General features: G+C 61.6%; 46 protein-coding genes and 5 tRNA genes (2 of these 51 only partly in view). 22 read left to right on the forward strand and 29 right to left on the reverse strand.

The annotated features are described in order from the left end of the window. From HU762_RS19935 to uvrB, 7 genes are all read right to left on the reverse strand, one after another. Positions 1-252: the 5' end (the start) of a TetR/AcrR family transcriptional regulator gene (locus tag HU762_RS19935; RefSeq protein ID WP_186639913.1), read on the reverse strand. It extends 288 nt beyond the left edge of the window; 252 of the gene's 540 nt are visible here — the first part of the coding sequence; its start codon is at positions 250-252; the stop codon falls past the left edge of the window. A 179-nt stretch (positions 253-431) separates the two neighbouring features. Continuing rightward, positions 432-507: transfer RNA gene (locus HU762_RS19940), tRNA-Glu, on the reverse strand. 76 nt (positions 508-583) lie between these two features. Next, positions 584-659, reverse strand: a tRNA-Ala gene (locus tag HU762_RS19945). Positions 660-711: 52 nt separating this feature from the next. Further along, positions 712-787 (reverse strand) — tRNA-Glu (locus tag HU762_RS19950). Between the two features lie 79 nt (positions 788-866). After that, a tRNA-Ala gene (locus HU762_RS19955) sits at positions 867-942 on the reverse strand. Between the two features lie 146 nt (positions 943-1,088). Then, on the reverse strand, positions 1,089-2,570 hold the full coding sequence (gltX, locus tag HU762_RS19960; protein ID WP_186639915.1) for a glutamate--tRNA ligase: 1,482 nt from the start codon (positions 2,568-2,570) through the stop codon (positions 1,089-1,091). 165 nt (positions 2,571-2,735) lie between these two features. Then, the gene (gene uvrB, locus HU762_RS19965; RefSeq protein WP_186639917.1) at positions 2,736-4,751 is read right to left on the reverse strand and encodes an excinuclease ABC subunit UvrB; all 2,016 of its coding nucleotides are present in this window, start codon (positions 4,749-4,751) and stop codon (positions 2,736-2,738) included. 331 nt (positions 4,752-5,082) lie between these two features. Between uvrB and HU762_RS19970 the strand changes: the two genes are divergently transcribed. Further along, positions 5,083-6,279 (forward strand): amino acid aminotransferase, encoded by a 1,197-nt coding sequence (locus tag HU762_RS19970; protein ID WP_186639919.1) that lies wholly within the window; start codon positions 5,083-5,085, stop codon positions 6,277-6,279. 82 nt (positions 6,280-6,361) lie between these two features. Here the strand turns inward: HU762_RS19970 and HU762_RS19975 are convergent, their stop codons facing one another. Further along, complete coding sequence (locus HU762_RS19975; protein WP_018612405.1) at positions 6,362-6,589, reverse strand: hypothetical protein; 228 nt, start codon at positions 6,587-6,589, stop codon at positions 6,362-6,364. A 236-nt stretch (positions 6,590-6,825) separates the two neighbouring features. On the opposite strand from HU762_RS19975, the gene HU762_RS19980 reads away from it, so the two are divergent. The 3 genes from HU762_RS19980 to HU762_RS19990 all read left to right on the forward strand — a co-directional run bounded on the left by HU762_RS19980 (position 6,826) and on the right by HU762_RS19990 (position 7,614). After that, positions 6,826-6,901: transfer RNA gene (locus tag HU762_RS19980), tRNA-Asn, on the forward strand. A gap of 247 nt (positions 6,902-7,148) precedes the next feature. Continuing rightward, positions 7,149-7,343 carry a hypothetical protein gene (locus tag HU762_RS19985; RefSeq protein ID WP_186639920.1) on the forward strand — a complete coding sequence of 65 codons (195 nt, stop codon included), beginning with the start codon at positions 7,149-7,151 and terminating at the stop codon, positions 7,341-7,343. Between the two features lie 88 nt (positions 7,344-7,431). After that, positions 7,432-7,614 (forward strand): hypothetical protein, encoded by a 183-nt coding sequence (locus HU762_RS19990; protein ID WP_186614868.1) that lies wholly within the window; start codon positions 7,432-7,434, stop codon positions 7,612-7,614. Here the strand turns inward: HU762_RS19990 and HU762_RS19995 are convergent. Then, complete coding sequence (locus HU762_RS19995) at positions 7,611-8,672, reverse strand: AI-2E family transporter (protein WP_186639922.1); 1,062 nt, start codon at positions 8,670-8,672, stop codon at positions 7,611-7,613. The two genes, HU762_RS19990 and HU762_RS19995, sit on opposite strands and share 4 nt — an antisense overlap. A 146-nt stretch (positions 8,673-8,818) precedes the next feature. Between HU762_RS19995 and yegQ the strand changes: the two genes are divergently transcribed. Next, positions 8,819-10,153 (forward strand): tRNA 5-hydroxyuridine modification protein YegQ, encoded by a 1,335-nt coding sequence (gene yegQ, locus HU762_RS20000; protein ID WP_186639924.1) that lies wholly within the window; start codon positions 8,819-8,821, stop codon positions 10,151-10,153. A gap of 129 nt (positions 10,154-10,282) precedes the next feature. Here the strand turns inward: yegQ and HU762_RS20005 are convergent, their stop codons facing one another. The 6 genes from HU762_RS20005 to HU762_RS20030 form a co-directional block, all read right to left on the reverse strand. Next, positions 10,283-11,962, reverse strand: a complete 1,680-nt coding sequence (locus HU762_RS20005) for a methyl-accepting chemotaxis protein (protein ID WP_186614859.1) — start codon at positions 11,960-11,962, stop codon at positions 10,283-10,285. Between the two features lie 168 nt (positions 11,963-12,130). Next, positions 12,131-13,447, reverse strand: a complete 1,317-nt coding sequence (locus HU762_RS20010) for a Na+/H+ antiporter NhaC family protein (protein WP_186640020.1) — start codon at positions 13,445-13,447, stop codon at positions 12,131-12,133. Positions 13,448-13,611: 164 nt separating this feature from the next. Further along, positions 13,612-14,925: an ATP-binding protein gene (locus HU762_RS20015; RefSeq protein ID WP_186639926.1), complete on the reverse strand. Its 1,314-nt coding sequence runs from the start codon at positions 14,923-14,925 to the stop codon at positions 13,612-13,614. Then, positions 14,922-15,590 carry a response regulator transcription factor gene (locus tag HU762_RS20020; RefSeq protein WP_186639928.1) on the reverse strand — a complete coding sequence of 223 codons (669 nt, stop codon included), beginning with the start codon at positions 15,588-15,590 and terminating at the stop codon, positions 14,922-14,924. Before HU762_RS20020 ends, HU762_RS20015 begins: the two co-directional genes overlap by 4 nt. Then, positions 15,590-15,901, reverse strand: coding sequence for a PepSY domain-containing protein (locus tag HU762_RS20025; RefSeq protein WP_186614850.1), 312 nt, complete (start codon positions 15,899-15,901; stop codon positions 15,590-15,592). The genes HU762_RS20020 and HU762_RS20025 overlap by 1 nt, the downstream gene beginning before the upstream one ends. Then, complete coding sequence (locus tag HU762_RS20030; RefSeq protein WP_186639930.1) at positions 15,901-16,209, reverse strand: PepSY domain-containing protein; 309 nt, start codon at positions 16,207-16,209, stop codon at positions 15,901-15,903. The genes HU762_RS20025 and HU762_RS20030 overlap by 1 nt, the downstream gene beginning before the upstream one ends. 141 nt (positions 16,210-16,350) lie before the next feature. Between HU762_RS20030 and HU762_RS20035 the strand changes: the two genes are divergently transcribed. The 5 genes from HU762_RS20035 to codA all read left to right on the forward strand — a co-directional run bounded on the left by HU762_RS20035 (position 16,351) and on the right by codA (position 21,500). Continuing rightward, on the forward strand, positions 16,351-17,430 hold the full coding sequence (locus tag HU762_RS20035) for a patatin-like phospholipase family protein (RefSeq protein ID WP_186639932.1): 1,080 nt from the start codon (positions 16,351-16,353) through the stop codon (positions 17,428-17,430). Between the two features lie 82 nt (positions 17,431-17,512). Beyond that, positions 17,513-17,869, forward strand: coding sequence for a 6-carboxytetrahydropterin synthase QueD (queD, locus tag HU762_RS20040; RefSeq protein WP_003203918.1), 357 nt, complete (start codon positions 17,513-17,515; stop codon positions 17,867-17,869). A gap of 92 nt (positions 17,870-17,961) precedes the next feature. Beyond that, positions 17,962-18,792 carry an alpha/beta hydrolase gene (locus HU762_RS20045; RefSeq protein ID WP_186639933.1) on the forward strand — a complete coding sequence of 277 codons (831 nt, stop codon included), beginning with the start codon at positions 17,962-17,964 and terminating at the stop codon, positions 18,790-18,792. Between the two features lie 177 nt (positions 18,793-18,969). After that, positions 18,970-20,241, forward strand: coding sequence for a cytosine permease (gene codB / locus HU762_RS20050; protein ID WP_186639935.1), 1,272 nt, complete (start codon positions 18,970-18,972; stop codon positions 20,239-20,241). A gap of 11 nt (positions 20,242-20,252) precedes the next feature. Further along, positions 20,253-21,500 (forward strand): cytosine deaminase, encoded by a 1,248-nt coding sequence (gene codA / locus HU762_RS20055; RefSeq protein ID WP_186639937.1) that lies wholly within the window; start codon positions 20,253-20,255, stop codon positions 21,498-21,500. A 58-nt stretch (positions 21,501-21,558) separates the two neighbouring features. On the opposite strand, the gene HU762_RS20060 is transcribed toward codA, so the two are convergent. Then, entirely contained in the window at positions 21,559-22,548 is a 990-nt protein-coding gene (locus HU762_RS20060) for a diaminopimelate epimerase (protein ID WP_186639939.1), read from the reverse strand. 181 nt (positions 22,549-22,729) lie between these two features. Between HU762_RS20060 and HU762_RS20065 the strand changes: the two genes are divergently transcribed. Beyond that, positions 22,730-23,881 (forward strand): MFS transporter, encoded by a 1,152-nt coding sequence (locus HU762_RS20065; protein ID WP_186639941.1) that lies wholly within the window; start codon positions 22,730-22,732, stop codon positions 23,879-23,881. Positions 23,882-24,032: 151 nt separating this feature from the next. Here HU762_RS20065 and HU762_RS20070 read toward each other — a convergent pair whose 3' ends face one another. The 10 genes from HU762_RS20070 to HU762_RS20115 form a co-directional block, all read right to left on the reverse strand. Then, the gene (locus HU762_RS20070) at positions 24,033-25,208 is read right to left on the reverse strand and encodes a hypothetical protein (protein ID WP_186639943.1); all 1,176 of its coding nucleotides are present in this window, start codon (positions 25,206-25,208) and stop codon (positions 24,033-24,035) included. 10 nt (positions 25,209-25,218) lie between these two features. Beyond that, on the reverse strand, positions 25,219-25,641 hold the full coding sequence (locus HU762_RS20075; RefSeq protein WP_186639945.1) for an HPF/RaiA family ribosome-associated protein: 423 nt from the start codon (positions 25,639-25,641) through the stop codon (positions 25,219-25,221). A gap of 182 nt (positions 25,642-25,823) precedes the next feature. Further along, positions 25,824-26,264, reverse strand: coding sequence for a carboxymuconolactone decarboxylase family protein (locus tag HU762_RS20080; protein ID WP_186639947.1), 441 nt, complete (start codon positions 26,262-26,264; stop codon positions 25,824-25,826). Between the two features lie 135 nt (positions 26,265-26,399). After that, positions 26,400-27,842 (reverse strand): mechanosensitive ion channel family protein, encoded by a 1,443-nt coding sequence (locus tag HU762_RS20085; RefSeq protein WP_186639949.1) that lies wholly within the window; start codon positions 27,840-27,842, stop codon positions 26,400-26,402. A gap of 97 nt (positions 27,843-27,939) precedes the next feature. Then, on the reverse strand, positions 27,940-28,806 hold the full coding sequence (locus HU762_RS20090) for a pirin family protein (protein ID WP_186639951.1): 867 nt from the start codon (positions 28,804-28,806) through the stop codon (positions 27,940-27,942). Between the two features lie 114 nt (positions 28,807-28,920). Continuing rightward, positions 28,921-29,532 carry a response regulator transcription factor gene (locus tag HU762_RS20095; protein WP_186639954.1) on the reverse strand — a complete coding sequence of 204 codons (612 nt, stop codon included), beginning with the start codon at positions 29,530-29,532 and terminating at the stop codon, positions 28,921-28,923. 115 nt (positions 29,533-29,647) lie between these two features. Beyond that, positions 29,648-30,082, reverse strand: a complete 435-nt coding sequence (locus tag HU762_RS20100) for a response regulator (RefSeq protein ID WP_186639955.1) — start codon at positions 30,080-30,082, stop codon at positions 29,648-29,650. A gap of 153 nt (positions 30,083-30,235) precedes the next feature. Further along, positions 30,236-33,511, reverse strand: a complete 3,276-nt coding sequence (locus tag HU762_RS20105) for a transporter substrate-binding domain-containing protein (RefSeq protein WP_186639957.1) — start codon at positions 33,509-33,511, stop codon at positions 30,236-30,238. A 201-nt stretch (positions 33,512-33,712) separates the two neighbouring features. Continuing rightward, complete coding sequence (locus HU762_RS20110; RefSeq protein ID WP_186639959.1) at positions 33,713-35,047, reverse strand: SidA/IucD/PvdA family monooxygenase; 1,335 nt, start codon at positions 35,045-35,047, stop codon at positions 33,713-33,715. Between the two features lie 143 nt (positions 35,048-35,190). After that, entirely contained in the window at positions 35,191-35,673 is a 483-nt protein-coding gene (locus HU762_RS20115) for a sigma-70 family RNA polymerase sigma factor (RefSeq protein WP_186614792.1), read from the reverse strand. 311 nt (positions 35,674-35,984) lie between these two features. Here HU762_RS20115 and HU762_RS20120 point away from each other — a divergent pair, with 311 nt between their 5' ends. Genes HU762_RS20120 through HU762_RS20130 form a run of 3 tightly spaced genes read left to right on the forward strand, consistent with a single transcriptional unit; the run spans position 35,985 to position 40,516 of the window. Further along, positions 35,985-37,133 (forward strand): efflux RND transporter periplasmic adaptor subunit, encoded by a 1,149-nt coding sequence (locus HU762_RS20120; RefSeq protein WP_186639961.1) that lies wholly within the window; start codon positions 35,985-35,987, stop codon positions 37,131-37,133. Between the two features lies 1 nt (position 37,134). Next, positions 37,135-39,105, forward strand: a complete 1,971-nt coding sequence (locus HU762_RS20125; protein ID WP_186639963.1) for a MacB family efflux pump subunit — start codon at positions 37,135-37,137, stop codon at positions 39,103-39,105. Positions 39,106-39,115: 10 nt separating this feature from the next. After that, on the forward strand, positions 39,116-40,516 hold the full coding sequence (locus HU762_RS20130) for an efflux transporter outer membrane subunit (RefSeq protein WP_186639965.1): 1,401 nt from the start codon (positions 39,116-39,118) through the stop codon (positions 40,514-40,516). A 434-nt stretch (positions 40,517-40,950) separates the two neighbouring features. Here HU762_RS20130 and HU762_RS20135 read toward each other — a convergent pair whose 3' ends face one another. Next, positions 40,951-41,340 (reverse strand): hypothetical protein, encoded by a 390-nt coding sequence (locus HU762_RS20135; RefSeq protein ID WP_186639966.1) that lies wholly within the window; start codon positions 41,338-41,340, stop codon positions 40,951-40,953. A gap of 467 nt (positions 41,341-41,807) precedes the next feature. Between HU762_RS20135 and HU762_RS26930 the strand changes: the two genes are divergently transcribed. From HU762_RS26930 to HU762_RS20145, 3 genes are all read left to right on the forward strand, one after another. Then, positions 41,808-41,933 (forward strand): hypothetical protein, encoded by a 126-nt coding sequence (locus HU762_RS26930; RefSeq protein WP_272976258.1) that lies wholly within the window; start codon positions 41,808-41,810, stop codon positions 41,931-41,933. Between the two features lie 437 nt (positions 41,934-42,370). After that, the gene (locus HU762_RS20140; protein WP_186639968.1) at positions 42,371-42,697 is read left to right on the forward strand and encodes a DUF6124 family protein; all 327 of its coding nucleotides are present in this window, start codon (positions 42,371-42,373) and stop codon (positions 42,695-42,697) included. Between the two features lie 376 nt (positions 42,698-43,073). After that, positions 43,074-43,544, forward strand: a complete 471-nt coding sequence (locus tag HU762_RS20145) for a DUF6124 family protein (RefSeq protein WP_346656877.1) — start codon at positions 43,074-43,076, stop codon at positions 43,542-43,544. Between the two features lie 161 nt (positions 43,545-43,705). Here the strand turns inward: HU762_RS20145 and HU762_RS20150 are convergent, their stop codons facing one another. Then, a complete protein-coding gene (locus tag HU762_RS20150) occupies positions 43,706-45,322 on the reverse strand; it encodes a PvdJ/PvdD/PvdP-like protein (protein ID WP_186639970.1) in 1,617 nt (538 codons plus the stop codon). 204 nt (positions 45,323-45,526) lie between these two features. Between HU762_RS20150 and pvdM the strand changes: the two genes are divergently transcribed. From pvdM to HU762_RS20175, 5 genes are all read left to right on the forward strand, one after another. Continuing rightward, positions 45,527-46,897, forward strand: coding sequence for a pyoverdine-tailoring dipeptidase-like protein PvdM (gene pvdM / locus HU762_RS20155; RefSeq protein WP_186639972.1), 1,371 nt, complete (start codon positions 45,527-45,529; stop codon positions 46,895-46,897). Further along, complete coding sequence (locus HU762_RS20160) at positions 46,894-48,174, forward strand: aminotransferase class V-fold PLP-dependent enzyme (RefSeq protein WP_186639974.1); 1,281 nt, start codon at positions 46,894-46,896, stop codon at positions 48,172-48,174. Before pvdM ends, HU762_RS20160 begins: the two co-directional genes overlap by 4 nt. Before the next feature lie 23 nt (positions 48,175-48,197). Beyond that, positions 48,198-49,073 (forward strand): formylglycine-generating enzyme family protein, encoded by an 876-nt coding sequence (locus tag HU762_RS20165; RefSeq protein WP_186639976.1) that lies wholly within the window; start codon positions 48,198-48,200, stop codon positions 49,071-49,073. A gap of 77 nt (positions 49,074-49,150) precedes the next feature. Next, positions 49,151-50,809, forward strand: a complete 1,659-nt coding sequence (locus HU762_RS20170) for a cyclic peptide export ABC transporter (RefSeq protein WP_186639978.1) — start codon at positions 49,151-49,153, stop codon at positions 50,807-50,809. Between the two features lie 37 nt (positions 50,810-50,846). After that, complete coding sequence (locus HU762_RS20175) at positions 50,847-55,004, forward strand: non-ribosomal peptide synthetase (RefSeq protein WP_186639980.1); 4,158 nt, start codon at positions 50,847-50,849, stop codon at positions 55,002-55,004. Positions 55,005-55,303: 299 nt separating this feature from the next. On the opposite strand, the gene HU762_RS20180 is transcribed toward HU762_RS20175, so the two are convergent. Then, a protein-coding gene (locus HU762_RS20180) for a TonB-dependent receptor (protein ID WP_186639981.1) crosses the window boundary here: on the reverse strand, positions 55,304-57,671 show its 3' portion. The gene runs 104 nt beyond the window's last position; 2,368 of the gene's 2,472 nt are visible here — the last part of the coding sequence; its start codon lies beyond the right edge, outside the window; it ends in the stop codon at positions 55,304-55,306.

Consider the following 57,671-nt stretch of genomic DNA (forward strand, 5'->3'; position numbering starts at 1 on the left):
CGCGCGCCGCTCTTCACCGGTGAGTTCGGAGTCCATATCGGCGATCAAGCCACGGCGGCGGCTGAGCAATTGCTTGAACGCCTCCAGCATCAAGGCATCCTTGCTTTCGAAATGGGCATAGAAACCGCCCACCGTCAGCCCCGCCGCGCCCATCACCTCGCCGACGCTCGGCTCGGCCGGCCCGCGCTGGATCAGCGCATCGCTGGCGGCCTTGAGAATGCGTTCACGGGTTTGTGCCTTTTTATCGTTCATCGTTGCCTCCGAATATTACGATTGAAATATTATTCCCATAATAAATTTCTGCAAGCGAAATCTTCAACCGCCGGTCAGACATATTCATTGAGGATGGGAAATTGGCTGAACGCCAGACAAACAAAAGGGCCATTCAAGAATTGAATGACCCTTATAAAATCCCGCAGAGCGGGTAATCGTGGCGTCCCCTAGGGGACTCGAACCCCTGTTACCGCCGTGAAAGGGCGGTGTCCTAGGCCACTAGACGAAGGGGACACAAACCTTCTGAACATGATCAGCGCTGAGGACTGATCGCTTCAAGGCCGGTGTGGCCAGACCTTGAAGTGTAAATTGGTGGAGCTAGACGGGATCGAACCGTCGACCTCTTGCATGCCATGCAAGCGCTCTCCCAGCTGAGCTATAGCCCCGGATTTTCGCCTCGCGGCGGAGCGACATCTTGCAACATCACTTCTGTAAAACTGGCGTCCCCTAGGGGACTCGAACCCCTGTTACCGCCGTGAAAGGGCGGTGTCCTAGGCCACTAGACGAAGGGGACGCAAACCCTTCTATACAACTGATCAACACTGAGTGCTGATCGCTTCAAGGCCGGTGTGGCCAGGCCTTGAAGTGTAAATTGGTGGAGCTAGACGGGATCGAACCGTCGACCTCTTGCATGCCATGCAAGCGCTCTCCCAGCTGAGCTATAGCCCCTCATCGCTGAGGACGGGGCGAATCTTAAGGGCGTATCGGAGGGCTGTCAAATTTATTTTCAAAGAAATTAAAAGTTTTTTGCCGGGATAACAATCACTTACCGACATACCCCGCAAAACCGGGGTATGTCCAGCCTCACCGACCGCTTAGGCGATAGCACCCAGCAGTTTTTCCCACTCCTTGTTCTCCTTCTTCGACACGCCACCGAGCAGATCGATGGCCTGGCGCAGGCGGAAACGCGTCAGGTCCGGCCCGAGGATTTCCATCGCGTCGAGCACCGAGACCGAGCTGGCCTGGCCGGTGATCGCAGCGAACATCAGCGGCATGGCGTCACGCAATTTCAATTCCAACGATTCGACCACCGCCTGGATGGTCGCGGTGATGCTGTCTTTCTCCCACTGCCGCAGGCTTTCGAGTTTCCACAGGATCAGTTGCATCAACTGGCGGACCTGATCGCCCGAGAGCTTCTTGGACTCGAACAGCTTCGCGTCCGGGGTCACGCCACCGGCGAAGAAGAAGCCGGCCAATGGCGCAATCTGGCTGAACGTCTCCACCCTGCCCTGCACATGAGGAGCGATCTTCATCATGTATTCAGGGTTGAACGCCCACTTCTGCACCCGCGTGGCGAATTCTTCAACTGGCAAGTCGCGCAGCCACTGGCCGTTGAGCCAGGACAGCTTCTCGACGTCGAAGATCGGCCCGCCCAGGGAGACGCGCGAGAGATCGAAATGCTCGACCATTTCCTGCAGCGAGAACTTCTCGCGCTCGTCCGGCATCGACCAGCCCATGCGCCCCAGGTAGTTGAGCATCGCCTCGGGCATGAAGCCCATGCGCTCGTAGAACGTCACCGAGGTCGGGTTCTTGCGCTTGGACAGTTTGCTCTTGTCCGGGTTACGCAGCAGCGGCATATAGCACAGCTGCGGTTGCTCCCAGCCGAAGTATTCATAAAGCAGGATCAGTTTCGGCGCCGACGGCAGCCACTCTTCACCGCGCAAGACGTGGGTGATACCCATCAAGTGGTCGTCGACCACGTTGGCCAGGAAGTACGTCGGCAGGCCGTCGGTCTTCATCAGCACTTGCATGTCCATGCGATCCCATGGGATCTCGACATCGCCACGCAGCATGTCCGGCACCACGCAGACGCCTTCGCTCGGCACCTTCATGCGGATCACGTGAGGCTCGCCAGCGGCCAGGCGACGGGCGACTTCTTCCTTGGACAGCAGCAGCGCACGGCCGTCGTAGCGCGGGGTTTCACCGCGAGCCATTTGCTCGGCGCGCATCTGGTCCAGCTCTTCAGCGGTGCAGAAGCACGGGAACGCGTGCCCCATGTCCACGAGTTGCTGGCAATACTGCTTATAGATCTCACCCCGTTCGCTCTGGCGGTACGGACCGTGTGGACCGCCGACGTCCGGGCCTTCGCTCCAGTCGATGCCGAGCCAGCGCAGCGCGTCGAAAATCTGCTGTTCGGACTCGCGGGTCGAACGCAATTGATCGGTGTCCTCGATCCGCAGGATGAACTCACCGCCGTGCTGCTTGGCAAAGCAATAGTTGAACAAGGCGATATAAGCGGTGCCGACATGAGGATCGCCAGTGGGCGACGGCGCGATGCGGGTACGGACGGTGGTCATGGCATGTCTCGAAAAGAATATAAAAGCGAAGATGAAACAGGGGGCGAATGGTAACAGGCGATGGCGGGCGGGCTCCAGTGAGAGCGGATATGAGTGGGCAACCCTCAGACCGAATGGCCCTGCCGCAAGCACGCTCGCGGCAGGACCATCGAAGCTGCCGCGAACTCAGACCGTCAGCAAGCGTTCACGCAACTTGCCGATCTCATCGCGCAACTGTGCCGCCGCCTCGAACTCGAGGTCCCGGGCCAGCTGGTACATTTTCTCTTCCAGTTGCCGGATACGCTTGGCGATTTCGCTCGGTGAGCGCAGTTCGGCCTCGTAGCGCGCGCTTTCTTCGGCGGCCTTCGCCATGCCCTTGCGCTTCTTGCTGCGCGAGCCGGGCACGGTGGCGCCTTCCATGATGTCGGCGACATCCTTGAAGACGCCCTTGGGGGTGATGCCATTGGCCAGGTTGAAGGCGATCTGCTTGTCGCGACGGCGCTCGGTCTCGCCGATGGCCCGCTCCATGGAGCCGGTGATGCGATCGGCGTACAGAATCGCCCGGCCGTTGAGGTTACGCGCGGCGCGACCGATGGTCTGGATCAACGAGCGCTCGGAGCGCAGGAAACCTTCCTTGTCCGCGTCGAGAATTGCCACCAGCGACACTTCCGGCATGTCCAGGCCTTCGCGCAGCAGGTTAATCCCCACCAGCACATCGAAGGTGCCCAGGCGCAGGTCGCGGATGATCTCGACCCGCTCCACCGTGTCGATGTCCGAGTGCAGGTAACGCACCCGCACGCCATGGTCGGCCAGATAATCGGTGAGATCCTCGGACATGCGCTTGGTCAGCGTAGTGACCAGCACTCGCTCTTCCAGTGCCACGCGCTTGCTGATTTCCGAGAGCAGGTCGTCGACCTGGGTCAGCGCCGGGCGCACTTCAATCTGCGGGTCGACCAGCCCGGTCGGCCGGACCAATTGCTCGATGACGCGGCCGGCATGCTCGGCTTCGTAGTTGCCGGGGGTGGCCGAGACGAAAATCGTCTGCGGGCTCACGCTCTCCCATTCATCGAAACGCATCGGCCGGTTGTCCAGGGCCGATGGCAGGCGGAAACCGTATTCCACCAAGGTTTCCTTGCGGGAACGGTCGCCTTTGTACATCGCGCCGACCTGCGGCACGCTGACGTGGGATTCGTCGATGACCAACAAGGCATCGGCCGGCAGGTAGTCATACAAGGTCGGCGGCGGCGCGCCGGACGGACGGCCCGACAGGTAGCGCGAGTAGTTCTCGATACCATTGCAGTAACCCAGTTCGAGGATCATTTCCAGGTCGAAGCGGGTCCGCTGCTCCAGGCGCTGGGCTTCTACCAGTTTGTTGTTCGAACGCAGGTACTCCAGGCGTTCCTGCAACTCGACCTTGATCCCTTCGATGGCGTCCAGCAGGGTTTCCCGCGGGGTCACGTAGTGGCTCTTGGGATAGAAGGTGAAGCGCGGCAGCTTGCGGATGACCTCGCCGGTCAGCGGGTCGAAGGCCGAGATGCTTTCCACTTCGTCGTCGAACAGCTCGATACGGATCGCTTCCAGGTCGGATTCCGCCGGGTAGATGTCGATCACATCGCCGCGGACCCGGAACGTTGCCCGGGCGAAATCCATGTCGTTGCGCGTGTACTGCAAGTCCGCCAGGCGACGCAGCAAGGCGCGCTGGTCGAGTTTGTCGCCGCGATCCACGTGTAACACCATCTTCAGGTACGTTTCCGGGCTGCCCAAGCCATAGATGCACGACACCGTGGTGACGATGATAGCGTCCTTGCGCTCGAGCAACGCCTTGGTCGCCGATAGCCGCATCTGCTCGATGTGGTCGTTGATCGAGGCATCCTTCTCGATGAAGGTGTCCGACGATGGCACGTAGGCCTCGGGCTGGTAGTAGTCGTAGTAGGAGACGAAATACTCCACCGCGTTATTCGGGAAAAACGCCTTGAATTCGCCGTACAACTGCGCCGCCAGGGTCTTGTTCGGAGCGAGCACCAGCGTCGGGCGCTGCACCTGGGCGATTACGTTGGCGATGCTGAAGGTCTTGCCCGAGCCGGTCACACCGAGCAGCGTCTGGTGCGCCAGGCCGGCCTCGATGCCTTCGACCATCAGGCGGATGGCTTCCGGCTGATCGCCGGCGGGCTGGAATCGGGTAACTAGCTGGAATTCAGACATGACATAACCTCTGGTTCACTCCTGTCGATCAGGCGACGGGAACGAGAAAGACCGAAACGACTGACGTCGCCCGAGGAAAAAGCTGGAATGCACTCAATGTGGAGGTGAATGCCTTCGCTTTCAAGACGAACGTCCTACACGCCTTGCAGACTTTGACGCTGCGAAGGGACTAACGGTCGAAAAAAATCGAAAATACTTACCGCAAACACCGAATAGCCTGTCGCCCTGCCCCGTGATGGCCTCTATACTAGCTCCCCGTTTGTGCACCGCTCTAGTGCATTCGGCTGGAGCGCGACACGTCCCCTCACTCTCCATTCAGAGCCGAGCAATAATGAGCCTGTTTTCTGCTGTCGAATTGGCACCACGCGACCCCATCCTGGGCCTCAACGAAGCTTTCAACGCCGACCCTCGTACCAATAAGGTCAACCTGGGCGTGGGTGTTTACTGCAACGAGGAGGGGCGTATTCCATTGCTGCGCGCCGTGGTTGAAGCCGAGACGATTCGCGTGGCTCAGCACGTTTCCCGTGGTTACCTGCCAATCGATGGCATCGCCGCCTACGACCAGGCCGTCCAGACCCTGCTGTTTGGCAAGGACTCCGCGCTCATCGCTTCCGGTCGCGTCATTACCACCCAAGCCGTGGGCGGCACCGGCGCACTGAAAATCGGTGCCGACTTTCTCAAGCAATTGCTGCCTGACGCCGTCGTGGCCATCAGCGACCCAAGCTGGGAAAACCATCGCGCCCTGTTCGAAACCGCCGGTTTCCCGGTGCAGAATTACCGTTATTACGACGCCGCCACTCACGACGTGAATCGCAGCGGCCTGCTGGAAGACCTTAGCGCCCTGCCCGACCGCTCGATCGTTGTATTGCACGCCTGCTGCCACAATCCGACTGGCGTGGACCTGAGCCCGGAAGACTGGAAAAACGTGCTGGCGGTGGTCAAGGCCAAGAACCACGTGCCATTCCTGGACATGGCCTACCAGGGCTTTGGCGAAGGCATTGACGAAGACGCGGCAGCCGTGCGCCTGTTCGCCGAGTCGGGCCTGACCTTCTTCGCCTCCAGCTCGTTCTCCAAGTCGTTCTCCCTGTACGGCGAGCGCGTCGGCGCCCTGTCGATTGTCAGCGAATCGAAGGAAGAAAGTGCCCGCGTGCTGTCCCAGGTCAAGCGCGTGATCCGTACCAACTACTCCAACCCGCCGACCCACGGCGCCAGTATCGTCGCCGCCGTGCTCAATAGCCCCGAGCTGCGGGCGCAGTGGGAAGCCGAACTGGCCGAAATGCGCCTGCGCATTCGCGGCATGCGCGACCAGATGGTCGACATGCTGGCCAAGGCCGCACCGCATCACGATTTCAGCTTCGTCGCACGCCAGAGCGGGATGTTCTCCTACTCCGGCCTGACCGTTGAGCAAGTGACGCGCCTGCGCAACGAGTTCGGCATCTATGCCCTGGACACCGGCCGCATCTGCGTGGCCGCGCTGAACCAGAACAACATCGACGCGGTGACCAAGGCCATCGTCCAGGTGATCTGACGCTTTCGGTGCTGGATGAAAAACGGGAAGCCATTGGCTTCCCTTTTTTTGGCCTGATGCTTTTGTGACTGCTTCTGTGAGGCTATAACTCCGTCGCCCGCTGGCTCGCCGCATCGTCGTAGATGACATACAACGACTCGGCCACCTGGCTCTTGATGGCCTTGGTGCTCTCCAGCCCCAGGACGAAACCTTCGGCCTTGCCACCGGCACGGTTCAGTTCCTCGGCGGTGCTGGCCTGGGTGATGGCGTCGTAGAGTTTCTCGGCGTGAGGCCCCACGCCCTTGGGCAAGCTGATCTGGGCGGTGCTCACAGGCACACCTCGGTGCGGTGGGCTGGGTGAAGGGGTAACAGGTGGTTCATGGCGCGTACCTTAAAGTCGGCGAATGGCCGGCAGCGCATCCTGCCACTTCCGGGCAACCATGGTAGTCCTCTCTCGCCATTGCGGTAACTGCCAATCGTTGTTGAGTACCTCGATAGGCGAAAGGAATGTGCCGCCGGGCAACGGACGCTTGACTTCTCTTTTCCAATCAGTAACATACGCGCCATTCCGCGATAGCTCAGTTGGTAGAGCAAGTGACTGTTAATCACTGGGTCCCTGGTTCGAGTCCAGGTCGTGGAGCCAGATAGCAACAAATCAAAGCCCCTGGATCGAAAGGTCCAGGGGCTTTTTTGTGGGCGTTTTTCGATGGAGTGGCCGCATACCCGCCTGCCTGAGGTCGCTAACGGGACAATAGTTTGGCGCCAACAAGGCACTATGGTCTGAATCCTGCTTCCTTTTTCCAAAAAACCGAGCTGTCACCTGAGCGTCATGGCAGTGCCGCACACTGTCGCTGTCCGCCGAACAGCTTCATAACAACAAGGACGAAGCCATGCCAACACAAAATCCCCATCGCATTGTTGGAATCTGCACCTCCAGCAAGGTGTACAACGTGCTGACCGAACTCAAGCAGCTGGAAGGCCACCGCACTGCCAAGTTCCTTTCCCTGCTGGCGGAAAACCTGGTGCGCAAGGGCGTGCTCAATGAGCAGGAAGTGGTGCACATGCTCGATCTGGTCGTCGATTGAGCGGCATCGATTCCTACTATTGAAGCGGTTGATTTTTCGTCATCCCGGTTGAGTCGTAAGGTAACCCCATCGATTGATGGAGGTTCCCATGCCCAAGGTTCAAATCATGTCTGTGATTGGCAGTGCCGTACCCGCCCCGCTCAGGGAGCGTGGCCTACTGGCTTGCTGGTATCTGGTGCAGGACGGCGTGACGATCAGCGGCCCGCTGACTTCGCTGCCCGCCGCCCAGGCTTTGTCGCAACGTATCGGTCCTTATGTGCTGACTGCCTAAGGCAGTTGCACCCGCGGCTTGCCTTCGACGAACAAGGCCCAGCAGGACATGAACAATGCCGCAATCAGCGGCCCGATGACGAAGCCGTTCAACCCGAACACCGCCAAGCCGCCCAAGGTCGAGACCAGAACCATGTAGTCCGGCATCTTGGTGTCCTTGCCCACGAGGATCGGGCGCAGGAAATTGTCCACCAGGCCGATCACGAATACGCCGAACAACGTCAGCACCACGCCCTGCCAGATCGAACCCGCCAACAGGAAATACACCGCAACCGGCGCCCAGACGATGCCCGCCCCCACGGCCGGTAACAGCGACAGGAATGCCATTAGCACCGCCCAGGGCAGAACCGTCGGAATGCCGAGGATCCAGAAAATCAAGCCGCCCAAGGCGCCTTGGGTGATTGCTACCAGCAGGTTGCCCTTTACGGTCGCCCGGACGACCCGGTTGAATTTCAGTTGAAGACGGCGCTTCTGGTGCTCCGCCAGGGGAATGGCCGAACGGACCTTGCGCACCAGTTCAGGACCGTCGCGCAGGAAAAAGAACAACAGATAGAGCATGACGAAGAAGCTCACCAGGAACTGGAACGTGCCCTGGCCGAAACTGAAAGCCTGGGTGGCGAAGAATTCACTGCCCTGCATCGCGCTCTTGACGATTTTGTCCCGCAGCCCGCTCAAGTTGCCCAGGCCGAAACGGTCCAGCAAATGTTGAAAATAAGGCGGCAGCGCGTCCTTGAAGCGGGCCAGGTAATCGGCGACGTCCAGTTCGCCACTTTCCAGGCTCTTGTACAGCGCCGCACCTTCCTGAACCAGCAAGGTGCTGATGACGATCACCGGCAAGATAGCGATGAGCATGCAGATGGTCAGGGTAAGCAGTGTGGTGAGGTTGCGCGGCCAATTGAGTTTCAGCTGCAGGCGTCGCTGCAGCGGCGCGAAGACGATGCCCAGGATGACCGCCCAGAAAACCGCTCCATAAAATGGCAGCAGGATCCAGACGAAGGCGATGCTGACCAGGATCAGCAGCAGCATCTGGGATTTATCTTGGAGATTCTTGCGGTTCATTTGCTTTCCATGTCCTTGGCAGATAAACGTTAGTCAGCCAGGATTCGCCGGAGTGCCGTCGCGTCTGTTGCGCCACACTGATCCAGATCAATACCGTCCGGCAGGCCTCGGCGTACCCTCGGCGCTTTTTGCGATTCGACGCCACCATGCCCCTCGTAGCCCCCGAACTGCTCGCCCCCGCCGGCACCCTGAAAAACATGCGCTACGCCTTTGCCTACGGCGCCGACGCGGTATACGCCGGCCAGCCCCGCTATAGCCTGCGGGTGCGCAACAATGAATTCGACCATGCCAACCTGGCGCTGGGAATTGAAGAGGCCCATGCCATGGGCAAGCGCTTCTATGTGGTGGTGAACATCGCCCCGCACAACGCCAAGCTGCGCACGTTCCTCAAGGATCTCGAACCGGTGATCGCCATGGCGCCGGACGCCTTGATCATGTCCGATCCTGGGCTGATCATGCTGGTTCGCCGGCATTTCCCGCACATGCCGATCCATCTGTCGGTGCAGGCCAACACGGTGAACTGGGCCAGCGTCGAGTTCTGGCAGCAACAGGGCTTGAGCCGGATCATTCTGTCTCGCGAACTGTCGCTGGAAGAAATCGACGAGATTCGCCAGCAAGTGCCGGCCATGGAGCTGGAAGTGTTCGTTCACGGCGCGCTGTGCATGGCCTATTCCGGGCGCTGCCTGCTATCCGGTTACCTGAACAGGCGCGACGCCAATCAGGGCAGCTGCACCAATGCTTGCCGCTGGAAGTACTCGGCGCAACCGGCAATGGAGAACGCGGCGGGAGACATTGTGCAGGCGTACCAGCCCGAACCGACCCTGGGTCTCGGCGCGCCCACCGACCAGGTGTTCTTGCTCCAGGAAGCCAATCGCCCGGAGGAATCCATGCCGGCCTTCGAGGACGAGCACGGCACCTACATCATGAATGCCAAGGACCTGCGTGCGGTGCAACACGTCGAGCGACTGACGCGCATGGGTGTGCATTCCTTGAAGGTAGAAGGCCGGACCAAATCGCACTTTTATTGCGCCAGGACCACCCAGGTGTACCGCCGCGCCATTGACGACGCGGTCGCCGGCCGGCCGTTCGACCGCAGCCTGATGGCCGACTTGGAATCCCTTGCCCAACGTGGCTATACCGAGGGTTTCCTGAGGCGTCATGTGCACGACGAATATCAGAACTACCAGAACGGCAGCTCGGTCTCGGAGCGCCAGCAGTTCGTCGGCGAACTGACCGGCGCACGCCGCGAACGCATGGCGGAGATAAAGGTGAAGAACCGCTTCGGCCTGGGGGATCACATGGAACTGATGACGCCCAAGGGCAACTTCCACTTCGACCTGCACCAGTTGCAGGACGTCAAAGGCCAAGGCATCGACGTGGCGCCGGGGGATGGACACGTGGTTTACGTGCCGATCCCGGATGCGGTGGATTTGCGGTTTGGGTTGTTGATGCGCGATGTGCGCCTCGCTGATGCAAGGTAATTGCGCGGGCCGGCAGAAACTGCCGAAGGCTGCGATCCTTCTTTCCCGATAGGACCCGGTTGCCCGGGTGAAAACATCTGGATCGAAAGCGAAAGATCGCAGCCTTCGGCAGCTCCTGCCGCGCCGAGGTCAGATCCGGAACTGCCCCACCAGTTTGCCCAAGCGCTGGCCCAGCTCGGCCAGGCTGCGGGAGGTCTGGGCGCCAAGCTGCGTTTCGTCAGCGACGCTGTCCACCGCCACGGCAATCTGGTGCACGCTGCGGTTGATTTCCTCGGCCACGGCGGTCTGCTCTTCGGCCGCGCTGGCGATCTGGGCGTTCATCGAATTGATGGTACCGATCAACTGCGCCATGGTGTCCAGCGACGCGCCCGCCTCGTTGGCCTGCAATGACGTGCCGTCGCCCGCCTCGCTGGACCGGCGCATGGCCTCCACCGCCGCATGCGTGCCCGATTGCAGGCGGTCAATCATGCCCTGGATTTCCTGGGTGCTTTGCTGGGTTCGGCTGGCCAGGGCGCGGACTTCGTCGGCGACCACCGCAAAACCACGGCCCGCCTCGCCGGCACGCGCGGCCTCGATAGCAGCGTTGAGCGCCAGCAGGTTGGTCTGCTCGGCGATCGAACGAATCACGCCAAGCACACTGACGATCGACGCCACGTCCTGCTGCAGGCTGTCCAAAGATACGCCGCTGCTGCGGATGTCGTTTACCAGCGCATGGATCTGCTGGATGCTGCCGGCGACCACGCGCTTGGCCGATTGCCCTTCTTCGTCGGTCTGCTGGGCCGCGACGGCGGCGCCCTGGGCACTGCGAGCGACTTCCTGGGCAGCGGAGGACATCTCGTTGATCGCCGTGGCGACCTGGTCGGTTTCGTGGCGCTGGCGCTCCATGGCCTGCTCGGAACGCTGGGCCTGTTCGGACACTTGCGTTACCAGCCCGGTCAGTTGCGAGGTCATGTCGGTGATCTGCCTTACCAGGCCGTGGATCTTGTCGACGAAGCGGTTAAACGAACCGGCCAGTTGGCCCAGTTCATCCTGGCTGGTGATGGTCAAGCGCCGGGTCAGGTCGCCCTCGCCCGCCGCGATGTCATCGAGGTTGGCTTTCATCAAGTGCAGAGGACGCAGGATCGTATTGGCGAGCACCAGGCCCACCACCGCGATCACCAGCAACACCACGGCGGCGATCCCGACGATGCTCAGGATCACGCCTTGCAGGCGATCATGGACCTTGGCTTCCACCAGCGCCACCTGGGCTTCGATGCCGTCCAGGTTGACCGAGCTGCCGACCGCCATGTCCCATTTGGACAGGTAGTCGGTGTAGCCGAGCTTGGGCACCAGGTCCTTGCTGCCGGGCAGCGGCGAGCTGTATTCCAGGTAATGCGTCCCGTCCTTGGCGACTTTCACCAGGTCACGGTTGACGTAGACACCGTTCGGGTCGCGGTTGTCCTTGAAACTCTTGCCCACGCCATCGGGGCTGTTGGCCTTGAACAGGCGAATGGTCTCGGAGTCGTAGCCGAAAAAGTAGCCGTCCTTGCCGTAGCTGATATTCGACAGCAGCTTGATCGCCTGGGCGCGCGCCTCGTTATCACCGGGTGCGGCGGCATCGTACAGCGGTTTGATGGCGGTAAGCCCGACCGCGACATAATTCTGCAGCGTGGCCTTGGCCTCGCTGAGCAGGCGTTCGCGGGTCTGCTGGACTTCTTTGCTGGCCTGTTCCTTCAAGATGAACGCAGTGGTCAGACTGATGATCACCGCGGACAGCAATACCGGCAGTATTGCCAGGGACAGGACTTTAGCCTTCAAGCTCAGGCGCATGCTGTTCACTCTTGTAGGTTTTATGGCGTGGTTAGACGTGTTAACGGCACTACGCGGGAAAACTGTAGGACAAGGTGAGACGGTACGCCGAGCGGACGAGAAACCGGGACGCTGAGTTTGAAGGCTCCTTCGCGAGCCTGGTCGCGAAGGAGCCGACTGCAACTGGTGTTACAACACCATCGCCGCCACCCAACCAAACGCCAGCAGCGGTAGGTTGTAGTGGATGAAGGTTGGGACCACGGTATCCCAGATGTGGTGATGCTGGCCGTCGATGTTCAGGCCGGAGGTCGGGCCGAGGGTCGAGTCCGACGCAGGCGAGCCAGCATCGCCCAAGGCGCCGGCGGTGCCGACGATGCAGACGATCGCCAATGGGCTGAAGCCCAGTTGCAGGCACAACGGCACGAAAATCGTCGCCAGGATCGGCACGGTGGAAAACGATGAGCCGATGCCCATGGTCACCAGCAAGCCCACCAACAGCATCAGCAATACCCCGACGCCCTTGTTGTGGCCGATCCAGGCCGCTGAGGTTTCCACCAGGCTCTGGACTTCACCGGTGGCCTTCATCACTTCGGCGAACCCCGAGGCGGCGATCATGATGAAGCCGATCATCGCCATCATCTTCATGCCTTCGGTGAACAGATCGTCGGTCTCGCGCCAGCGCACCACGCCCGATACCGAGAAAATCAGGAAGCCAGCCAAGGCGCCGATGATCATCGAATCCAGCAACAGTTGAATGGCGAACGCCGCCGCAATCGCCAGACCCGCCACCAGCAGGCTCAGCGGGTTGTAGCGCACGGCCACTTGCTCGGCCTTGGCAATTTTCTTCAGGTCATAGACGCGCTTCTTGCGATACGTGATAAACGACAGCACCAGGCCAAACACCATGCCCAGCGCCGGGATGCCCATGGCGTGGGTGACGTTGATGCCACTGACGTCCACACCGCTGCGGGCGATATTGGCCAAGAGGATTTCGTTGAGGAAGATGTTGCCGAAGCCCACCGGCAGGAACATGTAGGGCGTGATCAGGCCGAAGGTCATGACGCAGGCGATCAATCGACGATCCAGTTGCAGCTTGGTCAGCACATAAAGCAGTGGCGGCACCAGCAGCGGGATGAAGGCGATGTGGATCGGCAGGATATTCTGCGAAGCGACCGCAACCGTGCCCAGCAGGCCAATCAGTACCCACTTGACGCCCGAACCACCCGCGGCGTCCTGACGATCGACCATGGCCAGGGCTTTGTCGGCCAGGGCATGGGCCATGCCTGACTTGGCGATTGCCACCGCGAAAGCGCCGAGCAAGGCGTAGGACAACGCCACTGTCGCGCCGCCGCCAAGCCCGGCATTGAACGCCTTGAGCGTCGCCTCGATGCCCAGGCCGCCCATCAAGCCGCCCACCAGTGCGCCGACAATCAGCGCGATCACCACATGCACGCGGGACAGGCTGAGCACCAGCATGACGCCAACCGCGGCAATTACTGCATTTATCATCGTTACCTCAGAGCACAGCGATGGAAAGCCACCGGACAAAAAGGTCGCGACTTTGCAGCAAGCGGCGGCAAGCTGCAAGGGTCAAGCGGCGGGTTTTGCATTCATTCCAGATGTGCCGTGTGCGGGCTTGCTTGTTCACCCAAAGGCGCCCTGCACCCGGATCAGCGCCGAGGCAGTTGGATCACGACCTTCAACCCGCCCCACTCGCTGTCGTCCAACGCCAGCGTGCCGCCCCAGGTATCAACGATGTCGCGCACGATGCCCAGCCCCAGGCCATGGCCGTCGGTCTGCTCATCCAGGCGCGTGCCGCGGCTGAAGACCTGGTCGCGGCGATCCTCGGGGATACCGGGACCGTCATCTTCCACCACCAGGCTAAAGCCCTCGGCCGTTTCGATCACGCTCAGGCGCACTTCGGCGTCGGCCCATTTGCAGGCGTTGTCCAGCAGGTTGCCCAGCAACTCCAGCAGGTCTTCGCGATCCCAAGGCAGGTGCAAGCCGGGCGGTGCGATGTAAGCCAGATGCAGATGCTCGCCATGGATCATGTTCAGGGTCGCCAGCAGCCCCGGCAGTTCGGCGTCGCAATCCAGGTGCGCGCCAGGCAAGGCATCGCCGGACAGCCGGGCGCGGTTGAGTTCGCGGTTCAGGCGCTGGCGAACCTGCTCAAGTTGTTCCAGCAGCAGCTTGCGCAACTCGGGATACGGATCGAGCTTTTCGTTCGAAGCCAGGCTTTGCAGCACCGCCAGCGGCGTCTTCAAGGCATGGCCCAGGTTGCCGAGGGCGTTGCGTGAACGCTTGAGACTGTCTTCGGTATGGGCCAGCAAATGGTTGATCTGCGCCACCAGCGGCTCCAGTTCCCTGGGCACTTGTTCGTCGAGTTGCGAGCGCTGCCCGCGCTGCAATTGGGCAATCTGCTCCCGGGCCCTCTCTAAAGGACGCAGGGCACGGTGCACGGTGAAGCGCTGCAACAACAGGATCAGCAGCAACCCCGCCAAGCCGAGGCCAACGCCAATCTGCTGCATCCGCAGGAAGCTGTCACGGACCGGCGTGTAGTCCTGGGCCACGCTGATGGAAATCGCCTGGCCCAGGCGCCGATAGTCGGTGCGCAGCACCAGCAGTTTCTGACCCTCAGGCCCCAGCTGCAGATTGCTGTGCAGGCCCGGATGATCGAGCCGCGGCAGCTCCTGGTCCCAGAGGGAGCGGGAGCGCCAATGCGTGTCGGCAAAATCGATGCGGAAGTAATGCCCGGAAAACGGCCGGAGATAAGCCGGCGACAAACGTCGCTCGTCCAGTTGCAAACCTTGCGGACCACGGACCAACGCCACCAGCAGATTCTCGCTGTCGTTGCGCAATCCCGCCTCCAGGTAGCGCTGCAAACCCAGTTCGAACAGCCACAGGCTGGTCTGCGCCAGGACCAGGCCGACCACGACCATCACGCCGATCAAGCCCAGGCTCAAGCGCCGCTGGATGGATCTCACTGCGCCTGCCCGCCGAACAGGTACCCCTGGCCGCGACGGGTTTCGATCACGCTGCGCCCCAGTTTGCGCCGCAGGTGATTGACGTGGACTTCCAGCACATTGGAATCGCGCTCGGTCTCGCCGTCGTACAGGTGCTCGGCGAGATGGCTTTTGGAGAGGATCTGTTCGGGGTGGAGCATGAAATAGCGCAACAAGCGAAACTCCGCCGCGGTCAGCTGGATTTCCGCGCCGTCACGAATCACGCACTGCCGGCCTTCGTCCAGGTGCAGCCCCGCCGCCTGGAGCGTCGGTTGGTTCGCCTGGCCGTGGGAACGACGCAACAGCGCCTGGATCCGCAGGTGCAGTTCCTCTGGATGGAACGGCTTGGTCAGGTAGTCATCGGCGCCGGCCTTGAGCCCTTCGATACGCTCCGCCCAGGATCCGCGGGCGGTGAGAATCAGCACCGGGGCGGTCAAGCCTCCGGCACGCCATTGGGCCAGGACCTCAAGCCCGGGCACCCCTGGCAGGCCAAGGTCGAGGATAATCAGGTCATAGGGCTCGCTACTGCCCTGGTAAATCGCGTCGCGACCATCGGCGAGCCAATCGACGGCGTAGCCCTGACGGGCAAGCCCGGCCATCAGCTCGTCGGCCAGGGGAACGTGATCCTCCACCAATAGCAGGCGCATCAGTCTTCCTTATCTTTGAGTAAACGGCCGGTCGCGGCCTCCAGGTCCAATTCGCGCACAACGCCATCGGTGTCCAGCAGCTCGACTTCATAAATGTAGACGCCGTTTTTTTCTTCCAGCTCGGCCTCCAACAGTTTCGCGCCCGGATGCCGGTCCAGCGCCTGCTGCAACAGCTGCTCAAGCGGCAAGATCACGCCCTGCTGGCGCAATTGCAAGGCTTCGTCCTGATCCAGGTCCCGCGCCACGGCCAGCGAACAAAATGTCAGCAGCACCAGCGCCCAGCGGCCCCGGGTGCGTTGATTAAACTTCATTACGTATCCTGATGATTCTTGAGCACCTTGCCGGTGACGGCGTCGAGCTCCAGGTCCCACTCGATGCCCTTGGCATCCCGCAGGTCCACCTTGTAACGATACTTGCCATACTCTTCCTCCAGCTCGGTATCGGTCAGGGTGGCGCCAGGGTGTTCGGCCAGGGCGGTGGCGTTGAGTTTTTCGAAAGGCAGGATGGTACCAGCGTCCAAAAGGTTTTGGGCTTCGGCGGCGCTGAGGTCTCGCGCTTGAGCCAGCCCGGCACCGATCACCAGAAGCGTCACGATGGAAAAGGCAGTCAGACGGTTCACGGGTTATCTCCTTCTTATAATCTTCACCGGACAACTGTATCGGCAGGAACTTAACTGAAACTGAATTGCCATCATTGGACCCAAGTCAAATCTGCGAGGTGTGTCGTTATAATCACCCGCTTGCCTGTATTCGAGATCGGTATGACCGCCATTCACATCAAGTACCCTGCCCTCACGCTCAAGGCCGGCCCTCGCGCCTTCCAGCGCATCCGCCAGGCCGGCCTCAAGCCCGCCGACGTCGGCATCCTTCCGGGCGCCGCCGGTGGTCCGAAGGCCTTGGGTATCCAGGGGCTGGACTTGGCATTGTTCGGCGAATGGCTGCCCGCCGCCCCGCGAGAGCGTTCGTTGATCGGCGCTTCGGTGGGTTCCTGGCGCTTTGCTAGCGCCTGCCTGCCGGACGCTGCAGAAGGAATCCGCCGCCTGGGTAGCTTGTATAACGAACAGAGCTTTGCCAAAGGCGTGACCATGGCTGGGGTCAGCCAGAGTTCGCAACGCATGCTCAATGACTTGCTTGACGGGCGCGACCTGAGCATTCTCGACAACCCGCATTACCGGCTCAACATCATGGTGGTCAAGAGCCACGGCAGCCTTGCACTGGATCACCGCGCACGGCTGGGTCTGGGCCTGTCGTCGGTGATCGCCGACAACCTGCGCGGCCGGGCGCGGTTGTCGCGGCATTTCGAACGGCTGATCGTGCACGATCCCCGCTTGGCGCCGCCGCTGCATCCGCTCACCGACTTCCCGTCGCGCTTCGTGCCGCTGGTGGCCGGCAACCTGCGCCAGGCGTTGCTGGCGTCGGGCTCGATCCCGATGGTGATGGAAGGCGTGCGCGACTTGCCTGGCGCCGGTGCCGGGACCTTCCGCGATGGCGGGTTGTTGGATTACCACCTCGACCTTCCCTACAGCGGCGAAGACATCGTCCTGTATCCGCACTTTACCGATCGGGTCATCCCCGGCTGGTTCGACAAGGGCCTGCCGTGGCGTCGCGGCAACGTCGAGCGCCTGCAGGACGTGTTGCTGCTGGCGCCGTCGCGCGAATACCTGTCCCGCCTGCCGTTCGGCAAACTGCCGGACCGCAACGACTTCAAGCGCTTCATGGGCGATGACGCGAGCCGTCGCAAATACTGGAGCACCGCGATGGACGAAAGCCGCCGGCTGGGCGACGAGTTCCTCGAGCTGGCCGCCAATGGCGGATTGAGCGAGCGTTTACTGACCCTTTAGTCAGCACGCTCGCGCAACACCTGGATCAAACTGATAAACTGCGCCGCCTGCCTCGCGCCCGCCCATTCAAAGAGCCAAATCTGTGGAAATCTTCAAGGAATTTACATTCGAATCCGCCCACCGCCTGCCTCACGTGCCGGATGGCCACAAGTGCGGTCGCCTTCATGGTCACTCGTTCAAGGTAGCAATCCACCTCAGTGGCGACATCGATCCGCACACCGGCTGGATTCGCGACTTCTCGGAAATCAAGGCGATCTTCAAGCCGCTCTACGAGCGCCTGGACCACAACTACCTTAATGACATTCCGGGCCTGGAAAATCCCACCAGCGAAGTCTTGGCCAAGTGGATCTGGAACGAGTTGAAGCCGTTGCTGCCGGAACTCAGCGCCATTCGTATCCATGAGACCTGCACCAGCGGTTGCATCTATCACGGCGAGTAAATAAATCCCCTCGCACAGGTTGTTGTCTGCAGACTCGCGTCAGGGTTTTGTGTCTATGCTTTCTGGCTCGAACATGCCAAGAGGACACAATCATGACCCACTGGCCGCTGGATCAGGTCTACAACTTCGACGGACACCCCATCCGCTACGCCGTCCAAGGCGACGGCCCGTCGCTGGTGTTTGTGCACGGCACGCCATTCTCTTCTTATGTATGGCACCGGATCGCCCCGTTGTTCTTCACCACGCATAAAGTCCATTACTTCGACCTGCTGGGTTACGGCCAGTCCGCGCAACCTGACGCCGATGTGTCTCTCGGCGTGCAGAACCGCTTGTTCGCACGGCTGCTTGAGCATTGGGGCCTGGACTGTCCAGACGTCGTGGCCCATGACTTCGGCGGTGCCACCGCCTTGCGTGCGCATCTGCTCGATGGCAAGGACTACCGAAGCCTTACGCTGATCGACCCGGTGGCTTTGTCGCCCTGGGGTTCACTTTTTGTCCAGCACGTGCGCCAACATGAAGCGGCGTTCAGCGGCTTGCCCGATTACATTCAGCGAGCCATCGTGCCGGCGTATATCCGCGGCGCAATCAAACGAGACATCCCGGACGCAGAACTGGCGCCCTATGTGCAGCCATGGCTCGGCGAGACCGGCCAGGCCGCGCTCTATCGGCAGATTGCGCAGATGGACGAGTGCTACACCCATCAGGTCCAGGACCTGTACCCGCAAGTGCGCTGCCCGACGCAAATCCTCTGGGGCGAGGATGACCAATGGATCCCCATCGAGCGCGGCCGGGCGCTGCACAACATGATTCCGGGCGCGCAGTTTCACCCGGTACCGAACGCCGGGCACTTGGTTCAGGAAGACGCGCCGGAAGCCGTCGTCGCGGCGCTGTTGCGATTTTTATTGGTGCACGTTCAGACCTGAACGCATCGTTTCGTGGAAGCGGGCCTCTGAGCCGTGTTCCAACTTGCCCCATCCCTGCTCCGCTTTTGTTCCTTGAACCCATCGGATCCACAACTTGGCTATAGATAACCGGGGATCGCTGGTTTGGCACGGCCGCTGCACGCTTGCGTTTTTCCTATTTTCCGCAAGGAACGCCACATGACTCAGAACGATCCGGGCAACGACTATCCTTTGAGCGAAGTGCCGATGCATGCGCGCAAGGGTTTGGCCTCCACGGCCATGGTGCTGTTGGGCTTCACCTTTTTCACCGCGACCATGTTTGCCGGAGGCAAGCTGGGCGTGGCGTTCGGTTTCGCCGAGATGCTCAGCGTCATCGTCATTGGCAACCTGCTGCTGGGCCTGTATGCCGCAGGCCTGGGTTACATCGCCTTCAGGAGCGGGCTCAATTCGGTGTTGATGGGGCGCTTGTGTTTCGGCGAGGTGGGCAGCAAGCTCAGCGACTTGATCCTGGGTTTCACTCAGATCGGCTGGTATGCCTGGGGCACGGCCACCGCGGCGGTGGTGCTGGGCAAGTATTTCGAACTGAACCAAGGCACGGTGCTGGGGCTGATGGTGCTGTTCGGGCTGGGGTTCTGCGCCACGGCCTACATTGGCTATCGAGGGTTGGAAATCCTCTCGTACATCGCCGTGCCGGCGATGATGTTGCTGCTGATGCTGTCCATGTGGGTAGCGACGGATAAGGTCGGCGGCCTTGACGGCCTGCTGGCGGTGGTACCCACGGGCAGCCTGGACTGGTCGACCGCGATCACGCTGGTATTTGGCACCTTTGTCAGCGGTGCTACCCAGGCGACCAACTGGACACGTTTTTCCCGCTCGGCGAAGGTCGCGGTCCTGGCCAGCCTGATTGGCTTCTTTATCGGCAACGGCCTGATGGTCCTGATCGGTGCCTACGGAGCCATCGTCTATCAGCAGCCGGACGTGGTCGAAGTCCTGTTGTTGCAGGGTTTCGCCATGGCCGCGATGGCCATGCTGCTGCTCAATATCTGGAGCACCCAGGACAACACCATCTACAATTTCGCCGTGGCCGGCTGCAACCTGCTGCGCACCCGTCGCCGCAGGACGGTCACACTGGCTGGCGCGGTGATCGGCACATTGCTGGCGCTACTGGGCATGTACGACATGCTGGTGCCTTATCTGATTCTGCTCGGCACGGTCATCCCGCCCATCGGCGGCGTGATCATGGCCGATTTCTTCTTCCGCTGGCGTGGTCGCTATCCTCGATTGGCCGAGGCGCAACTGCCGGCGTTCAATTGGCCAGGCTTATGTGCCTACGGCGTCGGCACCCTCGCGGCATTCAACTCGCCATGGATCGCGCCACTGGTAGGAATCGCCACCGGCGCGCTAACGTATGTGCTATTGATCGGCGTACTGGGTAGCCGCACCGCCACCGCGCCACTCCAAGACCTATAAAGGATTGTCCGATGCACATCATCAACGCCCGCCTGCGCAACCGCGAAGGCTTGCATGAACTGCACTTGGAAAACGGCCTGATCGCCAACATCGCCCGCCAGACCGAGGCCCCCACCCTGGGGCCCGAAGACCTCGACGCCGGCGGCAACCTGGTGGTGCCGCCCTTCGTCGAGCCGCACATCCACCTGGACGCCACCCTCACCGCCGGTGAGCCGCGCTGGAACATGAGCGGCACGCTGTTCGAGGGCATCGAGTGCTGGGGCGAACGCAAGGCCACCATCACCGAGGAAGACACCAAGACCCGCGCCAAGAAAACCCTGCAGGCCCTTGCCGCCCATGGCATCCAGCATGTGCGCACCCACGTCGACGTGACCGATCCGGCGCTCACCGCGCTTAAGGCGATGTTGGAAGTGCGCGAGGAAAGCCGTCATCTGGTCGACATGCAGATCGTGGCTTTCCCCCAGGAAGGCATCGAGTCCTACCGCAACGGCCGCGAGCTGATGGAGGAAGCCATCCGCATGGGCGCCGACGTGGTGGGCGGCATTCCGCATTTCGAATACACCCGCGACCAGGGCGTCAGCTCGGTGAAGTTCCTGATGGACCTGGCCGAGCGTACCGGCTGCCTGGTGGATGTGCATTGCGACGAAACCGACGACCCGCATTCGCGCTTCCTGGAAGTGCTCGCCGAAGAAGCCCGCAGCCGCGACATGGGCGCCAGGGTGACCGCCAGCCACACCACGGCCATGGGTTCCTACGACAATGCCTACTGCGCCAAACTGTTCCGCCTGCTGGGACATTCGGGCATCAGCTTCGTATCCTGTCCCACCGAAAGCATTCACCTGCAAGGACGCTTCGACAACTTCCCCAAACGCCGCGGCGTCACCCGCGTCAATGAGCTGCTCGAAGCCGGGATGAACGTGTGCTTCGGCCAGGATTCCATCGTCGATCCGTGGTATCCACTGGGCAACGGCAATATCCTGCGAGTGCTCGAAGCCGGCCTGCATATCTGTCATATGCTCGGCTACCGCAACCTGCAAAGCGCGCTGGACCTGGTCACTGACAACAGCGCCAAGGCCATGGCCCTGGGCGAACGCTACGGGCTGGAACCCGGACGCCCGGCGAACCTGCTGATCCTCTCGGCTGACAGCGACTACGAAGTGATCCGCAGCCAAGGCCTGCCGATCTACTCGATCCGCAACGGCGAAGTGCTGATGAAACGGCAGATGCCGGTGGTGGAATTTGGCCCGCAGTTGGGCTGAAGGGTAAAACCGGCGAGCGGGAGCTCGCCAGTGAAAACGTCATTGGCGCGCTGATACGCTATGGCAGAAGCCGCGCCGTGCCGAACAGGCTGACCCGGACCAATTCACCCGCCTGTTCCTCCAGCAGGATCGGCGCAGTGCCGCCGGGCATCACGACGCGCACCGGCCCGGCCTTCACCCAGCCCACCCGCCACGCAGCACTGGCCACGGCGCTGGCGCTGGTGCCAGACGACGCGGTGGGACCTTCGCCCCGCTCGAACACCCGGGCGTCGATACGTCCCTCGGCCGTGGGCGATGCCCACTGCAGGTTTACCCCCGCCAAACAGGGCAACCCCGTCCCGCCGGGCGCCGCATAGGCAATACGAGCCAGGTTTTGCGACAGCGGCTCGGCGCGCATCTGTGCAAGGCTCGGCAGCGCGGCCGCGTCATCCACCAAGGTCACGCAATGAGGATTGCCGATGCGCACGAACTGGCTGTAGCACCAGGCCAGGTTCAATGCATGAAGCGGTGGAACGCGACTCACGTCGCACTGGTTGAACGTCACGCTTTCCGTGCCTTCGGCATCGACGGCCAAGGGACCGAACGACGGTGCGCCCAAGTCCAGCCAAAAGCCTTTGACACCTTCGAATTCAGCGGCGCGAACCGATGTTTGCAGTGGTGAACCGCCGTGCTTGTCGTGATGAACCTGTAGCAGGCAGTCATCATCCTCCGGCAGCCATCCTCGTTCTTGCAGCGACAGGGAGAAAATCGTCAGCCCATTGCCACTGCGCTCGGCCAGTGTGCCGTCGGTATTGACGATCAGCAGATCAAAGGGCGGCTCGTCCTGGAACGGGCCGATCAATAAACCGTCACTGCGATGGGCCTTGGCGTCCGGCGGCGCCTTTCCCGGTGCCCAACCGCAGAAGGCCTGCACGGCGGCGGTGCTCCAGGCTTCGCGCGTTTGTGCGGCCTGGGCGGCAGACAGCGGCAAGTCAATGCCATGGGCACGGACCTGCTGCGGTGAAACCACGCCATAAATATTGCCACGCGCATCATAAAATCGTGTCATGCACCTGATCCGGTCAACCAGCGAAAGAATCGCCACTTTATGCCGGCTGGGCCCACAGGGGCAAAGCTTGTGGTGGGTGCGAACATCGCGTCGGCACCTTGGGGTCGCAGCGAGGTCAGTGGATATGCAAGCATAGGCCCCCACCTGCATCACCGCACCGCACGAAAGCCAAGGACGTTTCATGACTGCAATTACACCCCCTCCCACATTTGTTCCCGGACGCCTGGAACAGATGTCCACCCGCATCGCCTATCTCATCGCAGGTATCGGCATCGCCGCCTGGGCGCCGTTGGTGCCTTACGCCAAGGCGCGGGCGAATCTGGACGAAGGCACCCTCGGGTTGCTGCTGCTGTGCCTTGGGGTCGGGTCGATCCTGGCGATGCCGATTTCCGGCGCGCTGGCGACGCGGTTCGGCTGCCGTCGGGTGCTCAGTGGCGGCACGATCCTGATCTGCCTGGCCTTGCCGCTGCTGGCGACGATGACCTCGCTACCCTGGCTGGTGGCGGCACTGTTCCTGTTCGGCGCCGGGCTCGGGACCGTGGACTCGACCGTGAACCTGCAGGCGGTGATCGTCGAGCGGGCCAGTGGCAAGACCATGATGTCGGGCTTCCACGGCATGTTCAGCCTCGGCGGGATCATCGGCGCGGCGGGTGTGAGCGCCCTGCTCGGCCTGGGGCTGTCGCCGCTGGCGGCGACCCTGGTGGTCAACGCGGTGTTGCTGGTGGCGTTGTTCAAGGCTGCGCCGCACCTGTTGCCCTACGGCAGTGAAAGCTCGGGGCCGGCGTTTGCCATCCCCCATGGCGTGGTGCTGTTTATCGGTATCCTGTGCTTTATCGTGTTCCTGGCCGAAGGTGCGGTACTGGACTGGAGCGCGGTGTTCCTGACCACCGAGCGCGCGGTGGATACCGCCTACGCCGGGCTGGGTTATGCCGCGTTTGCGCTGACCATGACCGTCGGCCGGTTGACGGGCGATTCCGTGGTGCATCGCCTGGGTGCCAGGCGCGTGATCATCTATGGCGGCTCGATCGCCGCAGCGGGCTTTTTCATGGCGACTCTCGCCCCAATGTGGCAAGCGGCGCTGCTCGGCTATGCGCTGGTCGGCGCCGGGTGCTCGAACATCGTGCCAGTGCTCTACACCGCCGTCGGCAAACAGACCCTGATGCCGGAAGCCATTGCCGTCCCGGCCATCACCACCATCGGCTACGCCGGCATCCTCGCCGGCCCGGCGCTGATAGGGTTCGTTGCCCATGGCAGCAGCTTGAGCATCGCGTTCGGTTTGATTGCGATGTCGTTGGTAGCGGTGGCGGCCAGTGGGAAGGTGTTGAAGGTCTGAAGCCTTGTAGATTCACCCGTGGCGAGGGAGCTTGCTCCCTCTCCACAGGATTGTATTCCAGCCTGCAAAAGGCGAAGCAAACGTATCACCCCTCGCGTGCGGTCGGTGGGGGCGAGCGGGCCCGCTCCCACACATTGCAGCGCCAGGGCGGCTAGAACCGACACACCGCCGCCGCTCCGCTATCGGTCGGCATGACATGCTCGGGTGGTACGACGATCACTTCACCGCCTTGCCGGGTCACGGCCAGGATCAATTCATCCAGCACATCCGGGGCTTGTTCGTCGCCGGTTTCGTCGATGATGAGCCTGCCCTTGTCCGGGTCGAGCTGACCGGGAACCTGCCGTTCGGCCTCTACCAGCAGCAACGCGACACGACTCTCCCAAGCGGCCTTGGCAATGTTGGCCAGGTTGTCCAACGCCCGTCCCTGCCCCACCGCGACGCCGTAACGATTCAGGCTGTCGACCACTCGGTCGGCGTGGCTGTGGGCCATGAGTTTCGAGCACTGGACCCGCAACTCTTCCAGGCCCAACCGCGAAGGATCCCCTTCGATGCCCTGCGCCAGCACGTTCGGGTTATGGCTGACGGCACGGAACACCGCCTGGTTTTCCGGCAGGGCCACGACAATCATCGGTAGCCCCGAAGGTTGCGAATGGTATTGCAGGATGGCTTTGTCCACAGCACGGAAAAACCGCTCTCGGTCCAGGTTGATTTCATCTTGCTTACCGCCGCCGGCGGACTCATGCATCATCGGATCGCCGCGCTCGCTGCTGCGGCTGAAACCGTTGGGAAAGCCTTGCTGGTCGCCCGAGGTCAGGTCGTCGCCCAAGGCCTCGTTCTGGTTACGCGGAACCTGTTCGGCCAACTCGACTTTTTCCAGCTGCTCGCAAGAGCCCTCGTACAACCAGACTTCATTACGGGTCAGGCACAGCACTTGATATCGTTCGGTTGACTGGACCAGCCGCAGCAGCGGCTTGAGGTAAGGATGGCTATTGGCGAAGGCGCATTGCGGCAAACGCTGGTTCACGGCGATGACTTTGAAATAGTCACGGGCACCAAACACCGCGATGCCGTCGCGATTGGAGTTCCAGAAATCCTGGTCGTCCACCAGCGCATGAAAAGGCTCGAGCAACGGCGTGCAATCGAGGCCAGGGTGCTGGTTTTCCAGTTGGGTTTGCAGTTCGCGCACCAGGTTCTTGTAGCGAATCGGGTCCTGGCTGCGCTCCGGGAATGTGCGGTGTGTGGGCATATACAACGAAAGGCTCGGCTGTTCGTCGAACGCCAGGAGCTCGGCCAGCACTTGTTGGCTGAAGGGTTGATGAGCGGTCATGATTGTCTCCTTATTCTTTGCCACGAGCCTCTTGGTTTTCGAGGAAATCCTCCTCCAACATGGCGTCTACCATTTCCGGCGGAGCTTCATCCACAGGGGCAGTCACGCGTCCCATGGATTCGACGGCGGGGTTGAGTTTGCCGATCTGATGATCGAGCGCATGCAGCATTTTCTCGGCGGCGCCCTCCACCGCCAGCTCCAGGCTTTCAGCCTTGTGACTAACGGAAATGGCCGCAACGCCTTGCAGGCGCGCCTCGATCTGGCAGCGTTTGTCAGCGGCGCCGCCCTTCTGGGCGTTCTCGTCGCTGACGTGGATTTCGACGCGGGCCAGTTGATCTTCGAAACGCTGCAGCGCGTCCACCACCGTGCTGCCGACCCACTCCTGCAATCGGGCACTGCCTTCGATATGGTTGCTGTTGACTTGAACTTGCATGATCGACTCCTTTGCAAAAGACGGCTGACGCCGCCTGTTGTAGGTAGAAGAAGATCCAGCGGGCGAAGTTCCCGGCGCGGGATGACTGGCCAATGCCCTGGCCAAACGCAGCGGCTATGAATAAAAAAACGGGAGCGCTGCGAAGCGCTCCCGCTTTTTTTTCCAATGCGCGATTGAGCGCCTCAAGCCTCGGGCATTTTCCGGAAGCCCACCGCCAGCCGGTTCCAGCCATTGATGGCGTTGATTGCCACGGTCAGGTCGACCATTTCCTTGGGCGTGAAGTGCTCGCTCAGCAATGCGTAGTCTGCGTCGGGAGCATGGGTCTCGCTCAGGCGTGTGAGTGCTTCGGTCCAGGCCAGGGCGGCGCGTTCGCGGCCGGTAAAGAATGGCGCCTCGCGCCAGGCAGTCACGGCATACAGTCGACGTTCAGTCTCGCCGCTCTTGCGCGCGTCGGCAGTGTGCATGTCGATGCAGAACGCACAGCCGTTGATTTGCGAAGAGCGCAGCTTGACCAGTTCGAGCAGGGACTTTTCCAGGCCCAGTTTCGAGACCGCGGTTTCCAGGGCCAGCATGGCTTTGTAGGCATCAGGGGAAGCGGCGTAGAAATCGATACGTGGTTGCATCTTGAACTCCTGGACAATTGGGGTGTGGCGCTACGTTAGCCCTGCACAGGCGCGGGACAAATAGCCAATTGTTGGGAAGTTCGGGTGGCCAATGAAGACCGGGTTTACCGATGGAAATGACCGCAAGTCTTTGTGTCAGACCCGACTGCGCAGCCACTGCAAAAAACGCTTCTTGGCGATCGGCTTGGGCACGTCGCGGGTCAGGTTCTGGGCCAAGTGCATGCGCACGTCCAGCAGGTTTGTCATCGCGTCGCTGATGTCGCGGCGGGCATCCAGGCAGGGTCTGAGGTAACTGTTCTCGATGCGATAAAGGGTACAGAAAGTCTTGGCCGAGAAACTTGCCAGGGTGGCTTGCTCGGAGACAATCCCGGCTTCGCCAATCACCTCGCCCGGCCCCATGCGCGCGGCTTCGAATGGTTGGCCGTTGCGAATCAGGGTGACGCTGATCACGCCGGTTTCGATGATGAACAAATGATCGCTGACCTCACCGGCGGGCAGGATCATGTCACCGGCGCGAAAGGTCTGCAACGTCATGTTCTGGCTGAAGGTATCCTTTTCATCCGGGCGCAGCGTAGAGAAAATGCTGGAGCTCTCCAACAGCGCCCGCGGACGCGATGCCCCCATCGCAGCGGTGCTTTCGCCGGTGGACAACAGGCTGACGCCCGACGCCTGCAAATGCCGGAACGCCAAGTCGAACAATTGATTGCGTACTTCGCGCTTCTGCCCCATTGAAGCCACGAACCCGCTGATCTCGTATTCCGCGCCAGCGCTTCCCGTGCTTTTGAGCGTTACGCAAGGCGCCGGGCTGGCGAGCAGCGCGCGGCAGCCGATCATTGCCCGCTCCAGCGCGTCGATTACCTTTTGCGGACGCGCGTGAGGACTGACCTGCAAGCTCACGGACAAGCCATGCATATCGCTGGGCCGGCTGAAGTTGACGATCTTGGCCTTCGCCGCGAGTGAGTTTGGAATCACCGCCATACTGCCCTGGGAAGTCTGCAACCGTGTCGCCCGCCAGTCGATGTCGGTGACCCGGCCTTCGGTGCCATCAATGGAAATCCAATCATCGACTTGATAGGGCTTGGTGGTGTTGAGCACGATCCCGGAGAACACATCGCTGAGCGTGCTCTGCAAGGCCAGGCCGACGATGATCGCCATCGCACCGGACGTCGCCAGCACGCCCTTGACCGGCAGATCCAGCACGTAGGCCAACGCCGCGATGACAGCAACCAGGAAGATCACCGCGCCGAGCAGATCCTGCAGCAATCGCCCGGTATGGCCGACCCGTTGCATCATGACCGCGCCGATCATGACCGTCAGGGTCCGCGCGGCGAACAGCCACCAGGCAATCTGCAAACCGGTCGCGGCCAAGTGCCGTGGCACATCGTCGACCCACTGCGCCGGCTCCATGGGATTGAGCCCTTCGTTGAACAGCAGCATGCTGAACAACGAAAAAATCACCAGCCGCCCGCCGATTTTCCAATAGGTCCGATCAACACTGACCAGCCGCCACAACAGCAAGTCGAGCACAAGCAACGCCAGGGCACTGAGCAGCGGGTGATCGGTGATCAGGGACAGCATCAGGGGACAGCTCCAGAAGGTCATTGGCGAGAAGATTGGCACAGAATCAGCCGGCTGTAGAGATCGCCGAAAGAACCTTGTAGGAGCGCGCTGCGCCTCAGCCGTCCATACCCCCGAAGCGCCCGGAATGGAAATCCTCGAAGGCCTGGTGGATTTCCTGCTCGCTGTTCATCACGAACGGACCATGGCCGACGATGGGTTCATCGATCGGTTCGCCGCTGAGCAGCAGCAATACCGCGTCGGTGTCGGCGTGCAGGTTCAATTGATCACCGGCGCGCTCGAACAGGGCCAATTGCCCCGCCTCCACCCGCTCGCGACCATTGGCCTGGACCGAGCCACGCAGCACGACCAACGCGGTGCTGTGGCCTTCATGCAGGTCGAGCGTCAGGTCCTTGCCGGCATTCAGGCGGATATCCCAGACGTCGATGGGGGTGAAGGTCTTCGCCGGGCCTTGATGGCCCTCGAACGTACCCGCAATCAGGCGCAGGCTGCCGGCGGCGTCCTTCAGGGCGATGTTCGGGATGTCTCCCTTGAGCAGGGTCTGGTAGCCGGCCGGCGCCATTTTGTCCTTGGCTGGCAGGTTGACCCACAATTGGACCATTTCCATGAAACCACCCTGCCGGGCAAAAGCTTCGGAATGAAACTCTTCATGGATGATCCCAGAAGCGGCGGTCATCCACTGCACATCTCCGGGGCCGATCTTGCCGCCGCTGCCGGTGGAGTCCCGGTGTTCCAGCTCGCCCTGGTAGACGATGGTCACGGTCTCGAAACCGCGATGCGGGTGCTGGCCGACGCCACGACGTTCATGGGTGGGCGCAAATTCGGTGGGGGCCGCATGGTCCAGCAGCAGAAATGGGCTGATGTGCTTGCCCAGGTTATCGTAGGAAAATAGCGTGCGAACCGGGAAGCCGTCGCCGACCCAGTGCGGCCTTGGACTGGTGTAGAGGCCAATAATCTGTTTCAAGCTGCGTCTCCAAATCAGGTAATGCGATTCGATGAACACAGCTTAAAACCCACGACGTTAGTTCACCAGACTGCAAAAATCGGTCTTAGCGTTCTATTCACAGAACGGTGATTTTCAAAGCTGATTGCGCTTGGCAAACTCTGACAGGCCCACCAGGGAATTCAACCCAAGCTTTTCCAACAGGCGGGTCTTGTAGGTGCTGACTGTCTTGGGGCTCAGGAACAACGCCTCGGCGATGTCCTTGCCTCGCATGCCCATCGCCAGCATCCGTAAAATGGAAAGCTCGCGCGTGGACAGCCTCTCCAGCGCCTGCTGCTCGGATTGTTGTTGGAAATCCAGCCTGACGGGCATCTGGGGGAAATAGGAATAGCCGGACTTCATGGCGTGAATGGCCTTGATCAGCTCTTTCAAATCGCTTTTCTTGGTCACGAACCCCCTGGCCCCGGCCGAGATACAGCGATTGCAGAAATGCTGGGCATCCTGGGAGGTGAACACCAGCACGGCGCACCCCGGATACTGGCCAGTGATCCAGACCAACAGGTCCAGGCCATCGAAACCGTTCATCACCAGGTCCAGGATCACCAGCTCCGGAACATCGTCCTTGATGCGGGTCCTGGCCTCGGTCGCGCCGCTGACATCCGTGACAGCGAATCCTTCGTTCTGGCAGACAAGCCGCAGCGCCCCTCGGATGACAGGGTGGTCATCGACAATCAGTACTTTTTTCAATACAGCTCCCCGGAGTCAATGCAAACGGCGCCGACGCCATGACTGCACCGGACTGTTACACAGGTAATTGGTCGCGCCACCTGTCAGATCTGACAGTGCCGACCAACGGCGCGCATCAGCCGCCGTGCCCTTGTCTGACGGTGCCTCCCCAGGGTTGGGCCGACTCGCTGGCCTCGGGATCGACGCCCTTCATCAGGCGCCGCAGCGAAACAGCATCGGGTAACTGGGCGGTAGTCATTTGCAAACTGGCTCGTCCACTGGCGGGCAACGTCCCCAGCGCAGCTTCCTGAGTGTTATAGATCAGGCCATGACGGACTTGCGGGTTATCGAGACAGAACCCAGGCAGGTCCAGCGCACCCTCTGCCAAGATGGCGTTGACGACAACCAGGTCGAACGGCTCGCAGCCATAGTCCACCAACGTCAGGAACTCATGCACGTCACTCACCGGCGCAATGCGGAAATAGCCCAGGTGATTGAACAGGCGTTCCAACTGCATTCGGTGAAAATGCAACGGGTCGGCAATCATGATACGTAATGCTTTATTTGGCATGGCAGGCATTCCAATGGCGACGCGACAGGTACGAACCGGCTTGGGAACGTTAAGTCGCGTCAGGCTAGAGGAAGGTTTTTAGCGACGCTGTAGGACGAATCCCAAAAGCAGGCGGAAAAATCGCCAAACGACCTGCGGTTCTGCAGCCATCGATCAGTCCTGGTTGCCTGAAGGTTCAATCGCACCTCGTTGCGACCCGGTGACGAAGCGTGCGCTCGCCATATGAATTTCCAGCCGTTCGGCCAGGCGTTCCATCGCCTGGCGCAATAGGTCTACCGCTTCGGCGAGTGACGAAACGGCGCCCGCCCGACAGGCGCTTTCCAGTGCATCGCAGGCCGCGATCAGCCGCTGTGCCTGGATAAGCCGTGCCCCGCCCTTGATCCGATGCGCCAGATCGGACAACCCGGGCAAGTCGTGACGCGAAAACAATGGCTGCAACCGAGCCTTGTCCAACGCATTGCTATCGATCAGCTCCTGCAACAACTTGCCGAGTGAAATCCTGTCGCCGCCCGTCAGTTGTTCCAGGCTGGTCAAATCGAAGTCGTCAGCGGCGGCGGCCGGCTCCACGGCGGAACCGGCCGTGATCAATACCAGGCAGGCATCCAGTTGCTTGAGGCTGATGGGTTTGAACAGGCAATCGTCCATGCCCGCCGCAAGACAACGGTCTCTTTCCTCGGGCTGGGCATTGGCCGTGAACCCGAGGATTTTCGTTGGCGACAAGCCTTGGACCCGCTCTTCGTTGCGAATGGCGCGCGCCAGTTCGTAGCCGCTCATCAGCGGCATGTTGCAGTCAGTGATGACCACATCGAAGTGCCCGGCGCGCCACACACGCAAACCCTCGGCGCCGTCTTCAGCTTCATGCGCAACGTGGCCCAGGTAATTCATCTGCTGGGACAACAACAAGCGGTTGGCCGGGTAGTCGTCAACCACCAGGACGTTGAGCACCTGGGCCGGCGCCAGCGTCTCGTCCTGGACCGCTGGCGCTTGGGTCACGGCTTCGAGCAACGGCAACTCCAGCAGGATTTCGACCTGCGTGCCCTGCCCCGGCACGCTACTGAGCCGCAGGCTGCCTCCCATCATTTCGCACAAGGTGCGACTGATGACCAACCCCAACCCGGAACCGCCGCGAGCAGCTTCGGTATTGTCGCCAACTTGGGTAAACGGGCTGAACAGCCGTCGCTGGTCCTGGGCGGATATTCCGGCGCCGGTGTCTTCGACCCGCAGGTGAATGTCCAGACGCTTGCCGTCACGCGTCGGTTCGGTTCTCAAGCCCAGGCGCACGCAGCCTTGGTCGGTGAACTTGATGGCATTGCTCAGAACGTTCGAGACAATCTGCTTGAAGCGCAGCGGGTCAATCGACACGTCATGATTGCTTGCCGCATCCAGGTCCAGTTGCAGACGCAGCTGTTTCTGCCGGGCCAGGCCTTCGAACATTCTCGCTACCGACTCGGTCAAGGCCCGCAGGTTGGCCCGCTCGGGCACCAGCGACAGCCGTCCCGATTCGATGCGAGCGATGTCGAGGATGTCGCCGATCAAATCCAACAAGCCTTGGGCAGCACTCGACGCAACTTCGAGGGCGGGCCGGTCCATGACGCCCCGATCGGCTTTTTTCAACGCCAGTTCCAGCATGCCGATCACGGCGTTCATCGGCGTGCGGATTTCATGGCTCATGATCGCCAGGAACGTGGTCTTGGCCCGGTTGGCATCGTCGGCGCTGGCCTTGGCCACGCGCAACTGCTCCAGCAGCCGCCGCAGGTAGATGACCCAGCCCAACGTCAACAACAACAGCAGCGCGGCGATGGCAAACCCTCGGACGATGGTGGTGCGGTTGCGCAGCCAGTAGCTGTCGTCGATCACCACTTCACTGCGCCAACGGTTGGTCAGCTCATCCATTTCCTCGGGGGAAATGCTCAGTAGCGCCTTGTCCAGGATTGAATACAGTTGCGGCGCGTCCCGGTTCGTTGCCAGGGCAACGCGCGCGGGCACCGTGCCCACGGTGCTGGTGACTTGCAGCGAGCCGCGATACTGGCGAGAAATCATATAGCGGGCGCTGATCAACGAATTGATCGCGCCATCCGCCGTGCCCGCAGCGACCATGGCCATGGCGTCGGCGGCGTTTTGCGCCGATACCAGTTGCACGCCGGGAAACTGCTCCAGCAGGTAGTCACGCAGTACGTTGCCTCGCACCAACGCCAGTCGCTTGCCAGCCATCCGATCCACCGTCAACGCGTCCCTGGCCTTGATGGGCACCACCAGCACGAACGGGTTCGTCAGGTACGGTCGGGTAAAACGCAACTCATCCTCGAGCTCGGAACTGGGGATGGCGGTCGCCAGCACGTCGGCCTTGCCGCTGGTGATCAGGCCGATCAGTGCGTCCACCGAGTCGCCACGCTGGATGTCGAATTTCAGGCCGGTACGCAGGCTGATCCTGGCCAGCACGTCGGCACCGATACCGCGCAGATGGCCCTGCTCGTCAAAAAAAGTCAGCGGCAGGAAATGTTCGCTGACCGCCACTTTGATCCGCGGATGTGCGTCGAGCCAACGCTGTTCATTGACACTGAAATGCACCGCTGGCTGACCCGCCACGCTCGCCCCGCCGGCGCTCCAACGCCGCAGGATACCCATGCGCTCGCCAACGGGAATGGCTTGCAGGGCGGCATTGACGATGCGCAACAGCCGCCCATTGTCGCGACTGACCGCGAAGGCGAAGGGTTGCACTTCCATGCGAGAAAAATCCACCAACTGGACGTTGTTCAGGTAGTTCTTGCTGATCAGGTAATGGGCGCTGATCGAATCTCCCAGGTAGACATCGGCCTGGCCAAACGCTACGGCGCCAATGGCGCTCAAGGTCGAGGGGAACAACTGCAAAGTGGCGTCGGGATAGAACGCCTCGACCTGGTCCGGTGGCAAGTAGTGATAAAGCATCGCTACCCGCTTGCCCGCCAGGTCCGTGGGCACATCCTCGCTGTCGTCGACGCGGGCCACCAGGGTGGGCAGGTCATCGGCGTAGGCTTGGGACATGACTAGCGCGGGATCGCTGGCCTCGAAGCCGTTGGCGGTGCCGAGCAGATCGATCTCCCCGTCGCGCAGCGCCTGGAGCGATGCGTCCCGTGACGCGTAGCGCCGCACTTGGATCTCGACATGCAGCAGCTGCCCCAGCAATTGGGCGTAATCAGCCGTCAATCCCTCATAATCCCGGTCATTTGCGGTGATACTGAACGGCGGATAATCCGGCGCCGAGGCACCCAGCAGCAACCGGCCCTTTTGCCGCAGCCAGCGCCGATCGGCCTCGTCCAGGGACACGGAATAGTCGCTCACGGTGGAACGCCCGAGCACGCGCAGCGACTCGGGTTCGGCACCCACCTGTGGCGCCACACATGCTAAGCCCAGCCATATCGCCGCCAGGCCTGTGCGCAGAAACAGCATCATTGGATCAGGGTTTCGCTTGGCGAAATCGGCCCGGAGCGCTACAGGCTAGCGACCGGCTGATAGGTTCGAACTGCCAAAGCGAGGGAACAGCGAACCGTCAACGTACCCGCCAGCCGAAACCAGGAGGCACGTTGAGAGTGTAGGAAGTTTCTGAGGAATTTCCCGGCGAGCGTGGGATTGGGACTATTTCGTTGCTGAGACCTACGCCATGGCCAGCTTCAAGTCGCCCACCGAATGCCCCTGCCCGCGATGGTTGCCATGCTCATAGAGAGAGCCGGCGATTTCATCGGCGCGCACCGGCAGGATCGACAACAAGGTGTCGCTCAGGCCATGGCTGGCCTGGCAGAAACCCTGCATGTAGATCGCGGCCTTGCAGCGCTCGTCGGTGATCAACTTGTAGTTGCGATCCACCTCGAAATCTCCCAGGTACGGCGCCAGCGGCTCGAGCAACGTACGGTGCATCTGCCGCTCGTAACCGGTGGCGAGCACCACCGCGTCATAGCGGCGCACCGTCAGTTCACCGGTGGCATTGTTGCGCACCGCCAGTTCCACGCCGGCGTCAGTGGCGGTGGCTTTCTCCACCGTAGTGAGGGTGCGGAAGGCGTGGCGCGCCACGCCCGATACCTTCTGCCGGTAGAAAATCCCGTAGATGCGTTCGATCAGGTCAATGTCCACCACTGAATAATTGGTGTTGTGGTACTCGTTGACCAAGCGCTCGCGCTCGCTATGGGGTTGCTGGAACACCAGGTCGGTGAATTCCGGGGAGAACACTTCGTTGACGAACGGGCTGTCGTCCGCCGGCTTGAGGGCCGAGCCGCGCAGGATCATGTCGACCTGCACCGACGGGAAGCTGTCGTTGAGGTCGATAAAGGCCTCCGCCGCGCTTTGCCCGCCGCCGATAATGGCGATGCTCATTGGCTGGCCGCTCACGCACGGTTGGGTCGCCATGCGCTCCAGGTATTGAGAATGGTGGAAGACCCGGGCGTCATTCTTGAAGCCTTTGAACGCTTCGGGAATACGCGGCGTGCCACCGGCACTGACCACCACCGAACGGGTGATGCGTACGAATTCCTCACCCTGGCCACTTCGGGAAATCACCCGCAGCGCTTCGACTTGCTGGTTGTGCAGCACCGGTTCGATGCGCAGCACTTCTTCGCCGTAGCGGCTTTGCCCGGCAAACTGCGCCGCGACCCAACGCAGGTAATCGTTGTACTCCATGCGGCACGGGTAGAAGGTTCCCAGGTTGATGAAATCAACCAGGCGGCCATGGTGCTTGAGGTAATTGACGAACGAATACGGGCTGGTGGGATTGCGCAGGGTCACCAGGTCCTTGAGGAACGAGATCTGCAACTCGCTCTGGGTCACCAGGGTGTTGCCATGCCAGCGATAGTCGGCCTGTTTGTCGAGGAACAGCACATCCAGCTCGCCCTGGACCGGGCCGCGCTCCTGGAGCGCAATGGCCAGCGCCAGGTTCGAGGGGCCGAAGCCGATGCCGATCAAGTCGTGAACGTTGGGCGCAGCAATTGCCTGAGTCATGTCCAGTGTCCTCTGGAGAAGCCCCTCAACAGGGCGCGAAAGCCTGGTGACTCGCCCGGCCCGCGTAAGGCCGTCAAGTCGTCTGTTGAGAGGAACGAGGACGGTGTGGGGAAATTTACCGCTGCGCGATCAGTGAAGGTGAATCAAGGCGCGTCCCACTGCCGCACGCGCACCCGACAATGCTTCATGGCGTTGACGATGTGCTTCTCCACCAACGCCCGGGAAATGCCCAGGCGCTCGGCGATCTGCGCATGGGACAAGCCTTCGAGCTTGCGCAGCAGGAAGCTCTCGCGACACAGCGGTGGCAACTCGGCCAGGGCCCGTTGCAGCATGCCCAGGCGCTGGCCGTGGTCGAGGCTGGTATGGGGCGATGGGGTGAAGAAGCGTTCCTCGCTGTCCAATACGTCGAGCGATTCGACCTGACGCAGTGTATTGCGCCGATGGCCGTCGATCACCAGGTTCAATGCGGTGCGATAAAGGAACGCCCGAGGTTGCTCGATGGGCGTATCACTGGCGCGCTCCAGTACCCGCACGTAGGCGTCATGCACCACATCCTCGGCCGCCTGGCGGTTGCCTAGCCTGGCGTTCAGGAAACACACCAGTTCGCGATAGTAGTTTTCCAACATGACTCCCGTGCGCAATGTCTGCGACAACTATCCCTGTGCCAACCGGCATGCCGAAAAATCGCACGGCACGATAGTGGCAGATTCAATAGCGTAATTTATAGTAATTCTCATATAGATTTAAAGCTTTGGTTTGTATCAAGGCGGCTTCGTTTATTTCGGTGACGCATCAGAACCCGTTTTTGTGGCGAGGGAGCTCAACTGTTACCCAGTATTTCCCCGCTAAATTCCCGCCCGGAACGCTCGTCTACCAGAACAGCCCCCCGTCCCTGCCCTTCCTGGGACGGACCCGACATCACCGGCCGGAACCCTGCATGAATCGTCCCCGCCTCACCCGACCCGCCTGGCTCCTGACCTTCGCCCTCTTGCCGGCCGTGGCTTTCGCTGCGTGGCAAGCGGTTGCGCCGAACCGTGCCCCCATGGCCACCGCCGCCGTCACCCGTGGCGATATCGAAAACAGCGTCACCGCCCTTGGCACCCTGCAACCAAGGCGTTACGTGGATGTGGGCGCTCAAGCATCCGGGCAGATCCAGAAGATCCATGTCGAAGCCGGTGACGAGGTCCACGAAGGCCAGCTATTGGTAGAAATCGACCCGTCCACGCAAAAAGCCAGGCTCGACGCCGGGCGCTTTTCCATTGAGAACCTCAAGGCCCAGCTCCAGGAACAGCGCGCCCAACACGACCTGGCACAGCAGAAATTCCGTCGCCAGCAGCAACTCAAGGCCGGCGGCGCCACTCGCGAAGAAGATGTGCAGACCGCCCATGCCGAAGTGCGGGCGACCCAGGCGCGCATCGACATGTTCCAGGCACAGATCCGCCAGGCCCAGGCCAGCTTGCGCAGCGACGAGGCCGAGTTGGGCTACACGCGCATCTATGCGCCGATGAGCGGCACCGTCGTCGCCATCGGTGCCCGGGAAGGCCAGACCCTCAACGCCCAGCAGCAAACCCCGCTGATCCTGCGCATTGCGCGGCTGTCGCCGATGACGGTCTGGGCCGAAGTTTCGGAAGCCGACATCGGCCACGTCAAGCCGGGCATGACCGCCTACTTCACGACATTGGCCGGTGGCAGCCGGCGCTGGAGCAGCACCGTGCGGCAGGTCCTACCGGTGCCGCCACGCCCGCTGGAAGCCAGCCAGGGCGGCGGCCCTACCGGTGGCCGCAGCGGCAGCGAACGGGTGGTGCTCTACACCGTGTTGCTGGACGTCGACAACGCCGACCGCGCGCTGATGACCGACATGACCGCCCAGGTATTTTTCGTCGCCGCCCAAGCCAAGGACGTGCTGACCGTGCCCATCGCCGCCTTGCAGGACGCCGGTCAGGTACGGGTGCTGGCCGACAATGGCGACGTCCAGCCGCGCACTGTTCGCACCGGCGTCAGCGACCGCCTGCGCACGCAAATTATCGAGGGTCTGAACGAAGGCGACCGGGTGCTGATCGGACCGGCCAGCGGCAGCGGGGGCTGAAATGGATACGCCCCTGATCGAACTGCGGGACATTCGCAAGGCCTACGGCGGCGGCGACAGCCCACGGGTGGAAGTCTTGCGTGGCATCGACTTGTCGATCCATGCGGGGGAGTTCCTGGCGATTGTCGGGGCGTCCGGCTCCGGTAAATCGACGCTGATGAATATCCTCGGCTGCCTCGACCGTCCCACCCGTGGCGAGTATCTTTTCGCCGGCGAAGACGTCGCCGGCCTGGGCAGCGACGAACTCGCCTGGCTGCGGCGCGAAGCGTTTGGCTTTGTGTTTCAGGGCTACCACCTGATCCCCTCCGGCAGCGCCCAGGAAAACGTCGAGATGCCGGCCATCTACGCCGGCACCTCGGCCGCCGAGCGCCACGCCCGGGCCAGCGCCCTGCTCGAACGCCTCGGCTTGGCAAGCCGCACCGGCAACCGTCCCCACCAGCTGTCCGGCGGGCAGCAACAGCGGGTATCGATTGCCCGGGCCTTGATGAACGGCGGGCACATCATCCTCGCCGACGAACCCACCGGCGCGCTCGACAGCCAGAGCGGGATCGAGGTCATGGCGCTACTCGACGAACTGGCGAGCCAGGGTCATGTGGTGATCCTGATCACCCACGATCGCGACGTGGCCGCGCGGGCCAAACGCATCATCGAAATCCGCGATGGGCTGATCATCAGCGACAGCGCCACCGCTTCGCCGACCGCCCCACAAGCCAATCCGAACGCGTTGCAAGCGGTGGACCTGCGCCAGCGCCTGAGCGCCGGCAGCGAGCACAACGGTGCCTGGAAAGGTGAGCTGATCGACGCGGTACAAGCGGCGTGGCGAGTGATGTGGATCAACCGCTTTCGCACCGCCCTGACCTTGCTCGGCATCGTCATCGGCGTGGCCTCGGTGGTGGTGATGCTGGCCGTGGGCGAAGGCAGCAAGCGCCAGGTCATGGCCCAGATGGGCGCCTTCGGCTCGAACATTATCTACCTCAACGGCACGGCACCCAATCCGCGCGCCACCAAGGGCATCATCAGCGAACACGACATTGCCGCCCTCGCCGCCCTGCCCGAAGTGCAGCGCATCATGCCGGTCAACGGCAACAACGCCAACGTGCGTTTCGGCAACCTCGACCACACCAGCTATGTGGGCGGCAACGACACCAACTTCCCGACCATTTTCAATTGGCCGGTGGCCCAGGGCAGTTACTTCAGCGAAGCCGACGAACGCAGCGCAGCAGCGGTAGCCGTGATCGGCTACAAGGTCCGGCAGAAGTTGCTCAAGGATGTCGTCGATCCCATCGGCCGTTACATCCTGATCGAAAACGTACCGTTCCAGGTCGTCGGCGTGCTGGCCGAAAAAGGCGCCAGCTCTGGCGACTCGGACGCCGACAATCGCATCGCGGTGCCCTATTCCGCCGCCAGCGTGCGCTTGTTCGGCACACGTCATCCGGAATACGTAGTGATCGCGGCGCGGGACGCCGGCAAGGTCAAGGAAGCCGAGGACGCCGTTTCCCGCACCCTGTTGCGCCTGCATGACGGCAAGCAGGATTTCGAGCTGACCAACAACGCCGCGATGATCCAGGCCGAGGCCCGCACCCAAGGCACGCTGTCGCTGATGCTCGGGGCCATTGCGGCGATTTCACTGCTGGTGGGCGGCATCGGCGTGATGAACATCATGCTCATGACGGTGCGCGAACGGACTCGGGAGATCGGCATCCGCATGGCCACCGGCGCCCGCCAGCGCGACATCCTGCGCCAGTTCCTGACTGAAGCGGTGATGCTCTCCGTGGTCGGTGGACTGGCTGGCATCGGCCTGGCCTTGCTGGTGGGCGGCGCATTGCTGCTGGGCAAGATCGCCGTGGCCTTCGAATGGCTGGCGGTGTTCGGCGCCTTCGGTTGCGCGCTGATCACTGGCGTCGTCTTCGGTTTCATGCCCGCCCGCAAGGCGGCTCGCCTCGACCCGGTCGCGGCCCTCACCAGTGAATGAACCCCACCCTATGAAAGCGCACCTGACCCTTCTGGCCGCCAGCCTGTTGCTGGCGGCCTGCGCCACTCCTGCGTCGGCACCGGACAGTGGCATCCAGCCGCCCCAGGCCTGGCAGAGCCTCGACACCCCTGGCAGCCGAGCGGATAACCAGCAATGGTGGACGCATTTCGGCAGTCCGCAACTCGATCAATTGATCGAACAGGCACGCTTGGGTAGCTTCGACTTGGCCGCGGCCATGGCCCGGGTGCGCCAGGCCCAGGCGAGCGCGGTGATCGCCGGCGCGCCGTTGCTGCCCGCGGTCACGGCCGGGCTCAACAGCAATCGCCAGGAATTGTTGCGCGGCAAAGGCTACAGCCAACTGGACGTCGACCGGGACAACCGCACCATCGACTACTACGACGCCAACCTCAGCGCCAGCTATGAGCTGGATTTCTGGGGCGGCAAGCGGGCGGCCCGGGACAGCGCGCAGAGCTCGCTGTCGGCCAGCCAGTTCGACCGGGCGACGGTGGAGCTGACCTTGCTCAGCGGCGTCGCCAACAGTTACACCCAAGCCTTATCGCTGCGCGAACAACAGCGCATCGCCGAACTGAACCTGGCCAACGCACAAAACGTCTTGAAGCTGGTGCAAACCCGCTACGACGCCGGCAGCGCCACGGCCCTGGAGCTGTCCCAGCAAAAAAGCCTGGTGGCAACCCAACAACGCCGCGTGCCGCAAGTGCAACAACAAGCCCGCGAAGCGTTGATCACCCTCGCGGCGTTGTTGGGCCAACCGGTGCAGTCGCTCCAGCTCGACGACGAACCGTTCGACCGCTTGCACTGGCCCGCCATCAATGCCGGCGTGCCCAGCGAGCTGCTGCGCCGCCGCCCCGACATCGCCGCCGCCGAAGCACGCCTCGCCGCCGCTCAGGCCGATATCACCGTGGCCCGCGCCGCCATGCTGCCCTCGGTCACCCTGGGCCTGAGCTTGGCCACTGGCGCCGACATCGCCGATCAATTGCTGCGCAACAACGTCTACAACCTCGGCGCCGGCCTGACCGCACCGATCTTCAACAACGGCCGCCTGCGGGCCGAACGGGACAGGGCCAGCGCCCGGCAAGAAGAATTGCTGGAAACCTATCGCGCCGCCATCGTCAACGGCTTCGCCGACGTCGAAAAAGCCCTGAACAGCATCAACGGATTGGATCAGCAACGGCAATGGCAGACCGAAGAACTGCACCAGGCCCAGACAGCCTTCGACATCGCCCAGAGCCGCTACCAGGCCGGCGCCGAAGACCTGCTCACCGTGCTCGAAACCCAACGTACGTTGTACGCTGCGCAGGACATGAACGTGCAACTGCGGTTGGCGCGGGTGCAGGCGAGCGTGGCGTTGTACAAGGCGTTGGGTGGGGGTTGGCGGGTGGCGCCGATCTAAAGCCGAGCACCACCGTGGCGAGGGAGCTTGCTCCCGCTGGGCTGCGTAGCAGCCCCAATGGCAAGCGCATCGGTGGGCCAGGTGTTTTGAGGCGGCTGGTTCTGGGGCCGCTGCGCAGCCCAGCGGGAGCAAGCTCCCTCGCCACGGGTAATTCGCCTCTTCAAAAATAGTGTTCGGCTCGGGCTCTGTTTATCGGACCATGTAGGACTCCCGATCGAGGCTACGTTGCCTTGCGTCATTGCCTACAACTACGCCAGAATCCGCCGGCTTGTGCGTCTGGCTCGTGGCTTTTACTGCATCCAATCGATCGTCAAAAACGAAGTCCATCCGAGCCCGAAGGCTTGGATGGAACTCGTCTAATACGCTAGTGACGATATTTTTACAATGTCATCACACCAAATCTCTCTTATCAACCGAGAGGCTCACGCACCTCGTCAACCTTCAAAAACCACAACTGGATTCTCGTTGCAAATAATATCTATCCACTCTTCAGTAACAATTGCCAAATGAAAAATCGGATCTTCTTCATAAATATCAAGCGAGTCGTTATTCAACCACGCCAAAAACTCTGAATTCTCAACTAAAAAGAATGAACTTTCGGCCTCTTCTGGCACCAACGGCAACGAGGAAAGTCTCATACTTTCGTTTGTTATACGCATAGCGGTAGGAAGTTCAGGGAAGTCCAAATAGAGGCATCTACCTGCCTCCCCCGCCTCTCTAAGGTGAATCCGCATACCGCTCCCATAGGAAATACGCTCAAAAGTCACTCTACCGGAAGTAGGTAAGCCTGGTACGTTCCAAGGTCGAAAAATTTGTGTATTCATATCAGCATCCATTAGTCGTAACTCTTATCGCCGGCTCGTTTGCCATCCGGTCGCTGTATTTCAATGGTTGGCCTATCATCTTCCAAACGACCTAACGGTTTTCCTTCGATTCGGTGCTGAGACAGCAGATCTGAGAATGAGGCCGCCTCGTGCTGCGTAGCCCCCATGCATCGAAGCAAGCTGGAAAAATGCTCCAGTTGACAGAAGTTCAGATCCAGCTTGCCATGTTCGCCGCGAGCCGAGAATGGTCAGGCGAATCCCATCAAGGTCGTATCGTTGCTCTCTTCCATCGGCGATGAAAGCCCAATTACCTACCTGACCTAGTTTTTCTGTGAAACGAAGCGGGCTCCTGATCCACCGATTTTACATGTAGGCATGTCAAACCTACACGCGCCATAGCGCCACCATTGAAAATGCTATCAAACAATGCCAGTTGGCCAACCTCAGAAAAACGCCTCGTCAATGTCATGGCCAATGAACTGGCATTTGATTTGAAAGACGCACGGCTGAGTTTTGCCCTGGGGATCCAGCAGATGGTTGAGCTGAGCGAGCTGCTGGCGAACCGCGTTCTGGACACCGCCGTACCGCGCTGACACCCTTCAGAGTCAAGCGACACCTGTGGCGAGGGAGCAAGCTCCCTCGCCACGGGTAATTCGTCTCTTCAAAAATAGTGTTCGGCTCGGGTTCTGTTTATCGGGCTATGTAGGACACCCGAGCGAGGCTACGTTGCCTTGCGTCATTGCCTACAACTACGCCAGAATCCGCCGGCTTGTGCGTATGGCTCGTGGCTTTTACTGTTTCCGGGTCGCTGATTTCAGCGATCGGGTTTGGTAGCCCGCGAGTCAACTAGGCGCAAGCGCCACCTCTTGAAGATGCTGTCTCGGCATCTGTCTCATGGTGGCCGTGCGCAGGGCGTCTTCGGGCGCGCCGGGTTCCTAGTGCTCCGGTCTACCAACCCGCGTGCGGCCGCCACCCAATCGTTTGGTAGCGATGGTGTCGGCTCCTGAAAATGAATACTAGGAGTTACACCATGTTCAAGATCACCCCCATTCCCCCCGAAGACGATTCCAGGAAACTCGACGAAGCCGCCGACCGCGCCCTCGCCTTTTACCTCGACCCCAAACCTGAAAAACCCAGTCCACCGCCGGGCCAGCTATTCACCGTGGCAGAAGGCGCGGACATGGAATGCCTGTTGGCCAACCTCAGCGAAACCCTCGCCTCGGTCAACGTTATGGCCAGCGAATTGGCGTTTGATTTGGAAGGCTCGCGACGGAGTTTCGCGCTGGCGATCCAGCAGATGATCGAACTCGGCGAGCTACTGGCAAACCGCGCCCTGGACATCGCCGCGCCGCGCTGACACTCAGAGAAAATCCCAAGCCAAGTGAACCCGTGGCGAGGGAGCTTGCTCCCGCTCGGGCGGGCTGGCGCTCCAGTGCGCAGCGACCGCAAAATCTTGGGGCCGCTGCGCAGCCCAGCGGGAGCAAGCTCCCTCGCCACGGGTAATTCGTCTCGTCAAAAATAGTGTTCGGCTTTGGTTCTGTTTATCGGGCCATGTAGGACTCCCGATCGAGGCTACGTTGCCTTGCGTCATTGCCTACAACTACGCCAGAATCCGCCGGCTTGTGCGTCTGGCCACCTGTCGATAACTTGTTTTCCGTCACTGCCCATCAGTGATCGGGTCTGCAAGCTCGACGAAATACCAGGCGCATAGCCACAAGCCAATCGACACATCCGTGTCGCTCAATGGCGGCTGTGTGCGGGAGACCTTCGGGTCTGCCGGGTTCCTGGTTTCCCGGTCTTGCAGACCTGCACATAGCTACCACCCATCATCTGCAAGTGATGTCTGGCAGCGCCTTGTAAATAACCAGGAGCTGCAGAATGTTCAAGATCACCCCCAATCCCCCGAAGACGATTCAAAAAAACTCAACGAAGCCGCCGACCGCGCCCTCGCCTTTTACCTCGATCCCAAACCTGAAACACCCAAGCCACCACCGAACCAGTTGTTCAGCGTGGCAGAAGGCGCGGACATGGAATGCTTGTTGGCCAACCTCAGCGAAACCCTCGCCTCGGTGAACGTCATGGCCAGCGAATTGGCGTTTGATTTGGAAGGCTCGCGACAGAGTTTCGCGCTGGCGATCCAGCAGATGATCGAACTCGGCGAGCTACTGGCAAACCGCGCCCTGGACATCGCCGCGCCGCGCTGAAACCTCACACTAACCTCAAGCCAAGTGACATTTTCGATCGTTCCCACGCTCCGCGTGGGAATGCCTCTACGGACGCTCTGCGTTCGGCTCTTGGGGACGCGGAGCGTCCCTGGCTGCATTCCCACGCAGAGCGTGGGAACGATCAGTCCAGACAGAAAGAGTTAAACCGGCTTGGACTTCAGATTACGCGCATACCACGGCCGTTGCGGCACGCGGCGGAACAGTTGGGACAGCTTGTCATCGTCGCTGCCAAACGTGATGCGCAACGCCAGTTTCATGGTTTCCGGGTCCATCTCTACCGAGCGTCCGCTCTGCAACCCCGGCGTGGTGCTGCAACCGTGGGTGTCCGGTCCCAGCCAGGGGTCGGCGATTTCGACCCAGCGACCGGGCGCGAACCAAGGCACGCCGCTGACCTCGAGCCGGCTCACTTCGCCCGGATGGAAGCGCTCGTGGGCGCGGTACCAATCTTCGAGGCGATCGTCGATCCAACCATGGAAAGCCCAGAACACCGGGCTTACATGGGAGGAAAACGGGTCACCGAGAAAGTCGTTTTCCGGTTCGAACCAACGCTGGGCGAAGTCCGCCGGATCGCGGGCGAACGGCACCGGGTGGCCGTTGGACGGGTCACGCGGCACCGAGGCCCAGCGCATGTGCAGCCAGTCGTGCAGGCCCAGTTCCACTTCCGAACCGAACTGGCCCAAGGTCAATTTCGACAGGTAGCGCGGGTCGCGATAGCGCGATTCCCAGACCTGGAAATTACTGTGATAGGTCTCGGCGGTCTTGATGTCGCTGACCCACTGGGCGTACTGCTCATCGCCACGGGCCAGCCAGGTCGGCGGCAGCGCCGTGCCATCGACGTTGTCGAAATACCGGGCAAACCCGAGGCGATCACGTTCCAGCTCCGGTTGCGGCAACGGAAAGCGTGGCCACGCCGGTAGCGGTTGGAACGAACGGGCCGTGCCGAGCATGTGCCGGTGCATGAAAAAGAAGTCCACGCCCGAGCCATTGCGGTCCTTACGCTTGCCGCGAGCGTCACGTTCCTGACCTCTCGGGCCGGGCTGCCAGCCGATGCCACGCAAGGCATCACGCTTGTCTTCGTCCAGGGTGTGCCATTTGTCCCGCGAGGCATGCCAGAGCTGATGGAACAGCCGGTGCTCGGGTGACACCAGCCAGGCCAGCAACGCCGGGCTCAGCGGTATGCGCTCCCGGGCTTCGGGGAAACGCTGCTTGACCGCAACAAACTGATGATCGAGTTCGGGCAACCCCAACGGACGATCCAGGCGCAACACCCGCCCGCTGAGCGTGGCCGTGCCGGCATTGCCAAAGCCGGCCCAGACTTCGTCCAGGGTCATGATGAATTCGTAATCCGGCGCGTCATGCTCGGCGCCGATCAATCGCCAGCTCAGCTGCTTCGGATCGCTGCCGGCCAGGTCGCCCAATACGCGGTAGCGCGGTTCGTCCCCGGCGCGCAGGCGCTCGGCGGTGTCGAGGCAACCCACCAGGCCACGGCCCTTGTGGGCAATGTCGAGAAACACCTGCAGGCCATCGTCCGGCAGCCCGTCGAGCCCGGCATCGCGTCCGGTAAAACGGATCGTCCAGATGCCGCGCAGCGTGTTGGCACGGCGTTGACCCGCCACGTCCGCCACCTCGAACGAAGCCTCGCCGGGCGTGATGGTCGGGTCCGGCCGGGTCAGTTCACGGTGCCCGTAATACACCGCAGGCACGGCGGCACCGGTCAGCGCCAGGCCTGCCATGAACCATCGTCGAGAAATCGTCATTGCCTTACCTGTGTTCACCCTGGGGCGGGCTTTATCCAAGCTAGAACGTTGGCTGAGCGGACAAATTTAAGGCAAGAGAACCGCTCGGCTGCTGACGATGGCGATGATGCAGGCCCCTAAATTTCCCGCCCTACCGCTCGTTCCCCCCAGATAGCAAAGGCCCTCGAGCCTGTTCTTCCAAGGCGAACCAGACTGAGATCGGCAATGACAACACCTCGTTCGAAAAAGGCTCTGTTCATCGGCGTACCCCTGGCCCTGGCGCTGGTCGTCGGTGGCGGGCTCGCGGCCTGGGACCATTGGTGGCGGGACAATCCCGGCTACCCGGTCAAAGTGATGAAAGAGGCCAGGGAGTTGCACGAACGCCTGCTGTCCTTCGACAGCCACATCACCGTGCCGCTGGATTTCGGCACCGCCGGCAATGAAGCCGACAAGGACGGCAGCGGCCAGTTCGACCTGGTGAAAGCCAATCGTGGCCACTTGTCTGGCGCGGCCCTGACCATCTTCGGCTGGCCCGAGCTGTGGAACGGCCCCAACGCGCCGCACAAGCCCACCGCAGGCTTCGTCGAGGAGGCGCGCAACCAGCAGGAAGTGCGTTACAAAATCATCACCGGCATGGTTCGGGACTTTCCCAACCAGGTCGCCATCGCCTACACCCCGGATGACTTCCGACGCCTGCACGGCGAAGGCAAGTTCGCGATCTTCATCAGCATGCTCAACGCCTATCCACTGGGCAACGACCTGAGCCTGCTCGACCTGTGGACGGCGCGGGGCATGCGCATGTTCGGCTTCAGCTACATCGGCAATAACGATTGGGCCGATTCTTCGCGGCCGCTGCCGTTCTTCAATGATTCGCCGGACGCCCTCGGCGGTCTCTCCGACATTGGCAAGCAAGCGGTGAAACGCCTGAACGACCTGGGGGTGATCATCGACGTGTCGCAGATGTCGACCCCGGCCCTTGAGCAAGTCGCGCAACTGAGCCGTACGCCATTGGTGGCCTCCCATTCGGCGCCACGGGCGATGGTCGACATCCCGCGCAACCTCAGCGACAAGGAAATGCAGCTGATCAAGGCCAGCGGCGGCGTGGTGCAAATTGTCGGTTTTTCCCAATACCTGCGCCCGCTGACGCAAAAGACCCAGGACAAACTCAACACCCTGCGCGCACGCTTCGATCTGCCGCCATTGCCCAACCTGGCGATGGCGCTGATGCCGGGCGACCCGATCATTGCCGCATGGCCGGAACAGAAGTTCGGCGAGTACGCCGGCCAGCTCTACGGCATCCTCGAGGAGGAACCCAAGGCCAGCCTCAAGGACCTGGGCGATGCCATCGACTACACCGTGCGCAAGATCGGCATCGACCACGTCGGCATCAGCTCGGACTTCAACGAAGGCGGCGGCGTGAAGGGCTGGGAGAACGTCGGCGACATCCGCAACGTCACCGCCGAACTGCTGACGCGTGGCTACTCCGAGGCCGACATCGCCAAGCTGTGGGGCGGCAACTTCCTGCGGGTCTGGGATCAGGTCCAGAAAGCCGCCCGCCCCGCCATCGCCTCGACCCAGAAGGTCGGCCAGCCATGAACGAACGCCGCACGTTTCTCAAGCAAGCCGGGATTCTCGCCGCTGGCTTGCCCTTAGCCGCCAGCCTGCCATCCACTGCCGTTGCCGATCCATTGCCGCCGCTGTCCCGGGACAAATGGGCGCAGTTGCGCTCGTTGTTCAACCAGGACCCGGACTACCTGCACTTCTCCAACTTCCTGATCACCACCCACCCGCGCCCCGTGCGCGAGGCCATCGAACGGCACCGTGCCGCGCTGGATAAAAACCCGGGGCTGTTGATGGACTGGGACTTGGGCGTCACTCAAGAGCGTGAGGAAAACGTACGGACCTGGGCCGGCCGCTACCTGCAAGCGACCCCAAAACAGATCGCCCTGACCGGCAGCACCACCGAAGGCCTGGCAATGATTTACGGCGGCGTCCATGTACGGCCCGATCAGGAAATCCTCACCACCGCCCATGAACACTACGCCACCCACACCATTCTCGATTTGCGCAAGCAACGGGAAGGCACCCGGGTGCGCAAGATCAAACTGTTCGAAAACGCCCACAGCGCCAGCCATGAGGAAATCCTCGCGGCCATCGACCGCAACATTCGCCCTGAAACCCGCGTATTGGGCATGACCTGGGTGCATTCGGGCAGCGGCGTGAAGCTGCCGATCGGCAAGATCGGCGCCCTGGTGGACAAGCACAACCAGGGCCGCAGCGATGAACAGCGAATCATTTATGTGGTGGACGGCGTGCACGGTTTCGGCGTCGAGGACCTGGATTTTCCGGCGATGAATTGCGATTTCTTCATCGCCGGCACCCACAAATGGATGTTCGGTCCGCGCGGTACCGGCGTGGTGTGCAGCCGCAGCGAAGAGGTCAGGTACGTCACGCCGATCATCCCGACCTTCTCCGAGGCCACGGCGTTTTCCACCACCATGACGCCTGGCGGTTACCACGCCTTCGAACATCGCTGGGCGGCGGACGAGGCCTTCAAGTTGCACCTGCAACTGGGTAAGGCCGAGGTGCAGGCGCGCATCCGCGCCCTCAACAGCTACTTGAAAAAACAACTGCTGGCACTGCCGCAGATCGAACTGGTCACGCCGCTGAGCCCCGAGCTGTCGGCGGGCTTCACCTTCTTCCGCGTCAAGGAGCGCAAGAGCGACGAAATCGCTGCCTACCTGATGCAGAACCGCGTGATTGCCGACGCCGTGCATCGCGATGCGGGGCCGGTGGTGCGCACCGCGCCGGGGCTGCTCAACAGCGAAGCCGAGATCGATCGCTTCATGACCTTGCTGGGCAAGACACTCTGAACCTGACTTATCGAGAGAGACGGATGAACAGTTTTTCGTTGAAGCTACTCCCGACACTGGCCCTCGCCGCCCTGCTGCCCTTCGGCGCCCAGGCCGCGCAACCGGGCCAGGTCTTTCGCGACTGCAAGGATTGCCCGGAAATGGTCGTGCTGCCCACTGGGACCTTCCAGATGGGCACCCCGGAAGACGAAGTGGGACGCGAGCCCGACGAGGGGCCGATGCATCCGGTGACGTTCGCCAAGCCGCTGGCGATCAGCCGCTTCCAAGTGCTTAAAGGCGAGTGGTTCGCTTTCCTTCAAGAAAGCGGCTACGTGATGCCCGATGGCGATAAGCGTCCCGGTCGCGCCTGCAAGGCCGGCGTCCCGGATTACCAGGGCAGCGACCCGCGCAAGCAGTACACCGACCGACACCCGGCGGTGTGCATGGACTTCGCCGAGGCCAATGCCTACGTGGCGTGGTTGTCGAAAAAGACCGGCAAGCAGTACCGGTTGGTCAGCGAGTCCCTGCGCGAATACGCGGCACGCGGCGGCAGCACCGGCCCGTTCCCCTTCCCCTTCGACGAAGGCAAGGACTACAGCATCGCTCAGCACGCCAACACCTATGGCGCGGCCGACGGCTACAACTTCACCGCCCCGGCCGGCAGCTTCGCGCCCAACGCCTTCGGGGTGTACGACATGCACGGCAACGTCTACGAATGGACCGCCGATTGCTTCAACGAGAACTACGCCGGCGCTCCAAGCGATGGCAGCGCCGCGCTGACAGGCAACTGCAAGATACGGCGCATTCGTGGCAACGATTGGGGCGAAGCGCCGGTGTTTTCCCGTTCGGGCAACCGCAATGCGGTGTATGCCGACGCACGCGGCGATTGGCTGGGGTTCCGGGTCGCCCGGGATATGTAAGCCGTGCCTACCCGCCTAGCGCCACTTAGCCCGTGCCTTGAACCATTGCCATCACCGGCCCAGAAAAGGGAACTCCCATGATCTCGAACTCCCGCGGTGCCCTGCGTGAAGTGCTCAGCCTGCTCAAGCCGTTCCGGCTGATTGTCGTAGGCTCCATCCTCTTGGGCATGCTGGGCGGACTGAGCATCACCGCCCTGCTGGCAACCATCAACGACGCCTTGAACGCCGACGCCGGGCCGACGCCCCAGGTGTTGGCAACCTTCGCCGGCCTGTGCGTGGCGGCGCTGCTGACGTCGATTCTGTCGGACATCGGCACCAATCACGTCGGCCAGAACATCATCGCCAGCCTGCGCAAATCCCTCGGCCAGAAAGTCCTGCTGGCGCCCATCGAGCAGATCGAGCGATTCCGCAGTCATCGGCTCATCCCGATACTGACCCACGACGTCAACATGGTCAGCAACTTCGCGTTTTCCTTTGCGCCACTGGCCATCGCCTTCACCGTCACCCTTGGTTGCCTGGGCTACCTGGCTTACCTGTCGTTACCGATGTTTGCGCTGTTGCTGGTCGCGCTGGTGATCGGCACTGTCATCCAATACGTGGCGCGGGCCCGTGGCATCCGGGGGTTCGAAGCGGCCCGCGAGGCCGAAGACGCCTTGCAAAAGCACTACAGCGCAATCGCCGCCGGCGCCAAGGAATTGCGCATCCATCGCCCACGCCGCCAGCGCATGTTCAGCCAGCGTATCGAAGCCACCGCCGACCAGATCTGCGACACCAACATCCGCTCGGTCAACACTTTCGTGATCGCCAAGACCTTCGGCTCGATGCTGTTTTTCGTGGTCATCGGCTTGGTCCTGGCCTTGCAGTCGCTGTGGTTGGGCACTGACAAAGCGGTGCTCAGCGGCTTCGTGCTGGTGTTGTTGTACATGAAGGGGCCGCTGGAATACCTGGTGATGACCCTGCCGGTGATCAGCCGCGCCAACATTGCCTTCAAGCGCATCGCCGAGCTGGCCGAGCAATTCTCTTCGCCGGAGCCGCACCTGCTGCTCAACGACAAGAGCGTCCCAAAGCCTGCGCTCCAGCAGCTGGAATTGCGTGACGTGCATTACGCCTTCCCAGCGGTCGATGGCAGCCAGGCCTTCGCCCTCGGACCGATCAACTTGTCCATCGCCCAGGGCGAGATTGTGTTCATCGTCGGCGAGAACGGTGGAGGCAAGACCACGCTGATCAAATTGCTGCTGGGGCTTTATTCGCCCCAGGGCGGCGAGATCCTCCTGGACGGCAAACCGGTACTGGCTGCCGGCCGCGACGATTACCGCCAATTGTTCACGACGATTTTCGCCGACTACTACCTGTTCGATGAACTGGTGCAAGGCGATCAACAGGTGCCTGAAGACGCCAACCGCTACCTGCAGCGCCTGGAGATCGCCCATAAGGTCAGCATTCACGACGGCGTGTTCAGCACCACCGATCTTTCCACCGGACAGCGCAAGCGCCTGGCCCTGCTCAACGCCTGGCTGGAAGAGCGCCCGGTATTGGTCTTCGACGAATGGGCCGCCGACCAGGACCCGGTGTTCCGGCGGGTTTTCTACACCGAGCTGCTGCCGGAGCTGAAGGCCCTGGGCAAAACCATCATCGTCATTTCCCACGATGACCGTTACTTCGACATCGCAGACCAACTGGTCCGGATGCAGGCCGGCCAGGTCATCAGTGAAAAGACCCCGGCAGCCTTCGCCTGAACCTGCCGACGCAATGTTTGTTGACCGCGAGAACACCATGAACGAACTGCTAGACGATGATCTGCTGGCACTGCTGCTCGACGAGGCCGCTGACGACATGCACGCCCGGTCCAACCGCCGCAGGCTGGACCGCGCGCCCTTGTCTTTCGCCCAGCAACGCTTGTGGCTGGAGCAACAGCGGGATCCGCACCGATCTGCCTACAACCTGCCACGTGCCCTGCGCCTGACCGGCGAAATGAATGCCGACGCCCTGGAACAGGCATTGAACCGCGTCATCGACCGGCACGACATCCTGCGCACCGCATTCACTGAAATCGACGGTGCCGCCACCCAGGTAATCGAGCGTAACGCCCGCCTGCTCCTGCACCGGGAGGACCTCGCCGCGCTCGATCAGCCGGCACGGGACCAGGCGCTTTCACAGCGCATCGAACAACACGCCCGGCAACCGTTCGATCTGACCCAGGCGCCACTGATGCGGGCAACGTTGCTCAGGTTGGGCAGTGATGAGCATGTGTTGTTGCTCAACATGCACCACATCGTTTCCGATGCCTGGTCCAACACGATCCTGATGCAGGACATGACCCAGGCCTATGCCCAGGCCTTGCTGGGCGATCCGTCACCGCTGCCGTCGTTGCCCCTGCAATATGCCGACTACGCGACCTGGCAGCGCGGCGACTATGTGCGCAGCCCAGCCTGCCAGCGCAGTGGCGCCTATTGGAGCGACTACCTCGGCCATGACTTGCCGGCATTGGAACTGCCTCATGACGTTGCGCGCACCGCGAATCAGCAACACATGGCCGGACGCGTACAGGCGTCTCTCACCCCGGCAATGGTCCAGGCCTTGGACACGTTCTGTCAGCGAGAGGGGCTTACGCCTTTTGTCGTGGCGCTGGCGGCCTGGCAATTGTTATTGGCTCGGTACAGCAACCAGAACGATTTCACCGTCGGCGTTCCCAACGCCAACCGCAACAGCCACGAAAGCCAGGAGCTGGTGGGTTTTTTCGTCAGCAGCCAGGTGTATCGGGCGCGGATCGACTCGACCCGCGGCGCGCGGGATTTCCTCAGGGACCTGCGCGCCCAGTCGCTCGCCGCGCTGGAACATGCCGACTATCCGCTGGAGCTGATCCTGGATCAGCTGCAACGTCCCGGTGCACAGGGCGCCGGTACGCTGTTCCAGGTCTTGTTCAACTGGCGCACGGGCTCGTCCTCACCGTCGGCGCCAGGCTTGGGTCAACTGGCGCTGGAGTTTTTGAATACCGGTGACAACCAGGCCAAGTTCGACCTGTCGCTGGACGTCGGTTATTCCCAGCAACAGGTGCTGGCAACGTTCGAATACAGCCGAGACCTGTACCGCGCAGAAACCATCGAGCGCATGGCCGAGCACTGGCAGAACCTGTTGCGAGGCCTGATCGAGACGCCCGGATGCGCCCTTGGCGAACTGCAATTGTTGAGCGCCGATGAACACCGAAAAACCCTGGCCGACTGGAACCGCCAGCCGAGCCAACTGCGCAGCGAACTGTGCCTGCACCGGTTGATCGAAACCCATGCCGCCAGCATAGGCGAGGCCATCGCGCTGACCTTTGAAGAGCAGCACATCAGCTACGCCGAACTCAACCGACAGGCCAACCGATTGGCCCATCGGCTGATCGAACAAGGCGTCGGGCCAGACGTACTGGTCGGCATTGCCGTCGAGCGAACACCGCAGATGATCATTGGCCTGCTGGCGATTCTCAAGGCCGGTGGCGCGTACGTGCCGCTGGACCCGGCGTATCCGGCCGACCGCCTGGCCTACATGATCCAGGACAGCGGCGTCACGCTGGTCCTGACCCTGGCTCACTTGCGCGATTCACTGGCGCTGCCCGCTGGCGTGACGTGCCTGCTGCTGGATCCGCTCGATACCGACAATGCCTACCCGGAGCACAATCCGGATGTGCCGATGGATCCGGATAACCTCGCGTACGTCATCTACACCTCGGGCTCGACCGGCAAGCCCAAGGGCGCATTGCTCGCGCACCACAACGTCAGCCGACTGTTCCAGGCCACCGAGCACTGGTTCAATTTCGATCACCGGGACGTGTGGTGCCTGTTTCATTCCTACGCCTTCGACTTTTCCGTGTGGGAGATTTTCGGCGCCCTGCTGCACGGCGGGCGGCTGGTCATCGTGCCCCACGCCGTGAGCCGTTCGCCGGAAGATTTTTATGCCCTGCTCTGCCAGGAAAACGTCACGGTGCTCAACCAGACGCCCTCGGCCTTCAGGTCGCTGTTGCAGGTCGCCTGCGCGCCTCGGCAGCCTCTCGTCCACCGGCTGCGGCAGGTGATCTTCGGCGGCGAAGCAATCGATGTGCAGAGCCTGCGCCCCTGGTTCGAACGTTTCGGCGACCAGGCGCCACGGTTGATCAATATGTATGGCATCACCGAAACGACGGTGCATGTCACCTGGCGTCCGCTGACGATGAACGATTTGCACTGCGAGGCCGCCAGTCCCATCGGCGAGCCCATCATCGACCTGTCCTGGTATTTGCTCGATGCGCATCTGAACCCGGTCGCCAAGGGCTGCACCGGCGAGTTGTATGTCGGCCGAGCCGGCCTGGCCCGTGGTTATCATCAGCGCGCCGACCTCACCGCCAGCCGCTTCATCCCCGATCCGTTCGACCCGCTGCCGGGTGGCCGCCTGTATCGCACCGGAGACCTGGCGCGCTACCGCAGCGACGGCAGCATCGAATACATCGGGCGCCTGGACCATCAAGTCAAGATCCGCGGCTTCCGCATCGAACTGGGGGAAATCCAGGCGCGCCTGCAAACCTTGCCAGCGGTTCAGGATTGCGTGGTGCTGACCCATGAAGGCCCGGGCGGCTTGCAACTGATCGCCTACGTGATCGCAGCGCAACCGTCCACCGCCGAGCTGCGCGATGAACTGTTGGTCGCGCTCAAGGCGCAGTTGCCAGACTACATGGTGCCCAGCCACTTGCTGTTCATCGATCGCTTGCCGCTCAACGCCAATGGCAAGCTCGACCGCAAGGCCTTGCCGGAACCTGATGCCCATCTTTGGCGTTCGCATTACCTGGCGCCGCGCACTCAGTTGGAAGAAGCCCTGGCGCAGCTCTGGCAACAATCCCTCAAGGTCGAGCGCGTAGGCATCGACGACAATTTCTTTGAGCTTGGCGGGCATTCGATCCTGGCAATCGAACTGATCGCCAACCTCAAGGCACAGCTCAATATCACGGTGCGCCTGCAAGAACTGCTGGCCAACCCGACCGTCGCCGAACTGGCGCTGTTCATCTCGCACAAACACCGCGAACAGACACAATGCCTGGTCGCCTTGAACAACGCCCCCGCCAGCGCCCCGCAGCTGTTTTGCCTGCACCCCAGCGGGGGCATCGTGTTCTGCTACCAGCCATTGGCGCGCAAACTGCAAAACCGCGCGCGCACCTTCGGCGTCATGCACCGCGGCTTCAGCGAACCCCATGCAGGCCCGGAGGCGTGGCACGAAATGATCGCCGACTACAGCCGGGAAATCCTCGCGAGCCAACCACAGGGCCCGTATTACTTGATGGGCTGGTCCTTGGGTGGAGCGATTGCGCTGGACATCGCGGCGACGCTGGAAAGCCAGGGTCACACGGTGGGTTTCCTGGGGCTGGTGGACAGCACGATTCCGGAACAGCTGTATCCCGTGACGTTGCAACGTCATAGGGAATTGCTTGCGCAGGAAAAAACCGACCCGGCTTCGCAGGATCTGCATGAGGCCATTGAGTATTTCGACCTGCTGTTTCCTGCCCTTACGGAACGTACCGCGACCTACCGACGGGAACACCCTGACAGCTCGGTCAAGGCCTTCCATGAGTGGGCCGCCGGCCAGATCGAGCCTGAGCGAGGCGACTTGCTGTCGATCGTGCAGAGCGTCAAGGAAGAGGTCATGAACGCCCAGGCGTTCTCGGTGCATGATCGGTTGCTGGAGGCCTTTGAGGGGTTCACTTTCAAGCCGGTACGGGTAAGGCCGAGCTGCTGGTGGACCCAGGCGGAGAAGACGCCGGAGGAACTGGCGTTTTGCGAGGCGTTGGTCAGGGAACATAGCTTGACTGGCGAGTTACAGTGCTCGGTGCATTCGCCGTTGCGCCATCGGGGCATGATCTTTGATGAGGGGTTGCTGGATTCGTTGGTCGGGGTGTTTTTGGCCGGCACGGCACAACAGCCATAGCACCCACGCACCGATACTGTGGCCACGGCCTGATCGTTCCCACGCCCTGCGTGGGAACGCATCCCGTGACGCTCTGCGTCACCCCCCAGAAGCGGAACGCGGAGCGTCCCTGGCGGTATTCCCACGCAGAGCGTGGGAACGATCGACACACCGAGTTGCCAGGTTTCAGGGCCGCTGCGCGGCCCAGCGGGAGCAAGCTCCCTCGCCACGGGGTTTGTGTACGCTCGGATATTTGGTGGTGAACCCCATAAAAAAACCGACCCGCATATGGCGGGTCGGTTTTTTTGTGCTCGCGATGATCAGAACTGCGGCGTGTACTTCACGGTGAACATCAAGTTACGCGGATCACCAAAGTTATTGTTGCCGTTGAGCTGGTTGTAAGCCGGGGTGATGTAGGTCTTGTCGAACAGGTTGTTGGCATTGACTGCCAAATCGATTTCCGACGTCAACTTGTAGCCGACACGGGCATTCCATACGGTGTAACCTGGGATTTCACGATCATAGTCGTAAACCAGTGTGTGACTTTGGGTGGTGAAGCCCAAGCCGGTGCTGACACGGCTCCAGTCGCCGGTGAACTGGTAGTTGCCCCACACGCGCAGCATGTGTTTTGGCGTCCAGGTGCTGAAGACTTTGCCTTCGTTACTGGCGGTGTCTTTCAGGTACTTGGTGGTGTTGTAGGTGTAGCCGGCGAACAACTGCAAGTTGTCTACCACTTCACCGCTGATTTCAGCCTCGATACCCTGGCTGCGCACGGTCCCAGAGGCACTGGAGCAGTTCAAGTCGGTACAGCCTGGAATTCTGACGGCACGGTTTTCATGATCGTAGCGGAAGACAGCCAGCGAAGTGTTGACCCGACCATCCATCAACTCACCCTTGAGGCCGACCTCATAGTTGGTACCAACGATGGGCTTGAGCACCGAACCACTAGGATCTAGGTTGGTCTGGGGCTGAAATACATCCGTATAGCTGGCGTACACCGCCCATTCGCGGCTCAGGTCATAGACGATGCCGGCATAGGGCGTGACCACCCCGGTTTCGGTTGCGGTGCTTGGGTCGACGCGTGTGATACCGGCTGAGTTTTGGATTTTCGATTTGTAGCTGAAGTCATACCAACTGACCCGCGAGCCCAGGATCAGCGTCAGATCGTCCACCGGCTTGACGCGCCAGGTGCCGTACAGGCCTTTTTGACGGATGTCATACTTGCTGAGGACGCCCCGGCCAGTCGGGCTGTTGATCAAGCTGTCATAGCTGATGTCCGGGCGGTCGTTGTCCAGATCGAAGATCGTGTCGCTGCTGGCGTTGAAAGTCCGGGCGTATTTGTCATCCGTTTCCAACTGGGAGAAGTTACCGCCGAGCATGACTTCCTGCTCCATCGACAGGGCTTCGAATTTGCCGACCAGATTCATGTCCAGCCCCACTTTGGTGGACTGGAAATCAGTCAAGAAGTCGGCATATTGCACACCGGTGCCATCGGGATTGAGACCGACAAGGGCATTTTGCGTCCGCTGATTCTTCGCCTGGTTGTCTTCGCTCATATACACGCCCCCCACCTTGAATGCCCAATCCTCATTGAAGCGATGCTCCAAATCGGCGTAGTAGGTGGTGACGTCGATTTCCGATCGGTTCCAGCGCGCGCCGGTGTAGGTCGAGCGCGACACGTCCGGCATCGAGCCGTCGGCGTAGCGTGGCAGGCCGCGGATGTTGCCGCGCGATTCACCGTTGGATTGGCTGACCGCGAAACCCAGGGTGGTGTCTTCGCTCAGGTCGATGTCCAGCGCGCCGTACAGCGAATGGGTCTTGCTCCAGGCATGATCAACGAATGAATTGCTCTGGTCTTCGTCGGCGACGAAGCGCCCGCGAATGTTGCCGGCCTCGTTCAGCGGGCCACCAGCGTCCAGTTGCAGGCCGTAGTGATCCCACGAGCCGGCCTTGCCGGTCAGGGTCACGGTCGGGGCGCTCTGGCCGCGCTTGCGCACCAGGTTGACGGCCCCACCTGGGCTGCCGGTGCCTTGCAGCAGGCCCGAGGCGCCACGGAGAATTTCCAGGCGGTCGAAGAAGATCAAGTCCTGGGTCGCCCAGTTGCCCAGCGAGTAGGTGTTGCGCGGGATCGGCACACCGTCGTACTGCCAATCGTCGATCTGGAAACCGCGCGACGACAGGATCATGCCCTGGCCGACGCCCTGCAGGCCGACGATGCCGGTGGTCTGGTTGACGGCGTCCTTGAGGTTGACCAGGTTCTGGTCATCCATCTGCTTGCGCGTCATCACGGTGATCGACTGGGGAATTTCCTTGAGGGTGTGGGTGCCCTTGCCGATGGTCACGGCGTTGCTGGTATAGGACTGGCTGCCTTCGGTCGTCGCCTCCAGTTCCGCTGCTTTTACCGTGGTCGCGCCCAGTTCCAGGGTTCCGGCGGCGGAACCCTTTGTCAGCATCAACGTGTTGCCCTCGAAACTGTGGCGCACGCCGGTGCCCTTGAGCAATTCGGCGATGGCCGCCTGCGGGCTCATCCTGCCGCTGACGCGGTTGCTCTTCAGGCCGGCCAGTTCGTCGGCGTTGTAGATCACTTGTTGGTTGGTCTGCTTGCCGAACGCTTGCAGCGCCTGCGGCAGCGGTTGTGCCGGGATGTCGAGGCTGACGTCTTCAGCCATCACCTGGGCGCTAAATGGC

The organism is Pseudomonas sp. SWRI92, assembly GCF_014268685.1.
Taxonomy (GTDB): Bacteria; Pseudomonadota; Gammaproteobacteria; order Pseudomonadales; family Pseudomonadaceae; genus Aquipseudomonas; species Aquipseudomonas marvdashtae.

Excerpts from the sequence above, each read along its gene's own strand:
- HU762_RS20080 (WP_186639947.1), bottom strand. The coding sequence starts at position 26,264 with ATGCAACCACGTATCGATTTCTACGCCGCTTCCCCTGATGCCTACAAA.
- HU762_RS20150 (WP_186639970.1), bottom strand. The coding sequence starts at position 45,322 with ATGACGATTTCTCGACGATGGTTCATGGCAGGCCTGGCGCTGACCGGT.
- HU762_RS20115 (WP_186614792.1), bottom strand. The coding sequence starts at position 35,673 with ATGTTGGAAAACTACTATCGCGAACTGGTGTGTTTCCTGAACGCCAGG.
- HU762_RS20005 (WP_186614859.1), bottom strand. The coding sequence starts at position 11,962 with ATGCGCCTGAGCTTGAAGGCTAAAGTCCTGTCCCTGGCAATACTGCCG.
- HU762_RS20060 (WP_186639939.1), bottom strand. The coding sequence starts at position 22,548 with ATGACACGATTTTATGATGCGCGTGGCAATATTTATGGCGTGGTTTCA.
- HU762_RS20020 (WP_186639928.1), bottom strand. The coding sequence starts at position 15,590 with ATGCGCCTGCTATTGGTGGAGGATCACGTTCCCCTGGCCGACGAGCTG.
- HU762_RS19995 (WP_186639922.1), bottom strand. The coding sequence starts at position 8,672 with ATGAACCGCAAGAATCTCCAAGATAAATCCCAGATGCTGCTGCTGATC.
- codB (WP_186639935.1), top strand. The coding sequence starts at position 18,970 with ATGACTCAGAACGATCCGGGCAACGACTATCCTTTGAGCGAAGTGCCG.
- HU762_RS19985 (WP_186639920.1), top strand. The coding sequence starts at position 7,149 with ATGCCAACACAAAATCCCCATCGCATTGTTGGAATCTGCACCTCCAGC.
- HU762_RS26930 (WP_272976258.1), top strand. The coding sequence starts at position 41,808 with ATGGCCAATGAACTGGCATTTGATTTGAAAGACGCACGGCTGAGTTTT.
- HU762_RS20125 (WP_186639963.1), top strand. The coding sequence starts at position 37,135 with ATGGATACGCCCCTGATCGAACTGCGGGACATTCGCAAGGCCTACGGC.
- HU762_RS20170 (WP_186639978.1), top strand. The coding sequence starts at position 49,151 with ATGATCTCGAACTCCCGCGGTGCCCTGCGTGAAGTGCTCAGCCTGCTC.
- HU762_RS20035 (WP_186639932.1), top strand. The coding sequence starts at position 16,351 with ATGACCGCCATTCACATCAAGTACCCTGCCCTCACGCTCAAGGCCGGC.
- HU762_RS19970 (WP_186639919.1), top strand. The coding sequence starts at position 5,083 with ATGAGCCTGTTTTCTGCTGTCGAATTGGCACCACGCGACCCCATCCTG.
- uvrB (WP_186639917.1), bottom strand. The coding sequence starts at position 4,751 with ATGTCTGAATTCCAGCTAGTTACCCGATTCCAGCCCGCCGGCGATCAG.
- HU762_RS20165 (WP_186639976.1), top strand. The coding sequence starts at position 48,198 with ATGAACAGTTTTTCGTTGAAGCTACTCCCGACACTGGCCCTCGCCGCC.
- HU762_RS20160 (WP_186639974.1), top strand. The coding sequence starts at position 46,894 with ATGAACGAACGCCGCACGTTTCTCAAGCAAGCCGGGATTCTCGCCGCT.
- HU762_RS20140 (WP_186639968.1), top strand. The coding sequence starts at position 42,371 with ATGTTCAAGATCACCCCCATTCCCCCCGAAGACGATTCCAGGAAACTC.
- yegQ (WP_186639924.1), top strand. The coding sequence starts at position 8,819 with ATGCCCCTCGTAGCCCCCGAACTGCTCGCCCCCGCCGGCACCCTGAAA.
- HU762_RS20075 (WP_186639945.1), bottom strand. The coding sequence starts at position 25,641 with ATGCAAGTTCAAGTCAACAGCAACCATATCGAAGGCAGTGCCCGATTG.
- gltX (WP_186639915.1), bottom strand. The coding sequence starts at position 2,570 with ATGACCACCGTCCGTACCCGCATCGCGCCGTCGCCCACTGGCGATCCT.
- HU762_RS20175 (WP_186639980.1), top strand. The coding sequence starts at position 50,847 with ATGAACGAACTGCTAGACGATGATCTGCTGGCACTGCTGCTCGACGAG.
- HU762_RS20135 (WP_186639966.1), bottom strand. The coding sequence starts at position 41,340 with ATGAATACACAAATTTTTCGACCTTGGAACGTACCAGGCTTACCTACT.
- HU762_RS20065 (WP_186639941.1), top strand. The coding sequence starts at position 22,730 with ATGACTGCAATTACACCCCCTCCCACATTTGTTCCCGGACGCCTGGAA.
- HU762_RS20110 (WP_186639959.1), bottom strand. The coding sequence starts at position 35,047 with ATGACTCAGGCAATTGCTGCGCCCAACGTTCACGACTTGATCGGCATC.
- HU762_RS20130 (WP_186639965.1), top strand. The coding sequence starts at position 39,116 with ATGAAAGCGCACCTGACCCTTCTGGCCGCCAGCCTGTTGCTGGCGGCC.
- HU762_RS20120 (WP_186639961.1), top strand. The coding sequence starts at position 35,985 with ATGAATCGTCCCCGCCTCACCCGACCCGCCTGGCTCCTGACCTTCGCC.
- HU762_RS20045 (WP_186639933.1), top strand. The coding sequence starts at position 17,962 with ATGACCCACTGGCCGCTGGATCAGGTCTACAACTTCGACGGACACCCC.
- pvdM (WP_186639972.1), top strand. The coding sequence starts at position 45,527 with ATGACAACACCTCGTTCGAAAAAGGCTCTGTTCATCGGCGTACCCCTG.
- HU762_RS20025 (WP_186614850.1), bottom strand. The coding sequence starts at position 15,901 with ATGAAGTTTAATCAACGCACCCGGGGCCGCTGGGCGCTGGTGCTGCTG.
- codA (WP_186639937.1), top strand. The coding sequence starts at position 20,253 with ATGCACATCATCAACGCCCGCCTGCGCAACCGCGAAGGCTTGCATGAA.
- HU762_RS20070 (WP_186639943.1), bottom strand. The coding sequence starts at position 25,208 with ATGACCGCTCATCAACCCTTCAGCCAACAAGTGCTGGCCGAGCTCCTG.
- HU762_RS19990 (WP_186614868.1), top strand. The coding sequence starts at position 7,432 with ATGCCCAAGGTTCAAATCATGTCTGTGATTGGCAGTGCCGTACCCGCC.
- HU762_RS20100 (WP_186639955.1), bottom strand. The coding sequence starts at position 30,082 with ATGCCAAATAAAGCATTACGTATCATGATTGCCGACCCGTTGCATTTT.
- HU762_RS20085 (WP_186639949.1), bottom strand. The coding sequence starts at position 27,842 with ATGCTGTCCCTGATCACCGATCACCCGCTGCTCAGTGCCCTGGCGTTG.
- HU762_RS20105 (WP_186639957.1), bottom strand. The coding sequence starts at position 33,511 with ATGATGCTGTTTCTGCGCACAGGCCTGGCGGCGATATGGCTGGGCTTA.